The organism is Idiomarina piscisalsi, from assembly GCF_003987095.1.
Lineage (GTDB): Bacteria > Pseudomonadota > Gammaproteobacteria > Enterobacterales > Alteromonadaceae > Idiomarina > Idiomarina piscisalsi.
The window spans coordinates 228,132-285,802 of record NZ_PIQA01000003.1; the positions used below are offsets into that span (position 1 = coordinate 228,132).

General features: G+C 47.9%; 50 protein-coding genes (2 of these 50 cut by a window edge). 14 read left to right on the plus strand and 36 right to left on the minus strand.

Going from position 1 to position 57,671, the window contains the following annotated elements:
- Positions 1-930, plus strand: the 3' portion of a protein-coding gene (locus CWI73_RS05960; RefSeq protein WP_126751959.1) for an NAD(P)/FAD-dependent oxidoreductase. Its footprint begins 390 nt before the window's first position; the window shows 930 of its 1,320 coding nt (coding positions 391-1,320); the start codon falls outside the window, past its left edge; the stop codon is at positions 928-930.
- 336 nt (positions 931-1,266) lie between these two features.
- On the opposite strand, the gene CWI73_RS05965 is transcribed toward CWI73_RS05960, so the two are convergent.
- The 8 genes from CWI73_RS05965 to rplU all read right to left on the minus strand — a co-directional run bounded on the left by CWI73_RS05965 (position 1,267) and on the right by rplU (position 7,616).
- Complete coding sequence (locus CWI73_RS05965; protein ID WP_126751960.1) at positions 1,267-2,412, minus strand: ABC transporter permease; 1,146 nt, start codon at positions 2,410-2,412, stop codon at positions 1,267-1,269.
- Entirely contained in the window at positions 2,412-3,146 is a 735-nt protein-coding gene (locus CWI73_RS05970; RefSeq protein ID WP_126751961.1) for an ABC transporter ATP-binding protein, read from the minus strand. The genes CWI73_RS05965 and CWI73_RS05970 overlap by 1 nt, the downstream gene beginning before the upstream one ends.
- A gap of 1 nt (position 3,147) precedes the next feature.
- Complete coding sequence (locus CWI73_RS05975; RefSeq protein ID WP_126751962.1) at positions 3,148-4,608, minus strand: alpha/beta hydrolase; 1,461 nt, start codon at positions 4,606-4,608, stop codon at positions 3,148-3,150.
- A 150-nt stretch (positions 4,609-4,758) separates the two neighbouring features.
- Positions 4,759-5,133, minus strand: a complete 375-nt coding sequence (locus CWI73_RS05980) for a DUF3718 domain-containing protein (protein WP_126751963.1) — start codon at positions 5,131-5,133, stop codon at positions 4,759-4,761.
- Between the two features lie 110 nt (positions 5,134-5,243).
- Positions 5,244-5,744, minus strand: coding sequence for a type 3 dihydrofolate reductase (folA, locus tag CWI73_RS05985; protein WP_126751964.1), 501 nt, complete (start codon positions 5,742-5,744; stop codon positions 5,244-5,246).
- Between the two features lie 13 nt (positions 5,745-5,757).
- Complete coding sequence (gene cgtA, locus CWI73_RS05990) at positions 5,758-6,915, minus strand: Obg family GTPase CgtA (protein WP_126751965.1); 1,158 nt, start codon at positions 6,913-6,915, stop codon at positions 5,758-5,760.
- A gap of 116 nt (positions 6,916-7,031) precedes the next feature.
- Positions 7,032-7,289, minus strand: a complete 258-nt coding sequence (rpmA, locus tag CWI73_RS05995; RefSeq protein ID WP_053954619.1) for a 50S ribosomal protein L27 — start codon at positions 7,287-7,289, stop codon at positions 7,032-7,034.
- A 15-nt stretch (positions 7,290-7,304) separates the two neighbouring features.
- Complete coding sequence (rplU, locus tag CWI73_RS06000) at positions 7,305-7,616, minus strand: 50S ribosomal protein L21 (protein WP_058575982.1); 312 nt, start codon at positions 7,614-7,616, stop codon at positions 7,305-7,307.
- 169 nt (positions 7,617-7,785) lie between these two features.
- On the opposite strand from rplU, the gene ispB reads away from it, so the two are divergent.
- Positions 7,786-8,757 (plus strand): octaprenyl diphosphate synthase, encoded by a 972-nt coding sequence (gene ispB, locus CWI73_RS06005; RefSeq protein ID WP_126752047.1) that lies wholly within the window; start codon positions 7,786-7,788, stop codon positions 8,755-8,757.
- Positions 8,758-9,228: 471 nt separating this feature from the next.
- Here the strand turns inward: ispB and mdh are convergent, their stop codons facing one another.
- On the minus strand, positions 9,229-10,161 hold the full coding sequence (mdh, locus tag CWI73_RS06010) for a malate dehydrogenase (protein ID WP_126751966.1): 933 nt from the start codon (positions 10,159-10,161) through the stop codon (positions 9,229-9,231).
- A gap of 185 nt (positions 10,162-10,346) precedes the next feature.
- Between mdh and argR the strand changes: the two genes are divergently transcribed.
- Positions 10,347-10,820 carry a transcriptional regulator ArgR gene (gene argR / locus CWI73_RS06015; protein ID WP_058575979.1) on the plus strand — a complete coding sequence of 158 codons (474 nt, stop codon included), beginning with the start codon at positions 10,347-10,349 and terminating at the stop codon, positions 10,818-10,820.
- On the opposite strand, the gene CWI73_RS06020 is transcribed toward argR, so the two are convergent.
- On the minus strand, positions 10,796-11,752 hold the full coding sequence (locus CWI73_RS06020; protein WP_053954588.1) for a Dyp-type peroxidase: 957 nt from the start codon (positions 11,750-11,752) through the stop codon (positions 10,796-10,798). The genes argR and CWI73_RS06020 overlap by 25 nt on opposite strands.
- Positions 11,753-11,832: 80 nt before the next feature.
- Here CWI73_RS06020 and CWI73_RS06025 point away from each other — a divergent pair, with 80 nt between their 5' ends.
- A complete protein-coding gene (locus CWI73_RS06025; RefSeq protein WP_241968846.1) occupies positions 11,833-13,617 on the plus strand; it encodes a DUF885 domain-containing protein in 1,785 nt (594 codons plus the stop codon).
- A gap of 572 nt (positions 13,618-14,189) precedes the next feature.
- Here the strand turns inward: CWI73_RS06025 and CWI73_RS06030 are convergent.
- The 6 genes from CWI73_RS06030 to CWI73_RS06055 form a co-directional block, all read right to left on the minus strand.
- Complete coding sequence (locus CWI73_RS06030; RefSeq protein WP_126751967.1) at positions 14,190-15,221, minus strand: IS110 family RNA-guided transposase; 1,032 nt, start codon at positions 15,219-15,221, stop codon at positions 14,190-14,192.
- 89 nt (positions 15,222-15,310) lie between these two features.
- Positions 15,311-15,640, minus strand: a complete 330-nt coding sequence (locus CWI73_RS06035) for a type II toxin-antitoxin system RelE/ParE family toxin (protein ID WP_126751968.1) — start codon at positions 15,638-15,640, stop codon at positions 15,311-15,313.
- Between the two features lie 9 nt (positions 15,641-15,649).
- Positions 15,650-15,910: a type II toxin-antitoxin system Phd/YefM family antitoxin gene (locus CWI73_RS06040; RefSeq protein ID WP_126751969.1), complete on the minus strand. Its 261-nt coding sequence runs from the start codon at positions 15,908-15,910 to the stop codon at positions 15,650-15,652.
- 264 nt (positions 15,911-16,174) lie between these two features.
- On the minus strand, positions 16,175-18,763 hold the full coding sequence (gene acnB / locus CWI73_RS06045; RefSeq protein WP_126751970.1) for a bifunctional aconitate hydratase 2/2-methylisocitrate dehydratase: 2,589 nt from the start codon (positions 18,761-18,763) through the stop codon (positions 16,175-16,177).
- Between the two features lie 154 nt (positions 18,764-18,917).
- Positions 18,918-21,965, minus strand: coding sequence for an efflux RND transporter permease subunit (locus CWI73_RS06050; RefSeq protein WP_126752049.1), 3,048 nt, complete (start codon positions 21,963-21,965; stop codon positions 18,918-18,920).
- Positions 21,965-23,038, minus strand: coding sequence for an efflux RND transporter periplasmic adaptor subunit (locus CWI73_RS06055; RefSeq protein WP_126751971.1), 1,074 nt, complete (start codon positions 23,036-23,038; stop codon positions 21,965-21,967). Before CWI73_RS06055 ends, CWI73_RS06050 begins: the two co-directional genes overlap by 1 nt.
- 102 nt (positions 23,039-23,140) lie before the next feature.
- Here CWI73_RS06055 and CWI73_RS06060 point away from each other — a divergent pair, with 102 nt between their 5' ends.
- Positions 23,141-24,019: a LysR family transcriptional regulator gene (locus CWI73_RS06060; RefSeq protein ID WP_126751972.1), complete on the plus strand. Its 879-nt coding sequence runs from the start codon at positions 23,141-23,143 to the stop codon at positions 24,017-24,019.
- A 196-nt stretch (positions 24,020-24,215) separates the two neighbouring features.
- Here the strand turns inward: CWI73_RS06060 and CWI73_RS06065 are convergent, their stop codons facing one another.
- From CWI73_RS06065 to ampD, 10 genes are all read right to left on the minus strand, one after another.
- Complete coding sequence (locus CWI73_RS06065) at positions 24,216-27,314, minus strand: efflux RND transporter permease subunit (RefSeq protein ID WP_126751973.1); 3,099 nt, start codon at positions 27,312-27,314, stop codon at positions 24,216-24,218.
- The gene (locus tag CWI73_RS06070; RefSeq protein ID WP_241968847.1) at positions 27,314-28,633 is read right to left on the minus strand and encodes an efflux RND transporter periplasmic adaptor subunit; all 1,320 of its coding nucleotides are present in this window, start codon (positions 28,631-28,633) and stop codon (positions 27,314-27,316) included. The genes CWI73_RS06065 and CWI73_RS06070 overlap by 1 nt, the downstream gene beginning before the upstream one ends.
- Before the next feature lie 59 nt (positions 28,634-28,692).
- Positions 28,693-29,007 carry a hypothetical protein gene (locus CWI73_RS06075; protein ID WP_126751974.1) on the minus strand — a complete coding sequence of 105 codons (315 nt, stop codon included), beginning with the start codon at positions 29,005-29,007 and terminating at the stop codon, positions 28,693-28,695.
- A 76-nt stretch (positions 29,008-29,083) separates the two neighbouring features.
- The gene (locus tag CWI73_RS06080) at positions 29,084-31,153 is read right to left on the minus strand and encodes a M13 family metallopeptidase (RefSeq protein ID WP_126751975.1); all 2,070 of its coding nucleotides are present in this window, start codon (positions 31,151-31,153) and stop codon (positions 29,084-29,086) included.
- A 133-nt stretch (positions 31,154-31,286) separates the two neighbouring features.
- Positions 31,287-32,714, minus strand: a complete 1,428-nt coding sequence (gene lpdA, locus CWI73_RS06085; RefSeq protein ID WP_126751976.1) for a dihydrolipoyl dehydrogenase — start codon at positions 32,712-32,714, stop codon at positions 31,287-31,289.
- A 111-nt stretch (positions 32,715-32,825) separates the two neighbouring features.
- Positions 32,826-34,574: a dihydrolipoyllysine-residue acetyltransferase gene (gene aceF, locus CWI73_RS06090; RefSeq protein WP_126751977.1), complete on the minus strand. Its 1,749-nt coding sequence runs from the start codon at positions 34,572-34,574 to the stop codon at positions 32,826-32,828.
- Between the two features lie 12 nt (positions 34,575-34,586).
- On the minus strand, positions 34,587-37,259 hold the full coding sequence (aceE, locus tag CWI73_RS06095) for a pyruvate dehydrogenase (acetyl-transferring), homodimeric type (protein ID WP_126751978.1): 2,673 nt from the start codon (positions 37,257-37,259) through the stop codon (positions 34,587-34,589).
- A 25-nt stretch (positions 37,260-37,284) separates the two neighbouring features.
- Entirely contained in the window at positions 37,285-38,031 is a 747-nt protein-coding gene (gene pdhR, locus CWI73_RS06100) for a pyruvate dehydrogenase complex transcriptional repressor PdhR (protein WP_053954575.1), read from the minus strand.
- Between the two features lie 85 nt (positions 38,032-38,116).
- On the minus strand, positions 38,117-38,953 hold the full coding sequence (ampE, locus tag CWI73_RS06105) for a beta-lactamase regulator AmpE (protein ID WP_126751979.1): 837 nt from the start codon (positions 38,951-38,953) through the stop codon (positions 38,117-38,119).
- A gap of 10 nt (positions 38,954-38,963) precedes the next feature.
- Positions 38,964-39,512 carry a 1,6-anhydro-N-acetylmuramyl-L-alanine amidase AmpD gene (gene ampD, locus CWI73_RS06110; protein ID WP_126752051.1) on the minus strand — a complete coding sequence of 183 codons (549 nt, stop codon included), beginning with the start codon at positions 39,510-39,512 and terminating at the stop codon, positions 38,964-38,966.
- Positions 39,513-39,578: 66 nt separating this feature from the next.
- Here ampD and nadC point away from each other — a divergent pair, with 66 nt between their 5' ends.
- The 8 genes from nadC to yacG all read left to right on the plus strand — a co-directional run bounded on the left by nadC (position 39,579) and on the right by yacG (position 45,916).
- Positions 39,579-40,436 (plus strand): carboxylating nicotinate-nucleotide diphosphorylase, encoded by an 858-nt coding sequence (nadC, locus tag CWI73_RS06115; RefSeq protein ID WP_126751980.1) that lies wholly within the window; start codon positions 39,579-39,581, stop codon positions 40,434-40,436.
- A gap of 86 nt (positions 40,437-40,522) precedes the next feature.
- Entirely contained in the window at positions 40,523-40,981 is a 459-nt protein-coding gene (locus CWI73_RS06120) for a pilin (protein ID WP_126751981.1), read from the plus strand.
- Positions 40,981-42,264, plus strand: a complete 1,284-nt coding sequence (locus tag CWI73_RS06125; RefSeq protein ID WP_126751982.1) for a GspE/PulE family protein — start codon at positions 40,981-40,983, stop codon at positions 42,262-42,264. The genes CWI73_RS06120 and CWI73_RS06125 overlap by 1 nt, the downstream gene beginning before the upstream one ends.
- Entirely contained in the window at positions 42,257-43,429 is a 1,173-nt protein-coding gene (locus CWI73_RS06130; RefSeq protein ID WP_126751983.1) for a type II secretion system F family protein, read from the plus strand. Before CWI73_RS06125 ends, CWI73_RS06130 begins: the two co-directional genes overlap by 8 nt.
- A gap of 19 nt (positions 43,430-43,448) precedes the next feature.
- On the plus strand, positions 43,449-44,309 hold the full coding sequence (locus CWI73_RS06135) for a prepilin peptidase (protein ID WP_126751984.1): 861 nt from the start codon (positions 43,449-43,451) through the stop codon (positions 44,307-44,309).
- A 2-nt stretch (positions 44,310-44,311) separates the two neighbouring features.
- Complete coding sequence (gene coaE, locus CWI73_RS06140) at positions 44,312-44,920, plus strand: dephospho-CoA kinase (protein ID WP_058576813.1); 609 nt, start codon at positions 44,312-44,314, stop codon at positions 44,918-44,920.
- A gap of 40 nt (positions 44,921-44,960) precedes the next feature.
- Entirely contained in the window at positions 44,961-45,725 is a 765-nt protein-coding gene (gene zapD, locus CWI73_RS06145; RefSeq protein ID WP_126751985.1) for a cell division protein ZapD, read from the plus strand.
- Positions 45,722-45,916, plus strand: coding sequence for a DNA gyrase inhibitor YacG (gene yacG / locus CWI73_RS06150; RefSeq protein WP_053953027.1), 195 nt, complete (start codon positions 45,722-45,724; stop codon positions 45,914-45,916). Before zapD ends, yacG begins: the two co-directional genes overlap by 4 nt.
- Positions 45,917-45,925: 9 nt before the next feature.
- Here the strand turns inward: yacG and mutT are convergent, their stop codons facing one another.
- From mutT to CWI73_RS06165, 3 genes are all read right to left on the minus strand, one after another.
- Positions 45,926-46,342, minus strand: coding sequence for an 8-oxo-dGTP diphosphatase MutT (mutT, locus tag CWI73_RS06155; protein WP_126751986.1), 417 nt, complete (start codon positions 46,340-46,342; stop codon positions 45,926-45,928).
- Positions 46,343-46,348: 6 nt separating this feature from the next.
- Positions 46,349-49,063 (minus strand): preprotein translocase subunit SecA, encoded by a 2,715-nt coding sequence (secA, locus tag CWI73_RS06160; protein ID WP_126751987.1) that lies wholly within the window; start codon positions 49,061-49,063, stop codon positions 46,349-46,351.
- A gap of 85 nt (positions 49,064-49,148) precedes the next feature.
- The gene (locus CWI73_RS06165) at positions 49,149-50,075 is read right to left on the minus strand and encodes a M23 family metallopeptidase (RefSeq protein ID WP_126751988.1); all 927 of its coding nucleotides are present in this window, start codon (positions 50,073-50,075) and stop codon (positions 49,149-49,151) included.
- Between the two features lie 35 nt (positions 50,076-50,110).
- Between CWI73_RS06165 and CWI73_RS06170 the strand changes: the two genes are divergently transcribed.
- Complete coding sequence (locus tag CWI73_RS06170) at positions 50,111-50,551, plus strand: DUF721 domain-containing protein (protein ID WP_053953031.1); 441 nt, start codon at positions 50,111-50,113, stop codon at positions 50,549-50,551.
- On the opposite strand, the gene lpxC is transcribed toward CWI73_RS06170, so the two are convergent.
- From lpxC to murG, 7 genes are all read right to left on the minus strand, one after another.
- On the minus strand, positions 50,552-51,472 hold the full coding sequence (lpxC, locus tag CWI73_RS06175; RefSeq protein WP_053953032.1) for a UDP-3-O-acyl-N-acetylglucosamine deacetylase: 921 nt from the start codon (positions 51,470-51,472) through the stop codon (positions 50,552-50,554). It lies immediately after the preceding gene.
- Positions 51,473-51,622: 150 nt separating this feature from the next.
- Positions 51,623-52,816 (minus strand): cell division protein FtsZ, encoded by a 1,194-nt coding sequence (gene ftsZ, locus CWI73_RS06180; protein WP_126751989.1) that lies wholly within the window; start codon positions 52,814-52,816, stop codon positions 51,623-51,625.
- A 38-nt stretch (positions 52,817-52,854) separates the two neighbouring features.
- A complete protein-coding gene (gene ftsA, locus CWI73_RS06185) occupies positions 52,855-54,087 on the minus strand; it encodes a cell division protein FtsA (RefSeq protein WP_088768889.1) in 1,233 nt (410 codons plus the stop codon).
- 6 nt (positions 54,088-54,093) lie between these two features.
- Positions 54,094-54,840, minus strand: a complete 747-nt coding sequence (locus CWI73_RS06190; protein ID WP_053953035.1) for a cell division protein FtsQ/DivIB — start codon at positions 54,838-54,840, stop codon at positions 54,094-54,096.
- A gap of 2 nt (positions 54,841-54,842) precedes the next feature.
- Entirely contained in the window at positions 54,843-55,772 is a 930-nt protein-coding gene (locus tag CWI73_RS06195) for a D-alanine--D-alanine ligase (RefSeq protein WP_126751990.1), read from the minus strand.
- On the minus strand, positions 55,762-57,228 hold the full coding sequence (gene murC / locus CWI73_RS06200) for a UDP-N-acetylmuramate--L-alanine ligase (RefSeq protein WP_126751991.1): 1,467 nt from the start codon (positions 57,226-57,228) through the stop codon (positions 55,762-55,764). The genes CWI73_RS06195 and murC overlap by 11 nt, the downstream gene beginning before the upstream one ends.
- Positions 57,221-57,671: the 3' portion of an undecaprenyldiphospho-muramoylpentapeptide beta-N-acetylglucosaminyltransferase gene (gene murG, locus CWI73_RS06205; protein ID WP_126751992.1), read on the minus strand. The gene runs 638 nt beyond the window's last position; only the last 451 of its 1,089 coding nucleotides appear in the window; the start codon falls outside the window, past its right edge; it ends in the stop codon at positions 57,221-57,223. The genes murC and murG overlap by 8 nt, the downstream gene beginning before the upstream one ends.

Below are 57,671 nucleotides of genomic sequence, written 5' to 3' on the forward strand. Positions count from 1 at the left end.
CAACGTCAAAGCGGCGGCTATATAAAAGTTGCTCATAAGCTAGCGTCAGTAACCCCCTTACAACAGCAATACGACAGTCTTAGACAATTTGAACAACCTGTTGAGTGGTTAGATAACAGCGCTTTAAGTCAAGTTATCGATAGTCCTCAAGCGCACGCAGCCCTTCGCTTTACTGACTGTTTTGCCGTTAACCCATTATTACTAGCCGCAGCAACAGCCCGCCGAGCCGCTAAAGCCGGAGCGCAACTAGTTGAACACTGCCCGGTCACTTCAGCGGCTTCTTTAGGTAAAAAAGGCGTTTATCTGGAAACAGCCAAAGGCAATGTACGGGCTCGTAAGCTATTAGTTTGTTCGAATGGCTATACATCCCAACAATTACTTCCCAAGCTCGCTAGCTGCTCTTTACCCGTACTTTCAAGCATTATAACCACACCACCGTTGTCACAAGAGCAGGCTGATAGTATTCGCTTGTCGCCAGAGTATGCCATCATGGATACACGGATTCTGAAGTATTACTTCCGCCTACTGCCTGACAACCGTTTATTATTTGGCGGTAGAGGAGCAATTCAGGGAAAAAATGCTGAAGACCCAGTCTTCGCCAAGCGATTGTTAAAAGCAATGCACCAAACATTCCCTCAGCTAAAAGGGATTACCCAATGGGACAACTTTTGGAGCGGCTGGGTCAGCGTATCACTTGACGATTACCCTCGCGTCGGCAAATTCAGCGACAACATATACGCCAGCATGGGGTACTGCGGCGCCGGTGTTAGTTTCAGCGCATTAGCCGGCCAACGGTTAGCCGAATGCGCCATGGGAGCAGCTCTACCCAAACTACCCTATTATCAGTCGCAACTAAAACCATTCCCCCTCCCCAAATTCCGCCGGTTAGCCCAATGGCTCTATTACCATTACGGCCGCCTACTCGACTGAAGGTGAGGGTGGCAGATAGAGAGCGCTGAGGCTATAGGGGCTACTATGGAGGACGCCCGTGAATACATCCTTGTAGGGCTTGGGCAGCGCCATCCATGGCGCTGCACACCTCCATAGCAGCCCACTCTAACCGTCGGGCGCGCGCTCTATCCGCCATCTCCCCCGTATAAAGGGCAGGCTAGTCGCTTGCAAGCGTTACAAGTGTTGAGTCCTTCTGTGGCGGAGTGTCGAAGGCCATGGATGGCCTTCGTCAAGCCCTCATGGATGAGCTCGTCGCGTCTCCGCCACAGAAGGACTCAATGCTCAAGCGAAGCAAGTGAGTAGCCTGCCCTGGAGCTACAGGCCGAAGACTATTTTCTCGCTTTTGAGGAGGCGAGCTATGTATTTTATGAGCAATAAAGCGGCGACTAAGGTAGCTATTGCGCTTATCACTGTTCCCATGACGTTAATAGACTCTCCGCGAATCAGTGACAGAAAAGCCTGATGTTGCCCGGTAAGAGGCAAGTAATAGAGTATTGGGTTTTTAAGCCTTGCAAACTCGACACCGAAAGAAGCGGCCATGGGAATGATCAGCAAAAAGCTGATATAGGTTTGTGCTTCCTTGAAGTTCTTTGCCCTGAACGAGACAAACAATTGCAGTGCGGTTGCGAACACGGCCAGCGGTACGAGCAGCAGGAACATAAGCAGCATCATGCCCACACTAAAATTCACATTCATGCCTATTTCGTGAAGTGGCACATAAGCAAAAATAATAGGAATAATAATCAGCGACAGCGCGGCACCAAATAGCGAGAAGGTAGAGGCTGTCAGAGCCTTTCCTGTCACTATATCCCAGGTGCTTAATGGCTGGCTCAACAAGAACTCAAGTGAGTTTCGCTCTCGCTCACCGGCACTAATATCAATAGCCACGTTCATGCCTGACCAAAACACTGACAGAATAATAAACACCAAAACAGAGCCCATAATCAGCGCCGCTTTCGAGCCCTTTGTGGCAACATCCTGCTTTTGCAACTGAATAGGCTGCACAACGCGTGGGTCAACTCCACGAAGAATGAGCCTATAACTGGCAATTTGACTGCTATAGGCTTGTACCGCCTTTTCGACACGCTTGATATCAGTTTGCTGCTTTTGAGAAGACCAATCTGCATTTAATGCAACTTCAACAGGCTCAGCGTCAGCAATTTTGGTGGACCAGCTTTCTGGCAAACGCAATATAATTGGGGTTTCGTTTTCTGACCAATCACCCTGCTTTTCAACAATCCCGTTTTCATTCAAAAACTCAACAAATTGCGGTGCATGCTCTTTACCTTCTATCTCAATACCAACATCAGCTTGATCAGTCAGCTGTGAAATTAGAAAGAAAAATGCGACCGCCATAAGCATGGGACCAAAAAAAGCGTAAGACATTGCCGCAAACACTGATCGTTTATCGCGTATTGCATCGCGGAACTCTTTTTTCCATACGGTAACTAATGCACTCATTACGCCGCAATTCCTTCATCCGTTCCGATAATTTTAACGAAAGCATCTTCGAGCTGCTCTTCACCTGTCATCTGACACAGCTCTTCCGGTGTGCCTTCTGCCGCCACTTTTCCAGCGGCCATCACAACAACACGATCACACAGTGCAGCGACTTCTTGCATAACGTGACTGGAGAATAATATACAGGTTCCCTGTGCCCGTTGTTCTCTAAGCACATCGCGCAAAATGCGAGTACTCATAACATCCAGACCACGGCTTGGTTCATCCAAAATAAGGTGTTTAGGGCTGTGTACCAAAGCCTGAGCCAATGCCACTTTCATGCGTTGCCCTTGAGAAAAACCACCTGTACGGCGGTCAGCCAACTCTTCAATATCCAGCTTTTTAATTACTTGAGATACGGCTTCTTTTTGAGCGCTGCCGCTTAATCCATGCAACTCAGCAAAGTAAGCTACCTGCTCACGCACAGTCAAACGCTCATAAAGTCCAAACTTGTCTGGAAAAATACCTAAATTCTTACGCGCTCCCATAGGGTTCACGTTAGCATCAACGCCCTCGATTTCCGCCTTACCCTCATCTGCTTGCAGCAACCCATAAATAATTCGAAGGCAAGTGGTTTTTCCTGCGCCGTTGGGGCCCAGAAGTCCGGTGATTTCACCGTCTTTTGCCTGAAAGCTCAGCGAGTTTAAGGCCTGCACACTCTTAAAAGTTTTACTCAGTTTATCGACATTAATCATATTACAACCCCGCTCCATTTTGATTTAGTACGAACGGCTTTAGGCGTTGTTCTTGCAAACAGCTACCGTCAAGGGCGCTGACATCTGCGGTTTCAATAAACTCAGCAATGAGGTTGTTGGCGCAGGTATGGCTGGCAATAGTATGACTCGCGTTTGGCGCAACTAAGTGAACACTATTGGGTAAAGTTTCTGAGGCTAACTCTCCCCATGAAGGCGGAGTCACTGGATCCAACTCTCCCGAGAGTAATAACACGGGTTTATCGCTAACGACCGGTTCCGACCAATAGGATGGCACCGAAACCGACTTCCAGCCCCTGCACATATCGATAAACGCATCACCAGTCCGGGCTCCAATAAATTGATTATCGCCGTCTTCAGCGAGCAGCTGCTCGGTCGCACGAGGTAAGTCCTCGCTGCACACTACCGATAACATTAGACCGAGATAAATACTGCTTTGTGACATTGTGCCGCCCATTAACCCCAATACAGCTTTGTAGTTTTTCTCCGAAGCCGAATGAATCGCATAAGGCAGAAGCTGACGTGTATTTGGGTGATATAACGCCATACGCACAATAGAACTAAAACGCCCGGGTGTTAAGTTTATGGTAATAGGTTCGAAAGACAGAGGATCATGCGTATCCAGCAGTACTTCCTGTTTTTCTAAAGCGGACATAACATCAAAATAGTCTTGCTCTAAATTGGGAAACTGTTCCTGACAAGCAGCTTGCTCTTCGCAGTTCTTCAGCATAGCGTCAAATGCTTGTGCCCCATGTTGACCAAACGGACCAATTACCACTTGAGGCGGAGCTACGGCATCTAAGGTAGCAGTACGCACAGATTCCGGCGCTTCTCGTAAGTAGGTTAACCCAACCCGAGTTCCATAAGACCCACCGTATAAGTTCAGTTGCTGAACACCTAAATGCTCTCGAACTCTTTCAAAGTCCTTAACAGCATTCACCGTGTGGTATTGGGTCGTGTCGGTATCTGAATACTTTTGTAGGCAGTCTTCTGTTAGCTCAGCTAAATCCTGGTCGTCGTCGCTTCGTATCAGTTCATCCGGACGACTGATATCACATTCAAGAGGATGACTTTTCCCTGTGCCACGCTGATCGATCAGCAAGATATCTCGCTTTTGGCGAACCTTATCGAACATTCGGGAAATCATTGGTGCCAACTCGGTGGCTGCCTGACCTGGGCCGCCCGCTAAAATCAGCATTGGGTCAGGCTTTGCGCCTTCCTGAATTGCCGGAAGCACCGCGTAATGCAAGCCTATTTGCTTACCTTGTGGTTTCTCATAGTTTTCAGGAACTTGAACAATCCCGCATTCCAAGCGTTCCTGAATTCCCGGCAGGTAGCACTCATTATCGATTGTGTCCGTAGTTTTTTGTTGTTGTGCTTGGACGTTACTATTAAACGCGCTCAACACCAACAACGGTATGGAAACAAGCATCCACTGTTTCATAATCAGTCCAATTGAATTAAATCACAGTGAGTTATTGTCGTTGAGAAGAGAAAAAATTAAAAGGTAAGTAACTGAAAGAATTGTTAGAAGATGTAAAAAAACCCGCAGGCTAAGCTTGCGGGTTTTTAGTAATTCATTTTAGCTTTGTAATTAAAGGCCTGCGCGCTCTTTAATTGCTGCAGCAATCGGAGAGCTACCGTGACCGTTAGATTGCGCCCATTCGTAGTCACCAGAGCTTTTCAACTCATCTACTGATAAACGTCCAACGATGAACTCGCCAATGTCTTGTGAGCCATTTGCCATTGCGAATTGCAATAAGCTTTGACCATTACACTGAATGCCAGAGTAGATGTCACGGACACGCACACGTGAGTCACGTAACTTTTTACGCATACGCATGGTGTCGTCACCCTGCACGTAGGTGCAAAGGCTTAACGCCAATTCGTTCGCTTCTGCGCTTTTTGAAAAAGTTGCGCCAGTTGCTGCAACCGCAGCCATCAAGGTGCCTAATACAATCGCTTTCATCTAAAACCCCATCACAAGACTGTTCAAAAATTCATCAGAATGATACTACGATATGAGTTGCTCTGCAATGGGGGGTAAGTAGCGTAAGTGACTGAAATTATAACGTCTTATTAACGTTTCCTATCGAAAATAAGGGTAGTAAAGTCGTTGGAGTTTCGCTCGTTTGCGGCAAAGTCTTGCCGCTCTATCTCTTGCCAGTCAGCGACTTCCTCGTAATCAGGAAAGAAGGTATCACCGTCAACATTTAGGTCTATTTTAGTAACATATAAGCGGTCAGCCAGGGGTAAAAATTTTTCATAAATTTTTCCGCCCCCAATGACCATAACCTCTTCAACGGGTCCTGCCGCTGCAATGGCTTGTTGAGGGCCATTAACCCAAAGCACTTGGCCATCATGGGTTTCACGACTTTCCGAAGTTCTGCTTAGGACGATATTTTTACGGCCGGGTAATGGGCGGCCAATTGACTCAAAGGTATTCCTACCCATAACAATTGGCTTACCCAAAGTAATTTTTTTGAAATATTGAAGCTCGTCGGGCAAGTGCCAAGGCATTTTATTGTCTTCTCCAATGACTCTATTGTCCGCCATTGCAACCACAAGCGATATTTTCATTTAGAATTACCTTTTACTTCTGATAAATAACTTCGACGCCGTGATCATCGTCATCATCGTCGTCTTCGTCATCATCAAAATGCTCTTCCATGACATCTTCGTGATAACTGTCCCACTTAAACTCGACCGGATCCGCTTCTTCTGTTTCTTCCATATGAGGTACAGGCAAAGTTTCAATATAGTTCATGACTTCGCGACAAAGTTCTTGGACAGCTCGACCTTCTAGTGCAGCAATTTGGAACACAGGACCGTCCCAATCCAACTCTTTCACTAACGCGTCAACTTGCTCCTGGACTTCTTCATCCAATACCAAGTCAACTTTATTAATAACAAGCCAGCGTGGTTTTTCAGCCAACTTAGGACTGTATTTTTCAAGCTCGTCAATAATGATGCGAGCCTGTTCAGCGGGGTCTGTTTCGTCAAATGGTGCTAAGTCAACTAAGTGCAATAACAGTCGACAGCGCTCAAGGTGTTTTAAAAAACGTATACCTAAACCAGCTCCTTCCGCAGCACCTTCAATTAACCCCGGAATGTCCGCTATAACAAAACTTTGTCCAGGTGCCGGTGTCACTACACCGAGGTTTGGAACCAAGGTAGTGAACGGATAATCTGCTACTTTAGGTTTAGCCGCAGATACCGAGCGTATAAACGTTGATTTACCCGCGTTAGGCATACCCAAAAGCCCAACATCAGCCAGCAACATCAGTTCCAGCTTTAAGTTGCGAACTTCACCAGGAGTACCGTCCGTCTTTTGGCGCGGAGCACGGTTCACACTGCTTTTAAAGCGCGTGTTACCAAGTCCATGAAAGCCGCCTTTTGCAACCAACAGCTTTTGACCGTGCTTGGTCAAGTCGCCCATGACTTCGCCAGTATCAATATCGGTCGCGCGAGTTCCCGGAGGGACAGGTAAAGTAATGTCGCTGCCCCGCTTACCAGTGCAGTTTTTACCCATACCATTTTGGCCACGCTCTGCACGGTGAAAACGCTCAAATCGATAATCGATAAGCGTATTCAAGTTTTCATCGGCTTGCAGGTAGACATCACCACCATCGCCACCGTCACCACCGTCAGGACCGCCTTTGGGTATATATTTTTCGCGGCGAAAACTAATACAGCCATTACCACCGTCGCCAGCGTCGACACGAATTTCTACTTCATCAACGAATTTCATCGCAATCTGCTACTTATCACTTATTAAATATTGTGCAAAATTCTAGCACATAAGAAAAAGCCCCGCCGTAATGGCAGGGCTTTCGAACCGAAACTTTTCAGTTTATGTCGAGGTTATTAGTCAGTAATAACGCTCACATACTTACGGTTGTTCTTACCTTTCGTTTCGAAAGATACCTTGCCTTCTGAAGTCGCGAACAACGTGTGATCTTTACCGATGCCAACGTTGCTACCAGCGTGGAATCGAGTACCGCGCTGACGAACCAGGATATTACCTGCAAGAACCGATTCACCACCGAAGCGCTTAACACCTAAGCGTTTACTCTCTGAATCGCGACCGTTTTTAGTAGAACCACCAGCCTTTTTATGTGCCATGTCGTTACTCCTTAATTAGCTATTGATACCAGTGATTTTCACTTCAGTGAACCACTGACGATGGCCTTGTTGGCGACGAGAGTGCTTACGACGACGGAACTTAACGATGTTAACTTTATCGCCACGACCGTGATCAATCACTTCTGCTTTCACTTTACCACCGGATACGAACGGAGCACCGATGTTTACATCGTTGCCGTCAGAAACCATCAAAACCTGGTCGAATTCAACTACATCACCGGTAGCTGCTTCCAGTTTTTCCAGGCGGACGATTTGGCCTTCAGACACACGGTGCTGCTTACCGCCACTTTGGAATACTGCGTACATATTATTCTCCACAACCCAATTGGGTATCCAAATTCAAATCAGGGCGCGAATTGTACGTAATCCCGCCAACGATCGCAAGCCCTAATTTGCTGCCTTTAGAGTTTCCGAGCCCGTTGAATTAGTGTACCATCTGGTTTCCGTTAAATTTTGTAAATTTCAGATATCTATGATGGATATGCAGTCCATTAACGCATTAGCCAAAAACGACATGTTGGGTGTGAATGCGCTTATTGGTGAACAACTAAAATCCGACGTTGCGTTAATCAACCAGCTGGGTATTTATATCGTCAATAGCGGCGGTAAACGCCTACGCCCCCTGCTGACGGTGATAACCGCCCGAGCCTTGGGCTATGACGGCAAAGACCACCAAAAACTCGCCACCATTATAGAGTTTATTCATACCGCAACACTACTACATGACGATGTGGTCGATGAATCTGATTTACGCCGTGGTCGCAAAACTGCAAACGCCGTATTTGGTAATGAAGCCGCAGTATTAGTGGGTGACTTTCTCTACACCCGCGCATTCCAGCTTATGATCGACTTAGACTCCTTGCGTATCCTGCGCATTTTAGCCGACGCCACCAATATTATTTCTGAAGGCGAAGTTTTACAGTTGATGAACTGTAATGACCCGGATACCTCTGAAGAAAGTTACTTTGACGTCATTTACGGCAAAACCGCCAAGCTGTTTGAAGCCGCAACAGAGTTAGCAGGTGTACTTACAGGGCAGGACGAAAAGCTTACGGCCCAATTAGCGGACTACGGCCGCTATTTAGGTACTGCTTTTCAACTTGTAGATGATTTACTGGATTACACAGCTGACAGCGACTCAATGGGCAAGAATGCCGGCGATGATTTAGCGGAAGGTAAGCCAACGCTGCCGTTGTTGTACGCAATGTGGAATGGCAACGATGTAGAGCAGAAACTGATTCGCAAAACTATAGAGCAAGGCGACGGACGTGAGCACTTACAAACCGTGCTAACCGCTATGGAACGCACCGGAGCACTGCAATACACTCGAGAGAAAGCATTAGAAGCCGCCGAACAAGCTCGCCAGTCCTTAAATGAACTCCCGGACTCCGACTACAAACAAGCCCTACTCTCCCTAACCCATCTGGCTGTCGACCGAGTGGCTTAAGAAATGCCTTGGGGGATCGGGTTCTGTTTCGGAGGACGCCCGTGAATACATCCCTGTAGGGCTTGGGTAGCGCCATCCATGGCGCTACACACCTCCGAAACAGAACCCTTCCCGCTTTAGGCATTTCTAATAAACATCCATGGCCTTCGACACTCCGCCATAGAAACCTTCAACACTCGTAACGCTCGCAATCCAACAGCCTGCCCCATCAACCATTTCCGTAGCCTGACAATTTAAGACTAACATTTTATGTCAGTTAAGATATTCGCGCACAAGCCTAGATAAATATTGGGGATGATCGGTATTGGCGAAAAGTCATTGCAGGATTATCTGGAGAAAGTGTGCAGCGCCAAGGATGGCGCTGCCCAAGCCATACAGGGACGTACTTGCAGGCGTCTTTCGGAAGATAACCTGCAATGGCCAGCCAATGCTGGCCCGCCCCAATATTTTCAAGAGCGGATAGCTGAAAGCTTAGCTGGCGAAATCGATGCCTTTTTGGATATCGCCTTTCAGGCCGTCCAACATTTCGTCCATGCATTTTTGTTCGAAGGCACTGAGCTTGCCGTAAGACAGGATTTCTTCGGCACCATTTTTGCCTAAGCGTACTGGCTGCGCAAAGAACTTAGCGTTGTCGCCTGGTCCTTCTACGTAAGTGCACTCAATAGTGTCCTGACCTTGCAGGCCTTTTAGCAATGACAATGCAAAGCGTGCTGCTGCCTGACCCATAGACAGGGTTGCTGAACCACCGCCAGCTTTTGCTTCAACGACTTCAGTACCTGCGTTCTGGATACGGTGAGTTAAGTCTTTGATTTCTTGCTCGGTAAACTCAACGCCTTCAACTTGTGACAGTAATGGCAGAATCGTTGTACCGCTGTGCCCACCAATAACTGGCACATTTACGTTTTCAGGGTTAAGACCACGCAGTTCGCCAACAAACGCTTCTGAACGGATAACGTCCAAAGTGGTAACACCGAACAGTTTACGCTTGTCGTAACAACCTGCTTTTTTCAAAACTTCAGCAGCAATTGGAACAGTGGTGTTGACCGGGTTGGTGATGATACCGATACAAGCGTCAGGACAGTTGTCTGCAACGCCTTGCACCAAGTTTTTGACAATGCCTGCGTTCATATTGAACAGATCAGAGCGATCCATGCCTGGCTTACGTGGCACGCCCGCTGGAATTAATACGATGTCGCTGCCAACCAACGCTGACGCAAGGTCGTCTTTACCGAAGCCTGTGACTTTTACGTCGGTAGGGATATGGCTTAGATCAACCGCAACACCTGGAACTACTGGCGCAACGTCATACAAAGATAACTCTGAACCTGCTGGAAGTTGTGTTTTCAAAAGTAATGACAATGCCTGGCCGATACCACCGGCCGCACCTAATACGGCTACTTTCATCTCAGACTCCGTTTTGTTTGTCGATTAGAACTGCATAAACATGCAGAATTTGGTGCAAAACTGTACTTGAATACGCTGTTAAATACAACTGACAAGCCTTTTATAACAAAGCTCGAATAGCGTCACAGAATGCAGTAAACTGGTCGCATTATAGCATAAAATGACAGTCAGGAAGCGGCACGATAATGGTGAAAGATCAATTAATTGACGCCTTCAAAACGTTACTTCGTGAAGAACGTTACGGTTCGCAAGGCGAGATAGTTAACGTACTGAAAGAACAAGGCTTTGAGAACATTAGCCAGTCGAAAGTGTCGCGTATGCTTAGTAAGTACGGTGCAGTCAGAACCCGTAACGCAAAGCAGGAAATGGTTTACTGTCTGCCTCCTGATTTAGCCGTTCCTTCAACTAAGGCGCCATTAAGCCAGCTTGTACTGGATATTCAGCATAATGATGTCATGGTCATTATTCGGACCAGCCCTGGTGCCGCTCAGCTTATCGCCCGTTTACTCGACTCAGTTGGTAAGAAAGAAGGCGTGTTGGGGACTATTGCCGGCGACGACACTATTTTTATTGCGCCGGTAAAAGTACAAGACATTGACTTTACGCTGCGGAAAGTCAAAGAATTGTTTGCCAATCAGTCAGTACTGCCGTCTTCCTGATTAACAGGTAGCTCTCTGTTTTCTAAGAGAAAACGCGTTGACGGAACAAAAAAGCTGGAATTCAAAACGGCTTGAGAGTAATCGAGTATTGGATCGTATTGCCCCTGCTCATCGGCGTAATAACGTGCCTTTAACCATTCGACAACACTTTTAGGCGCATGAGAAAAGTACATCCCTAACAATCCTTGCTCGCGCAAGTCGCCCCAAGGCATGTTTTGCCGTAACAAAGGTATTGGCTGTTCATTCTTATCCATTAGTTTCGCTTTAGCAGCATGAGTGACGCCGTCGATCATTGCCTCTGGTAAACGCTCGCCGGAGACTTTCTCCCGTCCCATAATCTGCTCTTGCTTTTCCGGGCCTAAATAGTCCCAACGCCGTAAGTCATAGCGAATTTTCTGAACAAACAAATAACTACCGTCAACAAAGGCAGTGTCATCAGCTGCGTTTATTAGCGAGGCTTCGCGTTTGCGCATACCTCTTGGGTTATCAGGGGCATCAATAAAGCCCAGCAGGTCGCGGCCGTCTAAATAACGAAAGGAACGGATTTGCTCTGCCACTTCAATGTCATAACCAAACCACTCCATAATGGTTCTGCCAGCTAAATAATTGGCATCGAAGCGGTCGCAGCGTATATGCAAGACTAAGTCAAAGGGATGACGAGGCGCTTCCCGGTCTGCGTCGCTTAGCTCAGGGAATGCCTGCAGGTGCAGCGGCCGTTTATGCGGGTAAAGGATATCCCAATATTCAGCACCAATTCCGACAAAGCCGGTCAGCATGGCTTCAGAAAAGCGTGCATCTAAGTCCTGAATGATAGCCGGAAATCGAGACAGTTTACGGCGTAAACTCTCGACATCGTCACTCATGACATGACAAAACAAGGTTAAGCCGTGCAAATTTGGCTCGGCGTATATCCCTGATTGCGCTTTATCCACCCTTTTCTCCCGTTTAACTATTATTATTGTGAGTTCGCTGCATTGCTTTTTACATTAATTCATACAAAAGGCATTATAGAATGCCTGTATTCGTTATGACACCGCAAGGAAAAATCATGCGTAATCTGATTCTTATTGGAAGTTTATTAGGCTTAACAGCCTGTGCTACAAACCCACCACAGCAACAGACCCAGCAAAGTGTTGCACAACAGAGTGTTGCTGAGCAATTTCATCAGTTGGCAGACACCATTTGGGAAGGTATGAATGAGTCCAGCGATACCGAGCTAACGGACATGTCGCCGGAAGCCTTGAAAGCTCGCTATGAAAAACAGTCAAAATGGCTAGAGCAATTGGACGCGATAAAACTTAGCCAGCTGAGCGACGAAGATAAAATTAACCACGCTATGATTCGCTACTCGCTGAAAAACCGTGTCGACGAATACCGTTTTAATGCGCATTACATGCCACTAACGGCCGAGGGTAGCTTCCACAGTTCGTTGGCCTTTATGCCGTCGTATACCTCATTTAACTCGGTTGAAGATTATCAAAACTATATTTCGAAGTTGCGCAGCATTCCTCGGTACATGACACAGCAAACACATTGGCTCAGAAAAGCCATTGAGGAAGGCTACACACAGCCCGCTGCAGCTATGGCTGGCTTCGAAGAAAGTATTCTGGCTTATATTGTTCAGGACGCCAGTAAAAGTGTTTACTTCTCTCCTTTTGCCAAACAGCCTGTTTTTGTCAATGACACTGAGTGGGAAGCGCTAAAAGCAGACGCAATGACAGCGATTGACGAGCACGTCATGCCTGCGTACGACGATTACTTCACCTTTATGGTGACAGAATACTTACCGAACGCACGCGAAAGCGTTGGTGCCAGTGAACTTCCTAACGGCGAGGCGTTTTATCAAAACCGTATTAAACATTACACCACACTGGATATGACCGCTGACGAAATTCACGAGATAGGCTTGCAGGAAGTCGCTCGTATTCGCGGTGAAATGCTCGAAGCCATTGAAGCAACCGGCTTTGATGGTAACTTTGATGAATTCGTTGAGTTCTTGCGCACCGACGACCAGTTTTATCCGGAAACGGCAGAAGAGTTACTGCAATACGCCGCCTGGATAGCTAAGAAAATGGATGGTGAATTGCCGAAGCTGTTCAAAACCTTACCTCGTAAGCCTTATGGCATAGCGCCAGTTCCCGAAGAAATTGCGCCTAAGTACACAACCGGCCGTTATTCAGGAACCAACCGAGATGATCGTGCGGGTTTTTATTGGGTAAATACCTACGCGTTAGACCGTCGTCCTCTCTACCAGATGGAAGCACTGACACTGCACGAAGCGGTACCGGGTCATCACTTACAAAACGCGATTGCGGGTGAGTTAGAAGACTTACCGGAATACCGTCAACAGACCTACATTTCAGCTTTTGGTGAAGGCTGGGGTTTGTACTCTGAGTATTTAGGTCTGGAAGCGGGTTTTTATGAAGACCCTTACAGTAACTTTGGTCGTTTAAGCTATGAAATGTGGCGTGCGGCACGCTTAGTGGTGGACACCGGTATGCATGCCAAAGGCTGGAGCCGTGAACGCGCAATGGACTTTATGGCCAACAACACGGCATTGTCGCTGCATAACGTGAAAACCGAAATTGATCGTTACATTACCTGGCCTGCGCAAGCGCTTTCATACAAGCTGGGCGAACTGACCATTAAGCGTTTGCGCCGCGAAGCAGAACAGCAGTTAGGTGATAAGTTCGACATTCGTGAGTTCCACGATGCGGTACTAGAAAACGGCAGCGTGCCACTGAAAGTACTCGAACAACACATCAACAATTGGATAGCCGAGCAGAAAGAATCATGAGCGCTTAGGTTACAGAGCCTCATGTGGAGGACGCCCGTGAATACATCCCTGTAGGGCTTGAGCAGCGCCATCCATGGCGCTGCACACCTCCACACGAGGCCCTATAACCGTTGGACGCGCTCACGATTATTTCTCCCAGTATGTACGATCCATGGCCTTCGACACTCCGCCACAGAAGTACTCAACACTCATAACGCTCACAAGTGAACAACCTGCCCTATCGACTTACGAACACTCCGCTGACCAACACAGCACAATGATGCATTAGTTATGATAGAGAGATCGCACCTGATGCAATAGCATCGTATATGGTCCCCTCCCGTTTTTGCAACGTGAGCCTGTGGTAAATGTCGGGGCGCTCGCATATATACGGCCTGTTTATGGTGCGCTTTGCGCACCTGGCCTGGATGAACTCCGCACGGCAACTGGCTTATCAGGCTAACGTACTGAGTGTACTGAGGCTATCCAGTCTCAGTTGCCGTCGGTTTACCCTATTTTACCATCCTGCTTACGTTTGCAACTCCCGGAAGGAATGAACCTTCGCTGTGCTCTTTTACTGAATACTGTTGCTGTTAAGCAGCAGTCATTCGGTAATCTTCTTGATTCTTTAACATCGCCCAGATTATCCGGGCGTGTTTGTTGGCCAGTGCCACCGCCGCAACATTGTTACCCCGGCGTTTGGCGACATCCTGTGCCCAGAGGCTCAGCCTGTCCTGACGTTTCTGCGCGACCCGCAGCGCTGAGCGCGCGCCATGCACCAGCAGTGTCCTCAGCTTGGTATTGCCTTTTTTGGTAATACCGCCTAAACGGTCTTTACCGCCACTGCTGTTTTGCCGTGGCACCAGCCCCAGATATTCCGACAGGTTACGGCCGCGCTTAAATTCATTCACATCGCCTATCAGAGCCAACAACGATGTTGCTGTTATCGGGCCGATGCCCGGTATCGTCATCAGCCTGCGGCTGTCTTCGTTGTTGTCTGCCTGAGCGGCTAACCGTTTATCCAACGCTTTAACTTCTTCATCGACCGCTCGCAGCATCTGATACAGCCGGTTAATTAAGTCCCGTGACTGAAGCGTCAGCGCATTGCTGTCGTCTTCCAGTATCTCCGGTACTCTCTGTAATATGGTACTAACCCGCTTGGGTAAAATAATACCGTATTCGGCCAGCTGCCCCCGCAGCCGGTTCGAGAACTGCGTTCTCGTCTGCACGAAGCCTTCCCGCTGATTCACCATCAGCGCTAAATCCTGCTGCTCAATGCTTTTCAACCTGACCGTCTGACGGTTAGGCCGGGATGCCGCCTCGGCTATCGCCCGGGCATCATTCGCATCGTTCTTCTCACCCTGCAAATACGCTTTGACGAAGCGTGGTGGCAGCGCCACCGTTTGATAACCCAGCTTTTCACATTCGCGGCGCCAGTAATGACTCATGCCGCAGGACTCAACCGCCACTTCACAGTCATCCGTACGTTTCAATGTCGCCAGCTTCGCTAGCACCTTGTTGCTGCGCAGCTTTTTATTAAACACTTCCTGCTCATTTTCATCCAGCGCCAAAACCTGAATAAAATCTTTTGCCAAATCCAGTGCAATTCTGTTTACAATAGCCATTGGTCCTCTCCACTCTGTTTCTATAGAAGCTTGAACCTCTATATTGGCACATTGCGATGCCGTAAGAGGGAGGGGACCATCTCATCAGGCTACCCAATCATTATCTGGTAAAGCAGCTCTTGGGTATTCTGTTTCTGTCGAAGAAAAGCCATGACATAACTCGTTTTATCTTCATCCAGACGAAATAAGATCTTATAATTATCTACTAGCACCACTCGATAGTCAGTGATACCTAACGTCTCAAGTTCATGAGAAATGGGGAATTGCAAAGGGTTTTCAGCTAACTTAGTCGAGACGAACTCAACAAGTTGATGGCCCAGTCGAATAGCTTCATCTTCCCCAAGAAAGGTATTCATATAGCGAGTTAAAGTAGCCAATGTTTTATAGCTCAGCTCAGTTAAATAGACATCGTAGTTCATAACTGAGGACTAAAGCTCAAACTTCTTTGTGCTGAGTTCACGCTCTAGCCTTTCTTTTGCTTCGCTAAGAGATAGAAGGTTCTGATTTCGAATATCCCGTTCAGCCAGGTTCATCAATTTAAGTGTCGCAATAGCTTCGTCCCGTTGTCTAGCACTAGCTTCCGACTCAATACGATATACCGGATTTCCACCTTGAGTGACCACAATAGGCTCTTCGACATTCAGTGACGCCGCATTTTGCTTAATGTAACTAATGGTTTTTATCTGCATAGCTTCCTCCCGACTGATCAGTCTAAATATAGACTATAAATAGACCACCTGCAAGCTAGGATATCTCACTGATGTGAACATCAAGCTACTGAATACCGGGCACAAAAAAACCGCCGAAGCGGTTTTATAAGTGGCTAATGAGTGCGCTCAACGGTTGCGAGGACTCTTAACGAGGTGTGCAGCGCCATGGATGGCGCTGCCCAAGCCCTACAGGGAAGTACTTGCGGGCGTCCTCGTAAAGAGTCCTTGCAACCTAAGCACTCATTAAGCCACGTTGATGGTTGGGATGATGTTTTCCTTGGCCGCCTTTTCTGCGTCGCGGAAGGCATCCATTTGGTCGAAGTTCAGGTATTTATAAACTTCGCCAGCCATCGAGTTAATGTCCTGCGCGTACTCCAGGTACTCTTCCGGAGTTGGCAAGCGGCCTACAATAGCACCAACTGCTGCCAGCTCTGCCGACGTCAGGTAAACGTTCGCGCCGTCACCTAAGCGGTTCGGGAAGTTACGAGTCGACGTTGACAGTACGGTTGCGCCAGCTTCTACACGAGCCTGGTTACCCATACACAGTGAACAGCCCGGCATTTCAGTACGTACGCCGTTACGCGAATAGATATCGTAATAACCTTCGGTTTCCAGCTGTGCTTTGTCCATCTTCGTTGGTGGTGCAATCCACAAACGAGTGTTCAGCGGATCAGAGTTTTTCTCTAACAGCTTACCTGCAGCGCGGAAGTGACCAATGTTGGTCATGCACGAGCCAATGAATACTTCATCAACTTTGTCGCCGGCAACTTCGCTTAAGAACTTAGCGTCGTCCGGGTCGTTCGGGCAGCAGACGATTGGCTCTTTAATTTCGTCCAAATCGATTTCGATAACTTCTGCGTATTCCGCATCTTTATCGGCACGCGTCAGTGATGGGTTCTCAAGCCATTCTTCCATCTTACGAGCACGACGCTCAAGCGTACGCGCATCGCCGTAGCCTTCGTTGATCATCCAACGCAGCATGGTGATGTTAGAGCGCAAGTATTCACTGACTGAATCTTCTGACAAGTTGATGGTACAACCCGCTGCAGAGCGCTCTGCTGATGCGTCTGACAGTTCAAACGCTTGCTCTACGGTTAAGTGCTCAAGACCTTCGATTTCCAGGATGCGACCTGAGAACGCATTTTTCTTACCGCGTTTTTCTACGGTCAATAAGCCGTCTTTAATAGCAAACGCAGGAATTGCGTGAACCAGGTCACGCAGCGTAATACCCGGCTGCATTTTACCTTTAAAGCGCACCAGTACTGACTCTGGCATATCCAACGGCATAACACCGGTTGCAGCTGCGAAGGCAACCAAACCAGAGCCTGCCGGGAACGAAATACCCAGCGGGAAGCGTGTATGCGAGTCACCACCAGTACCGACGGTATCCGGCAACAACATACGGTTCAGCCAGCTGTGAATAATACCGTCGTTCGGGCGCAACGAAACGCCGCCACGGTTCATGATGAAGTCTGGCAGTGTATGCTGAGTTTCAACATCGACTGGCTTCGGATAGGCTGACGTGTGGCAGAAAGACTGCATAACCAAGTCAGCGTTAAAGCCAAGACAAGCCAGGTCTTTCAGTTCGTCACGGGTCATTGGACCGGTGGTGTCCTGCGAGCCCACGGTGGTCATTTTCGGCTCAACGTAAGTGCCAGGACGAACGCCTTCCATACCACAGGCTTTACCCACTAACTTCTGTGCCAGGGTGTAACCTTTAGCACTGTCTTCTGGCTGCTCTGGGGTCAGGAATAAGTCAGAGTGACCTAAGCCCAGTGATTCACGCGCCTTGGTGGTTAAGCCACGACCAATGATCAGGTTGATACGACCGCCGGCACGCACTTCGTCAAGAATAACGCGTGACGCATAGTCGTATTCAGCGATAACGTCGCCCGCTTCATTTTCAATTTTGCCTTCGTATGGGTAAATGGTAATGACATCACCCATATTCATTTTTTCGACGTCAGCTTCAAATACCAACGCACCTGCATCTTTCATGGTGTTGAAGAAGATAGGCGCGACTTTGCCGCCAATACAGATACCGCCTGCACGCTTGTTCGGCGTACCCGGCATGTCCTCACCAATGTTCCACAGGACAGAGTTGGTTGCTGATTTACGTGAAGAGCCAGTACCTACGACGTCGCCTACGAAAGCAACCGGGTGGCCTTTTTCTTTCAGCTCTTCAATCTGCTTGCTTGCATCAGTGATGCCTTCGCGTGGCATTTTGTACATAGCTTTGGCATGCAGTGGAATGTCAGGACGTGACCAAGCGTCAGGTGCTGGTGACAAGTCATCGGTATTTGTTTCGCCAGTCACTTTAAAGACGGTCGCTTTAATCTGGTCAGCCATTTTGTCACGGCTGGTGAACCACTCACCTTCGGCCCAAGACTCAACCACTTCTTTAGCCAGCTCGTTGCCCGCTTTCATTTTTTCTTCAACGTCGTGGAAGGCGTCGAACATTAAGATGGTATGCTTTAACTCTTCGGCTGCTAAACGCCCCAGGTCAGCGTCGTCTAACAAAGCAACCAAGGTTTCAATGTTGTAACCACCGTGCATATTGCCAAGCAATTTAACGGCGTCTTCTTTGCTGATAACCGGGCTTTGTATTTCGCCTTTAACCAAAGCACTCAAGAAACCAGCTTTTACGTAAGCGGCTTCATCAACACCTGGTGGTACGCGCTCAGACAATAACTCTACCAAGAATTCTTCTTCACCTGCTGGTGGGTTCTTCAGTAGTTCAACAAGATCGGCTACTTGCTCTGCCGTTAGTGGTTTCGGAGGGATGCCCTCTGCGGCACGCTCTTCCACGTGCTGACGATATTCTTTAAGCACTCGTATTACCTCTCATTTGCTTGCATGAATTCAAGACGGTTCACTAGTGCCGCGCATTATACGGATTTTGCGCTTAAATTCCCATGCGAGAGGGCTATAAATCAGATAATTCAGGGTATAAATAAGATGAATGCGCTGGCTGATTGCGCCCTGATTAAGGGCGCTCCACTTTTTGCACAATGGCATACATAACCGGTACCACAAACAGCGTCAGTACTGTGGCAAAACCAAGGCCGAACATGATAACCGTTGCCATACTGGCAAAGAAGTCATCAAACAAAAGCGGCAACATACCCAGTATGGTTGTCGCTGCCGCCATAGCGACCGGTCTGACACGGCTAACAGCAGCATCTACCAACGCATCAATGCGAGATTTACCAGACTCAAGCTCGACATTGACCTGCTCCAAAAGCACAACCCCGTTCTTAATCAGCATGCCTGACAAGCTTAAAAAGCCTAACAGTGCCATAAATCCAAAAGGTTTATTCAATAACAATAAACCAACCGTCACACCAATTATCGACAGCGGTACCGTTGTCCAAAGCACAGCGGCATGACGGATGCTGTTAAATAGCAACACAGTAATAATAAACATCACCAAAAAGCCCAGCGGCAATGCCCCAAATAACGCCTTCTGAGCCTTGTTTGATGCTTCATGCTCACCGCCCCAACTCAGCTCATAACCGAGAGGCAATTCAATGTTTTCGATTTTCGGACGCACACGCTCAAATACCTGAGCCGCGGTTTCATTCCCCAAAATATCGTGGTCGGCCATTACCGTAAGAGTGCGTTTGCGATCACGTCTCAGTATGAGCGGATCTTCCCATGTGGTATCAATACTTCTAACCACTTGCGCCAGCGGTATAAACCTATCGAGTACCGGACTATAGATTTGCAGTTCCTGCCAATTGTTAAGATCAACACGCTCTGCCGCCGGCGCTCGCTTCACTATTGGTAAAAGGTCGGTTCCGTCGCGATAAACCCCAATTTGCTGGCCGACAAAGTTACCCAGCAAAACGTTATTCACGTCTTCTTTAGTAATGCCCGCACGTCGTCCGGCCGCTTCGTCATATTCCGGCTGCAATAACTTAGTGCGCTGTCGCCAGTCAGAACGAATATTGACGGCACCTGCATCGTCACGCATTATCGCCTGCGCTTTTTCGCTCAACTGACGTAACACCTGAATATCCGGTCCTGAAAAGCGTGCCTCAATTTTCGCCGGCGTTGCAGGTCCTATTTCGACCCTAATCAGCTTGTCTTCAACGTCAGGGTGAGCGTTTTTTATACGTTCCCGAATATCCGCCATAAGTGGCGACATCGCCTCTTTGTCGTTTACACGCACCAGCAACTGAGCGTAGCTTTCATAGCTTTTTTCGACCAAATAAGTCAGTGTGAAGCGCGGTGCTCCCTGGCCGACGGTTGTTGCGACCGAAACCACCTCCTGTTTGTCCAGCAAGTAGTCTTCGAGGCGTTTTGAATCCTGTTCGGTATGACGAATGTCCGTGCCTTGTGGATACCATAAGTCCACATAAAACAGTGGCGTAGTAGATGGCGGGAAAAAGGCCTGTTTTACCTGACCAAAACCGACAACAGCTAAAACCAACATAATGACCATGGCCAGCATGCTAATCACGCGATGTCTCAGGCAAACACGCAACGCACTGCGGTACTTTACATAAAGTGGGTGCTTAAAGGCATCGTCGTTTTCATCGCCAATGTCTTTTTCCGAATATAGCCTATCAGCTAAAAAAGGAATCAAGGTTAGAGCCGTCACCCAACTAAGCAGCAAGGAAATCAGCAAGACCCAGAACAAGCTACCCGCGAACTCGCCAGTGGCGTCAGACGAAAGACCAATTGGTGCAAAAGCGATAATGCCAATGACAGTAGCCCCTAACAGCGGCCATTGATTTTGTTTGACCACCTGAGTTGCGGCTTGCACTTTGCTCTGCCCACGACGCATGCCGACCATAATGCCGTCAGCAATAACAATGGCATTATCGACCAACATACCCAGAGCGATAATCAGTGCGCCTAGCGACACCCGCTGCAGGTTAATATCGCCAAGACGCATAAAAATAAAGGTACCAAGCACCGTTAATAACAGCACAGAGCCAATCAGCAGGCCACTTCTAAAACCCATAGACAGCAGCAGCGCTACAACGACAATAGCGACCGCTTCGACTAAATTCAGCAAAAAGGTATTAACGGAGTTTTCAACTTCGTGGGGCTGATCGTAAATACGCTCAACGTTCATACCAATTGGCTGAGCATAGGAAAGCTCATTCAAGCGTTGCTCAAGACGCTCACCAACTTCCACGACGTTCACATCATCGGCGAACGACAATGCTAACCAAAGCGCAGGTTCACCATTGTAGCGAACCACATGATCAGGAATATCTTTTGTCTCACGATAAATGTTGGCGACATCGCGCAAGTAAATCCGCTCGCTGGCCCCTGGGTTACTAATGACCAACTTTTCCATGTCTTCGACAGACGAAAACTCACCATTGGTAGCAATGCGCATCGATTCTTCATTAATAGTCACACGCCCTGCATTTGCGACGGCATTTTGTGTTAGCAGTAAATTGGCGACTTGCTGTGGCGGTATACCGAAATTACCCAGTTGTGCTCGAGAGACCTCAACAATAACCTGCTCCTGACGCTCTCCTGACAACAAGACCTTGCCAACACCCTCAACGAGAACCAGCTCTCTTCTCAGAAAGTCAGCGTAGTGCTCGATATCTTTGTACGAATAATCGGATCCGGTAATGGCCAGCATCACACCATAAACATCAGAGAAGTCGTCACGAACAATAGGCTCGCCTGTGCCTGGAGGAAGTTGACGCTTAGTGTCATTCACTTTGCGTCTAAGTTCATCCCAAATCTGCTCCAGGTCATCCGCTCTATAAGTGCTCTTCATCTCCACCGTAATTTGCGACAGCCCGGGCTTCGATATCGAGCGGATATTATCCACGTAGCTCAGTTCCTGAATCGCATTCTCCAGACGATACGTGACTTCCTCTTCCACTTGTTGAGCCGACGCGCCCGAGTACGGTGTTATGACCATCGCTTGTTTTATGGTGAACTCAGGGTCTTCCAGGCGACCCAACTGAGTTAGTGCGACAATTCCTCCGACCAACAACAGCAGAAGAAACATCCAGCTGGTTGTTTTGCGGGTCATGCTATAGCGAGCGATATCCATTACAGCCCCCGTTCGCGTTGCCATTCACGAACTTTCTGGCCATCACGAAGCTGATGGACTCCCGCAATAACAATGGTTTCGCCTTCTTTCAATCCACTGACAATTGTCAGGCCATCATTGGTCGCGGTACCGACAACCACTTTGCGCTTTTCAACGGACATGTCTTCCGCCACTACCCACACATAAGACGGCGGCTGCTCTGTATTGCTGCCATTAGTAAACACCGCTTTTGTTGGCACCAACATACCGGTAATTGTTGAGCGCAGAACTTGAGCCATATCCACAATGACCGTTGCAGTCATGCCCGGAAGAACATTCAGGTTGTCGGGTTTAGGCAGAGTAAAAACCACCTCATACGTATTGGTTGCTGGGTCGGCTTGCGAGTCCCATTCCTTCAAGTGAGCCCTGAATTGGAACTCAGGTGCTGCGTCAAAGCGAATCATTGGTTCATAGTCAGTTTGCTTTTTGACTCTGGCAAACAGTTTCTCCGGTACCTGAATACTGACATCAATCGCGTTATTAATTTGTAAGGTGACTATGGGTTGTTTCGGTTGAATATTTTCATAAGCTTCAACCGCTAAACTCGCTATCACGCCATCGAAGGGGGCCCGTAACTCAGTGTATTTCAGGTTTGCTTTAGCCGTTTCATAGTTCGACTTAGCCACCGCCCGTTGTGACTCAATTTGGTCAAATTGCGCTTCTGACATCACACCTTCATTGACCAAGACCTTGTTCCTTTCATACTGAGATGCCGCCAACTCATATTGAGCTTTAGCCTGATCCACAGCAAGTTGGTAATCGGTCGGGTCAAGACGAGCAATAAGGTCGCCCTGCTTTACTTCAGCTCCCGGACGAACAGGTAATTCCGTAATTTCGCCGGCAACCCGAAATGTCAGTTGCGCAACTCTCGCCGCTTCAACCACTCCCGGAAATTCTCGCAATTTTGCGCCATTATTCTCAGTAACGCTCATCAACTTAACCGGACGAGCCTCATCAGTTTTCTCTGCTTCTGCTGGTGCTTCGCTACAAGCAACCATGAATAACACAAGGGATGTGACAACAAACCAACGCATGCGTATTTTCCTAATGACGAACTATGAATTGATAATTAGTTTACTGCACGTACAGTTACAATTATATTGAATTAAAATTAAAAACTTAATCAGTATAATTTAATGAATTTATCGCACCTAAAAATGCTTATTGCCGTTGCTGAATTTGGCAGCCTGCAAAAATCAGCCGATCACTTAAACCGCACACAATCTGCTGTCAGTATGGCACTGAAAAAGCTGGAAGACAGTGCCGGGTTTGCGCTATTTAACCGAAGCGGATACCGCCTGCAGCTTACCGAACAGGGACAACATTTTTTGCGACAGGCAGAAGAAGTCGTGCGCCAGCAGGAGCGTCTGCAGTCACTGACCGAACAACTGAAATACGGTGCCGAGCCTTTATTGACCCTTTGCTATGACCACACCTGCGACAGTAAGTTATGGCTGCCAAGTATTGAGCATATACAACAGCACTACCCCGCCACCGAAGTTCACATTGACGGCGAGTCGCAAATGCGGGCCCTCAAGCGTATTGATAATGGATCGGCAGACTTAGCGCTGTGTCCCTGGCTGCCCTTATTTCGTCAGTACGGCGACTTTGAAACTCTACCTGTCGCACCATTTGAGCTTACTGTCGCCATTGCATCTTCTTTAGTGGATGACTTCGGACGTATGCCATCCAGCCGACAGGACTTGCTTGAGCTGCTAATGCTAGTCCCTCAAAATTTAGAGATTGGCATTAATTTAGATGCGGTACTGCGTTTACCCAGTCAGCAGCGCATAAGAGTGAATGAAGTGAATACTCAATTTGAACTGTTAAAGGCAGGCTTTGGTTGGGGAATTATTCCCCGGCATATTGCCGAAAGTGCACTGGAGTCCGGTGAACTGGTTGAAATAAGCATTCCCGGCTTCATCCAACAAGTCCGTCTGGAAATTCATTTAGTACGTTCCGCGAACAGAACATTAGGGCCAGCTGCAAACACAATTTGGCAGGAGTTTTCCTAAGTCAGGAGAGCGCTAGTAATATAACCGGCCGCTGAGGGGATGTAAGCGTTACGAGTGATGAAGGGCTTTATGACAGAGTGTCGAAGGCCATGGATGGCCTTCGTCAAGCGTTCATGGATGAACTTGCAGCGCCTCTGGCATAAAGCCCTTTCATTGCTCAAGCGAAACATCCTCTCAGCGGCCGGTATTCCCTAAGCTATTTCCTCCCAAGATAAAACACAGCAGGAATAAGCAACATAGACACCAATGGAGCCAAAATCATGCCGCCAACCATTGGCGCGGCAATGCGCTGCATGACCTCATTACCAATACCGCTACCCAGCATAATCGGCAGGAGCCCAATTACAATGGTTGCTACCGTCATCGCTTTGGGACGCACTCGTAACACAGCCCCTTCAACAATTGCGGACTCCAGCTGTTCACGCTTTTCACCAACGCCTTTCCAGGCATTATTTAAGTAAAGCAGCATCACTACGCCAAATTCAGCGGCAACGCCAGCAAGGGCGATCATACCCACAATAACCGCCAGTGACAGGTTGTAGTCCAGCCAGTACAGCAGCCACAAGCTGCCTGTTAACGCCAGAGGCAAGGTGGCAATAACCAACAAGGCCTGACTCATGGAGCGGAACGTCAAATACAGCAGTATCAGAATCAATGCTAACGTTAGCGGAATAATCTCTTTCAGATCAGCTTCGACTTGCTGCATGGCCTGGTACTGCCCAGTCCAACTCCAGTTATAACCGGTTGGCATTTTCAGTTGGCTAAGCTCATCGCTGACTGCAGCGATATACTCACTGACCGTCACTCCGGCCGCAGGCTCAATGAATACCCAACTGCTTAAACGGGCATTTTCACTTTTTAGCACGGCAGGTCCTGAGCTTAGCTCAACCGTTGCCACATCCGACAACGTTAGCCAGCGTCCATCCGCTCTAATAGGCAGCTCACGCAATTTATCAATATGGTCACGAGCATCACGCGGATAACGCAAGTTAATCGGAAAACGCTCATTGCCCTGCACTGAAGTCGCTATATTTGCCCCGCCAATGGCCTGAGTCAGATGCTTTTGTATGTCAGCTTGTGTTAAACCGAAACGAGCTGCCTCACGCAGTCTTGGAGTCACTTCAATATAGCGTCCATCAGCGGCGCGCTCCGCAATAACCGATGCGGTTTCTTCTCGCTCCGCTAGACGCTTTTCAATATCGGTTGCCAACGTTTGTATTTCGCCGAACTCGGCCCCGCTCACCTTTATGGCCAACGGTGTTTTAACTCCCGTTGCCAACATTTCTATGCGTGTTCTTATGGGCATGACCCAGGCATTTGTCAGCCCCGGAATCTGAACGGTGTCATCCAGTTCCTCAATGATGTCATCCACCGTTTTACCTTCAGGCCATTCCGACTCCGGCGTTAGGGTAATACTGGTTTCAATCATAGTTAACGGTGCCGGATCCGTCGCGGTATCAGCGCGTCCGATTTTGCCAAAAACACGTTCAACTTGCGGATGCTGGGCTATCAACTCGTCGGTTTGTTGAAGCAGCTCTCCTGCTTCGTTAACGCTAATACCCGGCAAGGTTGTCGGCATATACATTAAGTCGCCTTCATACAACGGCGGCATGAGTTCATAATCAAGCTTCTGCCACGGGTACCAAGCCGTTGCTGTAACAGCAACACACAAAATGATAAGCACTTTCGGCCAGCGCAGCGTAAAATTTAAAAACGGTCGATAAAGCCAAATAAGCCCTCGCGTTAACGGGTTGGCGTTTTCCGACGGAATTTTGCCTCTGACTAATAGCGCAATAAGTACGGGAATGAGTGTTACCGCCAGAATAGAGGCGGCCCCCATCGCTAGTGTTTTGGTATAAGCCAGGGGCTCAAACAACCTGCCCTGCTGACCTTGCAACGCAAACACCGGAATAAAACTGACCGTTATAACCAACAATGAGAAGAATAATGATGGCCCGACTTCGCTGCAGGCGTCAGTGATAAGACGCCAACGCTGGGCTCCTTTTGCAGGCTGTTTATGCTGCTCCTGATACGAATACAAATGCTTGTGCGCATTTTCTATCATGACAATAGCTGCATCGACCAACGCACCAATGGCAATCGCAATACCGCCCAAACTCATTATATTGGCGCTGATACCCAGCCCATTCATTATCCAAATAGCGAGAAGAACCGATAGTGGCAAGCTAATCACCGCCACTAACGCTGAGCGTGCATGCCATAAAAACAGCACACAAACGATAGCCACCAATGCCATTTCTTCAATCAGCTTTGAGGTTAGATTGTCGACCGATGCCTGAATCAGCTGCGATCGATCGTAGGTCGTGACAAGCTCAACGCCTTCGGGTAGCCCCTGTTTTAACTCATCGAGTTTCGCTTTGACGTTATCAATGGTCTGCAATGCGTTCGCTCCGTAACGCATCACCACAATTCCGCCAACCACTTCACCCTCGCCATCTAAATCAGCAACGCCCCGGCGCACCTGCGGCCCTAAACGAACGTCCGCTATATCTTCCAGTAGCAACACGCCGTCATTCGCCGAACGCTTCATTAGTGGTAGCTTGCGTAAGTCCTCAATAGACTGAATATAACCAAGCCCGCGTACCATATACTCAGCTTCTGCCATTTCCACGACAGAGCCGCCGACTTCAGCATTGGCTTGCTGAATAGCGCGCTCAATGTCAGTCAGTGTTAATTCATACTGATGCAGTTTGCTGGGTTCAACAACGACCTGGTAAGTCTCCACCATGCCGCCGACCCGTGCGACTTCAGCGACGCCTTCCACACTTTGCAGTTCTTGCTGAAGGAACCAGTTTTGCAGTCGCGTGAGCTCACCGAGGTTATGTTCACCGCTTTTATCAACCAATGCGTACTGGTAAATCCAACCAACACCAGTGGCATCAGGGCCCAGGCTTGGCTGAACGTCCGCAGGCAGCTGACTTTTAGCCTGGTCTAAATACTCAATAACCCGGCTTCTTGCCCAGTAAGGGTCAGTTCCTTCTTCAAAAATGACGTATACATAAGAATCGCCAAAAAAAGAAAAGCCACGTACAGACTTTGTGTTGGGCACTGACAACATCACGCTGGAAAGCGGATAAGTGACCTGCTCTTCGACCACCGCAGGCGCTTGTCCCGGGTAATTTGTTTTGACAATAACCTGCACATCAGACAAGTCTGGTATCGCGTCCAGCTTCGTTTCCTTGAGCGACTGCCAGGCCAAATAACTGAGTGATGCAAATAACAACAGCACCAACAAAGGGTTACGCAATGATGCCTGTATGATTCGGGTAAGCATTAGTGACCTCCATGTTCATCAGACATGGCAGGTGCTTTTTCGCCGCTTGGCTGTAGCCCTCGTAGTGAGGCTTCAGAGTCTAAAAGGAACTGGCCGTTAGTAACCACTTGCTCACCGTCAGCAAGGCCCGACTTAACCACAACATCATCCCCCACCCGAAGGCCAGTCTTCACTTCTTTGACAGCAAACTCCTGGTCAGCAACCTGCACTAACACGCGGCTATTTTGAGCGGTGGTAATTAAGCTTTGGACCGGAATCACCAGGGCATTTTTTACTGGTGACAGCTCTACATGACCGGTTGCCCATAGTCCCTCGCGAAGGCTATCTATAGAGCTATCAATCGGCACACGCGCGGTAAGTGTTTGAGTCTGAGGGTCTATTTGCGGGTAAATGTAGTCAATGTTATTCATCCAGTGACCACTCACCTGATCGGAACTTAAATGAACCATTTGACCGACACTAAGCTGGTCGGCGTAGCGCGCAGGTATATCCAGCATAAACCACAATTGCTTGTCGTCAGTAATAGTCATTAATTCCAATCCGGGATTCACATACATGCCCTGCTGAATATTGAGTTCGGTGATATAACCCGATTGCGGCGCATAATAATCCACCTGGTAGGACGCTTGTTTCGTTTGTTCCAGCTCGCTAATTTGCTGCTCATTCATACCAAGTAGCAGTAAACGCTGTTTACCACGACGCTTAAATTGTCGCTGGCTCTCGGCGTTACCTACCTCGTTAATTGAATTTAGAAGCTGGAGATAATCATCTTGAGCGACAACTAAGTCAGGTGCATACACGCGGTAAAGCTTTTCACCCTTTTCCACCCACTGACCTTCAACATCAGCATAAAGCTCTTCCACCCATCCTTCAGCGCGAGAGTGCACATGATACTTGGCAGACTGTTGCCAACGTACTTGGGCCTGAGCCGTGAGCATTGGTTGCAGATCTTTACGGGTTGCTTTAGCAGTGGTGACACGTATCGCCTGTTGCTGTGCTTTAGGCACATGAAAGCTCTTTTCTGAGGACGTTTCGCTCATGTCGTGTTCACTATGAGCGTCCTCTGTCGATTGAGGATCCTGCTTTTTCTCTCGCTCAACCAGATCCATACCGCATATAGGACAAGTGCCAGGTTCATCTTTAACAATTTGGCTGTGCATTGGGCACACGTATTCCGTTTCAGCATCAAATGAACTCGCGTCATTTTCTTGCTGACTCTGGTGCTGATGTTCGCTGTGATCTTGCAACGTAAGCGCCGGTGAGCTAAACGCAGAGGTACTAAAAACCAGCGCAATAAGCGCTAACAATAAAACTCGCATGGGTTACCACCTAATCATTCTGACAACAAATTCTGCTTCTTATGAAGCGGGCATAAAGCTTATACCGTTGTCAGTTTAGGCGGCCTGATTAAGCGTTCGGTGCGTTGCCACAAGGACAACTCGCTCATTGAGTAGTTTTGAGTAGGATGTGTACTGCCAATAAAATTAAAGACATTCGTTAAACCAATTTGGCCAGCACAATGTTGTTCACAATGCTGGCAAAATGAGCTTTCCTCGTCGCAGTTTTTTTGCTGCTCGGCCATATCCATATCAGCGTCATCACAACAGTCATGTTGCTGCATACTATGTTCCGGCAACATAGTGTGCTCTGAAGAAGCGCTAACGGCATCCGACATTGGCATAGCATGTGCCATTGGTGAGGAATAGTTCCCCACCAAAAGCACAGTTATTAATGTCAAAATTACCGTTAGCGTTTTCATAAAGTGAATATTACCAGATAGTCACTCTATTTTCCGGTGCAACATACAGCTCATCACCTTCTTTTACTTCAAAGGCTTCGTAAAACGCAGGTACGTTAACAACAGTTCCGTTTACACGATATTCAGCCGGCGAGTGAGGGTCACTCATAACTTGCTGACGAATAGCGTCTTCACGATACTTCCCGCGCCATACTTGTGCCCAGCCAATGAACACACGCTGATCGCCAGTGAAGCCGTCCAAGACTGGCGCTTTTTCACCGTCCAGTGACATTTTGTAGGCTTCATAAGCAATTGTCAGACCCGCTAAGTCACCAATGTTTTCACCCAGCGTCAGGTCACCATTCACGTTCAAACCTTCAATAGGTTCGTACTGACTGAATTGCTCAGACAATTTATGACCACGCTCATCAAACGCTTTTCGGTCAGCTTCGGTCCACCAGCTTTGCAGGTTGCCGTCACCGTCGTATTTAGAGCCCTGGTCGTCGAAACCATGACCCATTTCGTGACCAATAACCGCACCGATACCACCGTAATTCACGGCCATTTCAGCGTCCATATCAAAGAACGGAGGCTGTAAAATACCCGCCGGGAATACGATTTCGTTACGTACCGGGCTGTAGTAAGCATTGACTGTCTGTGGTGTCATACCCCAGTCTTCTTCGTCAACCGGGCCACCAATTTTGGCAATTTCTTCCTGGTAGTTGAACTCAGCGTAAGCTTTGTAGTTGCTGACTAGGTCAGTCGCTGAGATGTCCAACTCACTGTAATCACGCCACTCGTTCGGATAACCCACTTTTGGGTCAAACTTAGCGAGTTTTTCTAACGCTTTCTCTTTGGTTTCTTCGGTCATCCACTCAAGGTTCTTGATGGACTCGCCGTACGCATCACGCAGGTTTTCAATAAGACCTTCCATTTTTTCTTTCGCTTCTGGCGGGAAGTATTCCTTAACGTAAACCTGACCTAAAACTTCACCAAGCACGCTATTGGTAGCATCAACCGCACGCTTCCAGCGAGGCTCCTGCTCTGGTGTACCACGTAAAACAGTGCCATAGAAATCGAAACGACGCTGGCCAATTTCTTCGCTAAGAGCCGACGCATATTCGTTCACCAAACGTAGGCTTAAATAGTCCTGCCAGGTTTGTAAATCAACATCAGCAAACATGTTGCCGAAATCTTCAAAGAACGACGGCTGACGGATGACCATTTCTTCAACGTGTGCCAACTCAGACGTTTCTATAAAACGTTTGAAGTCAAAGTTGGCGAACATTCCTGCCACTTCGTCTGCTGTTTTCTTGTTATAGGTTTTATCGGCATTGCGGCTTTCAACACGGCTCCACTGAACTTCAGCAAGCTTAGTTTCCAAATCCAGGATACGTTCCGCGGCTTCATCCGTGTTCTCTAAACCCACCATTCCCAGAATATCTGTAATGTAGCTGACGTATTCAGAACGAATGTCTTCAAACTTCTCTTCATCTTTTAGGTAGTAGTCACGGTCCGGCAAGCCAAGTCCTGCTTGGTACATGTACATAGCGTTAGTTTGTGGATCTTTCGCATCTGGATAAACATAGAAACCAAATGGAATAGACACACCGCTACGGAACATGCGCGCCATATGCTCAGTAACAGCTTCATGGCTATCCAGTGCCTGAATTGCATCCAAGTCGCTTGCAATTGGCTTAGCGCCAAGCTCGTTCAGCGTTTCGGTGTCCATATAAGCATTAAAGAAGTCACCGATTTTACGTTCAGGAGTACCTGGCTCTGGGTTAGCTGCTGCAGCACCTTCAATAATGTCACGCAAACGCTTCTGGTTCATTTCACGCAAATCGTAAAACGCACCGATAGAAGAGCGATCTGAAGGGATTTCAGTTTTCTCAATCCAGCTGCCGTTTACATAGCGGAACAAGTCATTTTGTGGTTTCGCGCTATGATCAAAGTTTTCAAGAATAACGCCCGACGTCAGTTGCTGTTGGGTTTCTTCTGCTTGTTGAGACTGCTGGTTATTTTGCTCTTGCTGCGGTGAGCAGGCACCCAGAGTCAGTGCCATAGATACGCCTAGCGCTACAGCGGTCAATTTTTTCATTGGTCGTCACCTTTTTATAGTGTTCGTTATTTTAGCCCCATTAAACTAGCGCATTGTGAAATTCAGCGCAAAAAAAACGGCCACATTCGCGGTGAATGCAGCCGTTTTACCGATGATTTATCGTAACAAAATGTTACTTCTTCTTTTTCGCCTTAGGGTTCGGCATATCGGTAATTGAACCTTCCTGAATTTCTGCGGCTAAGCCAACAGACTCATGCAAGGTTGGGTGAGCGTGAACTGTCAACGCGATGTCTTCTGCATCACAGCCCATTTCAATGGCTAAGCAAACTTCGCCCAACAACTCACCAGCGTTGCTACCACACATAGCACCACCGATAATACGGTTGTTCTTATCGAAGATAAGCTTAGTCATACCCTGTTGTGCATTTGAAGCGATAGCTCGGCCAGATGCAGACCATGGGAAAGTCACAACATCATATTCAATGCCTTGCTCTTTCGCTTCTTTCTCAGTAACACCAGCCCATGCAACTTCTGGGTCTGTGTACATGATAGAAGGGATAACTTTTGGTTCGAAGAAGTGCTTCTTACCAGAGATAACTTCTGCCGCAACGTGAGACTCATGTACCGCCTTATGCGCCAGCATTGGTTGACCCACAATGTCGCCAATAGCAAAGATGTGATCAACGTTAGTACGCATTTGGCTGTCGACTTTAATAAAGCCACGGTCATCAACGTTAACACCCGCTTTGTCCGCATCCAGCTTGTTACCATTTGGCGCACGGCCAACAGCAACCAAGACGGCGTCATATTTAACCGGCTCTTTCGGCGCTTTGTCACCTTCAAAAGTCACGTAAACGCCGTCTTTCTTCGCTTCAACGTTCGTTGCTTTAGTGCTCAGCATGACATTTTCGAACTTGCCTTTCATTTGCTTGTTGAAGTTCTTAATAATGTCTTTGTCTGCTGGTGGCACAAGCTGATCAGTCATTTCTACGACATCAACTTTAGAACCTAAAGCGCTGTATACCGTACCCATTTCCAGAGCAATGATACCGCCGCCTAATAGCAACAGTTTCTCAGGAACTTCTTTCAGTTCAAGAGCGTCAGTCGAGTCCCAGATGCGCTCGTCATCATGAGGAATAAACGGCAGTTTAATGGCTTGTGAACCCGCTGCGATAATCGCGTTATCAAATTCAATTTCAGTAGCACCGTCATCACCTTCAACTTTCAAGGTGTTGCTACCGGTAAACTTACCTAAGCCATTAACCACTTTTACTTTACGCATCTTAGACATTTGTCCAAGACCGCCCGTTAATTGACCCACCACTTTCTCTTTGTGTTTACGGATTTTATCCAGGTCGATTTTAGGCTTACCGAAGTCTATGCCTTCGTCAGCCAAGTGCTTTGCATCTTCAATGTGCTTAGCTAAGTGCAATAGTGCTTTTGATGGAATACAGCCAACGTTCAGGCAAACACCGCCCAAAGTATTGTAACGTTCAACCAGAACTACATCCATACCCAGGTCAGCAGCACGGAAAGCAGCTGAATAACCGCCTGGCCCTGCACCCAACACTACTACTTGCGTTTTAATTTTGTCGCTCATGTTAACCCCTTATTTGTCACGGCCGGTTGAGCCACCAGCCGAGGTCAATCAACGCTAAATGTGGCGCTATTGTAGCGCGAATTAATTCGTATTTCCTGCCCAAATTGGTGCTTAAAGCACCAATTTGCGTATATCTCCCAACACACCGCTTAAGTAGGCGGTGAAGCGCGCTGCTTCGGCGCCGTCAATAACACGGTGGTCGTAAGACAATGACAATGGCAAGGTTAAGCGTGGTTCAAACTCCTGACCATTCCATTTAGGCTTCATCTCGTTTCGAGAAACCCCAAGAATAGCTACATCCGGCGCATTTACAATTGGCGTAAAGGCTGTACCGCCAATGCCGCCCAGACTGGAAATCGAGAAGCAGCCACCCTGCATGTCCGATGCTTTCAGCTTACCGTCGCGAGCTTTCGAACTAATTTCAACCAGCTCTTCAGACAGCTCGTAGATGCCTTTTTTATCAACGTCACGAATAACTGGAACCACTAAGCCGTTAGGTGTATCTACCGCAATACCAATGTGCACATATTTTTTCATGTACAACGACTCACCAGACTCAGAAAGTGATGAGTTAAAGGTTGGGAATTCACGCAGCGCTTTCGCACAAGCTTTCATGATGAACACCAACGGCGTTATCTTGAAGCCTAAATCCTGCTTTTTCGCCACTTCATTTTCGGCTTTACGGAATTTTTCCAATTCGGTGATATCCGCCTCGTCAAATTGTGTCACGTGCGGAATGGTCACCCAGTTGCGGTGCAGGTTAGGTCCAGACTTACGCTGAATGCGCGACAGTTGAACTTCTTCCACTTCACCGAACTTGCTGAAATCGACCTTAGGAGGATCGATGACTTGCAAGCCACCGCCGCCCTGGCCAGTTGCGCCTGCAACCGCTTTCGGACGTGACAGTTCGTATTTAACGAAGTCCTGTACGTCTTCTTTCAGGATACGATTTTTCGGGCCTGAGCCTTTGACTTGTGACAAGTCAACGCCAAATTCGCGAGCCACACGACGTACTGCTGGTGACGCATGCAATACCCCTTCTTTGCGATCGCTGCGCTGACTTGGATGGTCAGGCACGGGCGGCTGGCGTTCACCACTTGGCTTCGCACTACTACCACTGTCGCTTTTTGACTTCTGTTTATCGGCGTCATCGGATTTGCTTTCTTCTTTTGGTGCCGCTTCTTTTTCTGACTCATCACTCGAGTCATCGCCGTCGTCAGCACCCTCGGATACTTTCAACTTAGCAATAACAGAACCTTGTGACACTTTGTCACCGACACTGACCAGCATTTCTTCAATTTCGCCGTCTTGCGGGCAAGGCACATCCATTGTCGCTTTGTCGGTTTCTAAGGTGATAAGGCCGTCTTCTTCAGCAACCGAGTCACCTTTTGACACCAACACTTCAATAATTTCGACATCTTCTTCGTCACCAATGTCCGGTACTTCTACATCAATGACTTTGCTGCCACTTGACGACTTTTTCTTCGGTTCAGAAGACTCTTCTTTTTCTTCTTTACCGTCGTCTTTCGACTCAGACTTTTCTTCGTCTTTATCGTCAGACTTGTCATCATTTTGTTCCGGCTCAGCTTCTTTTTCTTCTTCATCAGAAGCGTCAGAGTCGCCAGCTGCTTCAACAATAGCGAGCACATCGCCTTCGCTGATGGTGTCGCCTTCTTTGACTTTCAGCTCAACAATTTTGCCGCCCGAAGACGCCGGAATATCCATTGACGCTTTGTCACTCTCGACAGTAACAACACCGTCTTCTTGCTCAACGGTATCGCCTTCACTGACGAGAATTTCAATGACTTCTACTTCTTCACCGCCCACGTCGGGGACTTTGAGTTCGATTTGATCGGCCATCTCAGTACCTCCTTACGCCAAACGTGGGTTAAGTTTTTCAGTGTCGATACCGTAATCTTTGATAGCTTTCGCTACCACTTTCTTATCGATATCACCTTGGTCTGCCAGCTCTTTTAACGCCGCAACAACAATGTATTGCGGGTCAATTTCAAAGTGCTTACGCAAGTTCGCACGGCTGTCAGAACGGCCATAGCCATCGGTGCCCAGTACACGGTATGAGGTTGGTACCCATGCACGGACCTGATCAGCATACAACTTCACATAATCGGTTGCTGCAACCGCAGGGCCTTTGGCTTTTTTCATCACTTGCGTGATGTAAGCTTCTTTTTCTTTCTTGTCAGGGTTTAGCATATTCCAGCGGTCAGTATCCAGACCATCACGCGCCAGCTCATTAAACGAGGTCACGCTGTAAACTGTGGAATTAATATCAAAGTCTTCTGACAAGATTTTCGCTGCTTCACGCACTTGCTCTAGAATAGTCCCGCTACCCAGCAACTGAACATCGCCTTTGGCTTTTTTCTTAGCCTTCACTTTATCCAGTTCATAAATCCCTTTAACAATGCCTTCTTCGACCCCTTCCGGCATTTCTGGCTGATGGTAGTTTTCGTTCATTACCGTGAGGTAATAGAAAACATTTTCCTGGTCGCCAAACATACGCTTCAGGCCATCGTGCACGATAACTGCAATTTCATAACCGTAAGTCGGGTCATAGCTAATACAGTTTGGCACCGTGCCGAAGTGCACCATGCTGTGCCCGTCCTGGTGCTGCAGGCCTTCGCCATTCAGCGTGGTGCGTCCGGCCGTACCGCCCACTAAAAATCCACGAGTTTGGCTGTCCCCTGCGGCCCAGACTAAGTCGCCGACACGCTGGAAGCCGAACATCGAGTAATAAATGTAGAACGGAATCATCGGCTCGTTGTTTAACGAGTAGCTGGTACCCGCTGCCACCCATGATGCCATTGCACCCAGCTCGTTAATGCCTTCCTGAATAACTTGACCTTTTTTATCTTCGCGATAATAGGCCACCTGGTCTTTATCCTGCGGCGTGTACTTTTGACCATGATGAGAGTAAATTCCCACCTGACGGAACAAGCCTTCCATTCCGAAAGTACGGGCTTCATCCGGAATAATCGGCACAATGCGCTTACCAATTTTCTTGTCTTTCAACAGCGCTGTTAAAACTCGAACAAAGGCCATAGTAGAAGAAATTTCACGATCTCCTGACCCTTTCAGTACCGCATCAAACGCTTTCAAGGCAGGCAACTCCAGTTCCACGTCCGTTTCCGGGCGACGCACCGGCATATAGCCACCGAGCTTCTCGCGACGCTCGTTCAGGTACTTCATTTCATCGCTGTCGTCATCAAATTTGTAGTACGGCAGGTCTTCCAGCTCTTTGTCTTCAAACGGAATATTGAAACGGTCGCGCATGTGCTTAACCGCGTCTAAATCCATTTTCTTAACCTGGTGGGCAATGTTTTTCCCTTCAGCTGCTGCGCCCATACCGTAACCTTTGACAGTTTTCGCCAAAATAACCTGTGGACGCCCTTTGGTGTTCACCGCTTTGTGGTACGCCGAGTAGACTTTTACCGGATCGTGACCACCACGGTTCAGGCGCCAGATATCTTCATCAGACAAGTTGGCGACCATTTCTTCGGTTTCAGGGTACTTGCCAAAGAAGTTTTCACGCGTGAATTTACCGCCTTTGGCTTTAAAGTTCTGGTAGTCACCGTCAACGGTTTCTTCCATTAGCTGTTGCAGCTTACCTTCGGTATCGCGATACAGCAGAGGATCCCAGTAGCGACCCCAAATCACTTTAATCACTTCCCAGCCTGCACCGTGGAAGTTACCTTCCAGTTCCTGAATGATTTTACCGTTACCGCGAACCGGACCGTCTAAACGCTGCAAGTTACAGTTGATAACAAAGGTTAGGTTGTCTAACTCTTCACGCGCGGCCAGGCCAATAGCACCCAGGCTCTCTGGCTCATCGGTTTCACCGTCACCTAAGAAGCAGTAAACGCGCTGTTTTGAGCAGTCTTTAATACCCCGATCCGTCAAATATTTGAGGAAGCGGGCTAAGTAAATTGCCTGAATAGGACCTAAGCCCATAGACACCGTTGGGAACTGCCAGAAGTCCGGCATTAAGTTCGGGTGCGGGTAGGAAGGTAAGCCTTTACCGTCGACTTCCTGACGGAAGTTATTGAGTTGCTCTTCGGTCAGACGCCCTTCAATGAAAGCACGACCGTAAATGCCCGGTGACACATGGCCCTGAATAAACAGGAAGTCACCACCGTCACCTTCGCTTGGTGCGCGGAAGAAGTGGTTAAAACCCACATCGTACAACATGGCTGAAGAAGCGAAACTGGCAAGGTGCCCGCCCAGCTCTTCGCCTTTTTTTGATGCCCGCAATACCATCATGGCCGCATTCCAGCGAATAGCTGAGCGAATACGCGATTCCAGCGTCTGGTTACCCGGCATGGTGGGTTCCTGACTTGCAGGAATCGTATTTAAGTAAGCCGTCGTCGGCTTATAAGGCAGGTAGGCCCCGTTTCGGCGGGCCTTATCGACTAACTGCTCTAACAGGAAGTGGGCGCGCTCCGGACCTTCGGCATCCAGCACACCTTCAAGAGCGTCTAACCACTCCTGAGTTTCCTGTGTGTCGACATCTTGTGTTAATTGATCACTCATAGCAATTCCTTACCTTCTTATCAATTCAGGAACGTCGCAGCGAACGCTGAATACGAGACTGTTCTTTGCCCAACTCTAACAATATCTGTTCAATATAGGTCAAATGTTGGTGACACGCATCCCGCGCTTGCTCCGGTTGACCATCAACAATGGCGCTAACCAGTTGCTGACGGTGTTGATTCAGTTTTTCCAGCAGCTCTTTGCGGCTACCGATTATTTCCAGGTTTTGTCGAATATTCTCAGCCAATAGCTCTTGCATGCCCTGCACAACGTGCACAAGAATGACGTTATGAGAGGCTTCTGCTATGCGGTGGTAAAATTCGACCAAAGCGTCTACTTGCTCATTTATTTCAGCGCTTTGGCTTTGCACTATTCCTTTTATACTCTCTTCTATGCGTTCTAGATCGGCTTTGGTACCTCTCAATGCCGCATAAAACGACGAAATGCCTTCCAGTGCATGTCGAAATTCCAGCAAATCAAACTGCGACTCAGGGTGTTTTGCCAATAACTCAAATAATGGCTGGGTCAATTGTTCGTTAACCGTATTCACCACATAAGTGCCACCGCCTTGCCGGCGCTCAACAACGCCTTTCGCTTCCAGTTTTTGAATGGCTTCGCGCAACGACGGGCGAGACACATTAAACTGCTGCGCCAGCTGCCGTTCCGACGGTAGTTTTTGCCCGGCACGCAAGCGCCCGTCCACAATCATTTGCTCAAAATGAGCAACGATAGTATCCGATAGCTTCGTTTGTTTTATGGGCAACTCAGACATAGCGGTAAATTGGTCAGACCAAAAGATACGATCATTCTAAATCATTTATAGCGCCAGCCCAAATTTTTCTGGGCTGGTACAACCACTACAGAACGGCACCAGATAATGTCAAAACTGCGATAACGGCCACCCAGAATATTTGCTGTCGACGCATTAGTTTTAGCTGGCAAGTAGCGTGCTCGGTCTTATCATCCGGGTGCTGTGGCGTATCCTCTGCATTTTCTGCAACTTCAAATAACAGGCTTTTAGGCTCGCTGTAAGGCGTGGATGTTAATTGAATCCAAACCGGCAGAGCCCGTGAGAAGTGTCCGACAATTAATAATCCAAAACCAGCCAAACGTGCCGGTACCCAATCAGCAAACCATAGCAACCTTGACCAGTAAGACGTTGAATTATCTTGTGATTCTGGATTATTTTCAGCATCAGCGGCTATTCGGAACGTTGCATAAAGCAGAGCGCCAACACTACCAAACAACACAAAATAAAACATTACCGCTAAATAATGCCGGTAATTGATCCAAATCAGAGACTGATTAACGGATGTCTTTTCACCCAGTCCTGCATATTGCGATAACGCACGCTGGTGTTGCTGACACGTTTCATCGTCACCTCGATTTGCGGCTTTTAAATAGGTTTTATAGGAAACTCGGGCAGGCTCACAGTTTATTGCTAACAATAAAGCGGCAATGCTCACTAAAAAGGTGACCAACAAATTATCGAGCAACTGTATTAACAGCCCTACAAAAAGTGCCGGTGCTATGGTTCTCAAAAAGGTTGCCGGAGCACTTTGCCATTTTTCATCGCTCAGCTTTGAAGCACTCCAATGCTGCCAACGACTCAGGTAAAACTGCCAATGCAAAGCGTCAGGGCTGTGGTAAAGCCGTTCAATACTCAATGCAATTAGCAACGCGATGAGAACCATCAAATGCTCCTTATAATTGATTCAAATATCTCGGCCAGTCAAAGCCGCTGCCCGGGTCTGTCTTTCTGCCAGGCGCTATGTGTTCATGTCCAATAATGCGTCGCCGGTTCAGTTTTGGATAGTGCATCAATAAAAGCTCCGTCACCTCCACCAAACACTGATATTGCTTATCAGTATAGGCACTCTGGTCGGTGCCTTCTAGTTCAATGCCAATACTAAAGTCATTGCAGCGTTTGCGACCACAGTAACGTGATTGTCCGGCATGCCAGGCGCGCTTATCGAAAGGTACGTATTGCTCTAACGTGCCGTCCCGGCGAATGACGCAATGCGCTGACACTCGCAGCCCTTCTAAAGGCGCAAAGTCTGGGTGTGCATTGATCTGCAGCTCCCCCATAAACAGGTCTTTGACATAAGGCGTGCCATACTCACCCTCGGGCAAGCTGATACAATGAATCACCAGCAGACTGATGTCAGATTCGTCAGGCCGCTCGTCAAAGTGCGGCGACGCATGCTGTATAGCGTGAGTTATTTTATGGTTTTTCAGTTGTTCGCTTTTCACAGGCTCAACAAAACGGTAAAGTTTGCCCCCTAGTATCCGTATTGTCTGTAAAAAGGTAAAGCCAATATGAGTCAGCATGAATTGCAACTCGCCATTCAGGAAGGTGTTCGTAACGCACTGGTTGAAGATTTGTCGGAAAAAGATGCCAGCCTGGACATTACCGCCCAGTTAATTAGTCCTACCAGCCATTCTAAAGCGACCATTATCACTCGCGACAAAGCGGTTATATGCGGTGTGGAATGGGTCAACGAGGTGTTTAGACAACTTGGGCAAGAAGTGTCTCTGAGCTGGCATGTTAAAGATGGTGACTTGGTCGAGCCGAACACGACGCTGTGTGACTTAGAAGGCCCAAGCCGTGTGTTACTCACCGGCGAGCGTACTGCCCTGAACTTTTTGCAGACTTTGTCAGCAACCGCAACGTTAACGCACCAATACAGCCGACTTCTGGAAGGCACCAATACGACACTACTGGATACCCGTAAAACGCTTCCTGGTATGCGTCTGGCACAGAAGTTTGCGGTTCGCTGTGGCGGCGGGGCAAACCATCGTATTGGCTTGTACGACGCTTATTTAATTAAAGAAAACCATATTTTTGCCTGCGGCGGTATCGAGCAGGCAGTCAAAAAAGCCAAGCAGCTTAACCCCGGAAAAACCGTTGAGGTGGAAGTTGAAAACTTAGACGAGTTTGAACAGGCACTGACAGCCGAAGCTGACATTATTATGCTGGATAACTTCAGTTTGGCTGATATTGAGTCTGCAGTTGCGGCCAATAATAAGGCTGAACATAAAGCCAAGCTGGAAGTATCCGGTAACATTACTGACGAACGTTTGGCTGAGTTAGCTACCACCGGCGTCGATTTTATTTCCTCTGGCGCACTGACCAAAAACATTCAAGCCATTGATCTTTCAATGCGAATTTCCTAAATTCGTCAATAACTTACAAATAAATACATTCGACAAATTCTGCTTAATAGACGACAGTTTCCTGACTTTTTATCAGGAGCTGTCTTATGCAGGATGCAAATACTCAGTACAACGGTTTTAGTCTTATAGAAATGATGGTGGTGGTTGCTATCATAGCGATATTGTCGGCCATTGCTGTTCCCTCCTACACCCATTACACACAGCAAGCGAAAGTCACTAAAGCGTTAGCACATGCTCAACCATTCCAGCTATCCATTGCGCTATGCTGGCAAACCGAAGGGCAACTTTCAGACTGTGCTCAACCAGGCCAAAACGGCCTGCCCAATGTGCCGTCGCCGCTACCGGATGACGTAGCCAGTCTCAGCATTGGTGAGGACGCTCGTATTAGCCTTCAATTAGCCTCTGTAACCATAGATGAACAACCATTGTCCGTCGAATTGAACCCTGTTCCGTCGAACACCCACTTGGAATGGAGCATTGGCTGCTCTGACTATCAGCAAAGCCGAAGCGTTGTTAGCGGCTGCCAGCAAGGTATTGGTGAATAATGAGTTACGTTGCAACCTGCCTTACCGCTGAAATTGATATAGCTTTGTTAGCAAACAGCGAGCTAACAGAGACGAACCAGAATGAGGGCTTTTTAAAACAACACGGGCTAACACGGCTTGCTGAAGAGGAGCAGTGGATATTAGTGTCGCAGGATCCTCAGTGCAAACCGGTTGAACCCGTTCTGTTAAGCCTGTTCAGTGACAAAAAGGTGCTTGTTGTTAGAAACTCTCACCCGCTTTCAGGCTATAAGCCTTTACAAAACTCCGCTGTCGATTACGTCGAGCAGCTCTTGTGTGAATGCGCACTTAACGGAGGCTCAGATATTCATATAGAGCCTTACCAGAGCAGTTATCGAGTGAGGACGCGTTCAGGAGGCGATTTAGACACCAAAGACGCTCTTCAGGTGTCTTTTGCCAAGCAAGTTATTGCTCGAATAAAAGTACTGGCTGATCTCGATCTGACCGAACAACCAATACCGCAAGATGGCCGCTTAACGGTCGCACACAAAGCGACCCATCAGAACTTTGAGTTTCGGTTGAATTGCTGTTCAGCCCTCGGCGGTGAAAAATTGGTACTGCGCTGCCTAAAATCTTCAGAACACATTTTACCGTTGGCAGATACAGGACTGTTAGAGTGCCAGTATCAATGCTTCGAGCAGGCATTATCAAAGACTCAGGGACTTATTATTGTCACAGGGCCAACCGGGAGCGGAAAGACATCGACCTTATACAGCGCACTTCAGTCCATTAATGTTCAAAAACTCAACGTCTGCACGGTGGAAGACCCAATTGAAGCTCCTTTAGCCGGGTGCACACAACTCATGGTAAATGAGCGCAAAGGACTGTCGTTTGCCTCGCTGTTGCGAGCCCTGCTAAGACAAGACCCCGATGTCATTATGATTGGCGAAATTCGCGATGCAGAGACCGCTAAAATAGCCCTGCAAGCGGCTCAAACGGGTCACCTTGTTTTAACTACTATGCATACCAATGGGTCGTTGGAAACGCTCGCTCGTTTAAAGTCGCTCGGCGTTAATCCGCTAGATATTGCTAGCGCGCTCACTCTAATTGTTAGTCAGCGCTTACTTCCGGCGTTTGACAATAACTTCCAGCCTCATAGACAGGCGATTTTTGAGGTGCTGCCCTGGGGACAGGAGGCCAGCCCGCTGCTTAACTCCAGAGCATCCGGTACCGATAAAGCCAACTATTTAGAGCACCTAAAACTGCCAACTTTTGAGCAGGCAAGAGCCTATTACGAAAGACACAAGGTCAGCATTAATGACTGAGCAAAAAGTAACTCGCTGGCGCTGGAAAAGTGCCGGACAGACTGGGTTAATACATACCACCAGTCAATTGCACGCCATTCGACTTTTGTCGGAAAGAGGGTTGAGTTGTATTTCAGTACAGCGCGAACACCTTATAAAAACACCTAAGCCCGCTGATAAAGAATGGCTGCAAACTATAGAGCAGTGGCTTGAACTGCTCGAGTGCGGTCTGCCTTTACCCGACGCATTAAAGCATAGTGTTAATCAGCACTCTTCAAAGGCAATGACTTGGCTAGTGAATGACTGCCTTGCGACAATAAAGTTGGGACGCCCACTTTCGAGTGCGCTTAAGCAATACTCAGATTGGCTGCCCGCTGCTGACATACAAACCATTGAATGGGCGGAGTCGAGCGGTCATTTGGTCAGTGGCTTGCACAATATTTTGACGTTAAAGCAGCAGCAAATGGCACTAAAGGAACAACTCACCAAAGCACTTCGCTACCCGCTAATTATTGCGGCATTTGCCTGTGCCGTTGCCTTACTCATGATGACTTGGGTACTTCCCCAGTTTCAGAAGCTTTTTGGGAATGCCAACTTACCGCTGTTGACTCAAAAGGTTATCGCAATTTCAGAATTCGTAAGCCAACACGCTGTTTTTATCGGCAGCGCTTTTTGTCTACTCTACCTTTCCTGCCGGCTGATTAGACACCGGTTTCCTGCGTTTTGGCGACACTGCACGCTAAAGCTGCCGGTTTATAGGCAATTAGTCATTGGTTCGCGCGAACAACAAATTTATTATCAGCTTGGGCTCTCGCTAGAAGCAGGCATTGATGCTATTCATGCCCTACAGCTTACGACAAATAACCTGAGCTGCCCGGTCTATAAAAGCCGGCTTCACCTTATTAGTTACCATTTAGAAAAAGGCTTAGGCTGGTCTAAGGCGTTCAGATCGTCGGCATTGAATACGCCGAAAACCATGAGCTTTATTCAGTCAGCAGAGAAGTCCGGCCGTATGGCGCAAGCATTTAAGCAGTTGGCGTTGTACCAGCAAAAGCAGCTCACTCTTTATTCTGAGCGTATTTCAAGTTACTCACAGCCCTTGCTGATGCTTATTTTAGGCGGCATTATAGGCACTCTTTTAGTGGCTATGTACTTGCCTTTATTCTCATTGGGCGAGCAATTTTAATTAAGCAGGACGCTATCGAATGACCGAATTATTCGCAGCTCACACAATCGCAATGCTGATCTTATCAGTCATACTGGGGGCTGTTATTGGCAGTTTTTTGAATGTTGTTATTCATCGCCTGCCTATTCAATTGCAGCGACAGTGGCAACTGGAATGTGCCGAGGCAAACGGCACACCTGCAAATCAAGTCGAACCCTTTAATCTCGCTTTCCCAGCGTCTCATTGCCCGAAATGTCAGTCCGCTATTGCCTGGTATGACAATATCCCACTGTTGAGCTTCCTGTTTTTAAGAGCTCGCTGCCGCCATTGCAAAACACCGATTTCAATCAGCTACTGGGCGGTAGAAATTATCGCAGCCATCAGTTTCGGGCTAATTGGCTGGCAATATGGCATCACTGTGCCAGCACTGTTTTACGCCGTAGTCACAAGCTTATTAATTTGCCTTTTTGTCATCGATTTACATCACAAACTATTGCCCGACGTGCTCAATTACTCCCTACTCTGGCTCGGTTTACTCTGGTCGTTGTCCGAGTACAGTTCCATAACCACAGAGCAGGCGCTCATCGGTGCGGTCGTGGGCTACCTCAGCTTGTGGTCAGTTTATTGGGTGTTTAAACTTCTGACCAAAAAAGAAGGGATGGGCTATGGCGACTTTAAATTGCTGGCGGCACTAACTGCGTTTACCGGTGCAACAGTATTGCCAGTGACCGTATTGGCCGCGTCACTGTGTGGCGCTGTTGTTGGTATTGTTTACATTAAACTCAGCGGCCGGGCTCAGCCGATTCCATTTGGCCCCTTTCTAATTGGGGGAGGGATCATAAGCTACTTTTGGGGACACGAGCTGCTATACGCTTATTGGTCCTGGCTAGGAGGGGCGTAAGCATGACTTATGTTGTTGGTGTAACCGGTGGTATCGGCAGCGGTAAAACCGCCGCCACAGACGAGTTTCAACGTCTAGGCATTGACGTGATAGATGCAGATGTTGTTGCTCGCGAAGTTGTGGAGCCAGGCTCTGTGTGCCTAAAAGAAATTCAACACCACTTTGGCCCAGAAGTGATTCAAAGTGACGGCCACTTAGACCGTAAAGCGCTGCGTGAAAAAGTCTTTAGTAATAACGATGAAAAGGAATGGCTGAACCAGTTATTGCATCCTGAAATTCGTCGACAAATACTCGCTCAGTTAAATAATGCGTCTTCCAGGTATGTGATTTTATCCGCTCCATTACTGCTGGAAAATGGATTGGATAAATACTGTGACCAAGTATTGGTTATAGACGTACCAGAATCATTACAAGTTGAACGCACGGTTACTCGTGACAACACGTCTGAAGAACAGGTTGCAGCCATTTTAAACGCTCAAATGACTCGTGAAGAGCGACGCCGAAAAGCGGATGATATTATTGTTAATGACACCACTTTAGACGCACTTCACACTCAGGTTCAGGAATTACACAAAAGGTATCTGGAAGCAGCCATTGCACACCCATCTTAATGCGCTATTATAGGCGCATTACCCTTTAACTACTGACATTATGGCGTTCACGGATAACCAGCACATTATTTATGAATACCCGCTTCAGGAGCGTGTCCGCACATATTTACGACTTGAACACGGCTTCGAGCAGCTCAACGTCAGTAGAGAGTTGTTTCAACAACAGCCTGATGCTTTTTTCCAGTCCCTGTTTTTACTCAGCGATCTCCTTGAAAGGGTCGACATTCGCACTGAGCTTTCAAAAGATCTCGATGCACAGCAACAGCGCCTGAAACAATGGGAGCAACACCCACAAGTCGATAGACAGGCGTTGCGGACCACTATTGAAGAAATTGGCGACTGCCAACAATTTTTACCGGACATTCCTAAGGTATTGCGAGAAATTAAAGACGATGCACTACTGGCGAGTATAAGACAACGTTTTAGCCAACCGGGTATTAGTGGCCTTTTCGAACTGCCGCAACTGCAACTCTGGTTAAGTCAGGAGAATGAACTCCAACAGCAACAATGCGATGCATGGTGTCAGTTATTTCAACCTATCGAAAAAGCGGTACAACTAAAGCTCACCTTAATGCGAGAGCAGTCTACCTTTTCTGATATAACATTAACCAGTGGCTTTATGCAGGAAAGCTCTGAGCAGCCGTTAGCTATGCTACGAATTAAAGTCCCTAAAGAGTCTTCCGTTTACCCGGTTATTAGTGGGCATAGACAACGCTTTACGGTAAGATTCATGCCGTTACCGGGTGTCAATAACACTCAATCAATCCAGTCAGTTCAATTAGAAATAGCCAGGTGTGCACAATGAGTTTAACGGTCAACTGTCCAACATGTGAAACAGAAGTCGAATGGAAAGAGACCTCGAAATTTCGTCCGTTTTGCAGCGAGCGCTGCAAGCTCATTGACTTAGGCGAGTGGGCAAATGAAGAAAAAAGTATTCCTGGAGAGCCCGCTCCTGTCGCCAACGATGACTACATTAACGAGGGCGACGGTTTTTAGGCCCTACATTTAGTAAGTATTCATTGACTGCATAATACAGTCGACAATGGGTTGGTTTGCATCAGGAAATTGAAATGCATCTAACTGATTTTTATCAACCCAACACCATTTCTGCCCTTCCAGCTGGGTAGCTTCGCCTTGATAGGACAAAATCCACCAAACATCCAATAATACGCGTTTATCGGAATATTGGTGTTCGATAACTGTCAGTGGCGCCATGTCAGTAACATCTATGCCACACTCTTCTTTGAGCTCTCTGACTAAGGCTTCCTGAACGTTTTCATCTGACTCAACTTTACCACCGGGAAACTCCCATTTGCCGCCTTGATGCTGTTCTGGCAGCCGTTGTGCGATAAAGATTTCGCCATTCGAGTTTTCAATAACTCCCACTGCAACATGTACAGCGGGAGGTTTTTGGGTGGTCATATTAACCTACAGTTTACCGTGACAATGTTTGTATTTTTTACCTGAGCCGCATGGACAAGGTTCATTACGACCGACTTTCTTTTCAGTTCTGGCCGGTTGTGGCTGCCCCTGCTCCCGCGGTTGCTCTTCTTGAGTCGCTGGCTTTGTCTGCTCGTGTTTAAACTCACGAGGTGCACTGTCGGCAGCTTTACGCTGTTGGTCAACGGCATCGACATCTTCCTGAGCGCGCACTTTAACGCGACTTAAAATAGTCACAACATCCAACTTCAGGTTCTCAAGCATTTCGCTGAACAACTCAAACGCTTCGCGCTTATATTCCTGCTTAGGGTTTTTCTGTGCGTAACCGCGTAAGTGAATGCCCTGACGTAAATGATCCATTGCTGCCAAGTGCTCTTTCCAGTGCTGATCAAGGCTTTGCAACATAATCGACTTTTCAAAACGGCGCAGAACTTCCGGACCTACCATTTCTTCTTTTTCCTGGTAAGTCTTAACCAGCTCTTCCAAAACACGTTCGCGAAGAACTTCTTCGTGGAAGTGTTCTTCTTCCTCAAGCCACTGTTGTAAAGGTAGCTCAATATGGAAATCAGCGCGTAAACGTTCTTCCAGTGACTTTAAGTCCCACAGTTCAGCGAGCGACTGTGGTGGCACATATTCGTCAATCACCGCATTAACAACGTCTTCGCGAATTGCAGTAATGGTTTCAGAAATATCACCTTCATCAAGCAGCTCGTTGCGCTGTTCATAAACCACCGAGCGCTGGTCATTCGCCACATCATCGTATTCAAGCAGTTGCTTACGGATATCGAAATTACGCCCTTCAACCTTACGTTGTGCGTTTTCGATGGCGCGTGTCACCCAAGGGTGCTCAATAGCTTCGCCTTCTTTCATACCAAGGCGTTTCATCATGGTACCAATACGATCCGATGCGAAAATACGCATTAGTGGATCTTCCAGTGACAGATAGAAACGAGACGAACCCGGGTCACCCTGACGACCAGCACGACCACGAAGCTGATTATCAATACGGCGAGATTCATGACGCTCCGTACCAATAATGTGCAAGCCACCCGCTTCGATGACTTTGTCATGCACTTTCTGCCATTCTTCTTTAATAGCATCTATTTTTTCGTTAGATGGTTCTTCCAGTTTCTCTACTTCGACCATCCAATTGCCGCCTAACACGATGTCAGTACCGCGCCCGGCCATGTTGGTCGCAATAGTTACGGCGCCCGGACGGCCCGCCTGAGCGATAATATCGGCTTCTTGTTCGTGGAACTTAGCGTTCAACACCGCATGCGGTATTTTCTTCTTCTTCAAAAGGCTCGACAACAACTCCGAGTTTTCGATAGATACGGTACCAACCAGCGCTGGGCGTCCTTGTTTACGGCACTCTTCGATATCTTCAGCAATAGCTTCGTATTTTTCTTTTGCCGTTAGGTAAATCAAGTCAGCGCGATCATCACGAACCATTGGCTTATTGGTTGGAATAACAACGGTTTCAAGCCCATAAATTGACTGGAACTCAAAGGCTTCGGTGTCGGCTGTACCTGTCATACCCGCCAATTTGTCATACAAACGGAAGTAGTTCTGGAAGGTAATAGAAGCTAGTGTTTGGTTTTCGTTTTGAATAGGCACACCTTCTTTGGCTTCGACCGCCTGGTGCAAACCTTCAGACCAGCGGCGCCCTTCCATCGTACGACCTGTGTGCTCATCAACAATAATGATCTGCTCATCTTTAACAATGTAATCGACATCTTTCTGGAATAGGTGATGTGCTCTTAGCGCCGCATTAATGTGGTGCAGTAAGCTAATATTGGCAGCGGAATACAGTGAGTCATCGTCAGCCAGCATGCCTTTTTCTTTGAGTAGCGACTCTATATGCTCTTGACCATTTTCGGTTAGGTGAAGTTGCTTAGCCTTTTCATCAATGGTGAAATGGCCGTCGCCTTTCTCTTCCTCGGTATCTTCTTTTTCCTGACGCACTAAATGTGGAACCAGCTCGTTCATCTTTCGGTACATTTCCGAACTGTCTTCAGCCGGCCCCGAAATAATCAACGGTGTTCTGGCTTCGTCAATAAGAATAGAATCCACCTCATCGACCAGCGCATAGTAAAGGTCGCGCTGCACGCGATCCTGTGGCGAAAAGGCCATATTATCGCGCAAGTAGTCGAAACCAAACTCGTTATTGGTGCCGTAGGTAATGTCAGCTTGATAAGCAGCTTTTTTATCTTCCGGATTCATGCCCGGAATATTGAAAGCAACACTCAAGCCCAGGAATTCAAACAGAGGGCGGTTAAATTCAGCGTCACGTTTTGCCAAGTAGTCGTTCACGGTAATAATATGCACGCCTTTCCCGGGCAAAGCATTTAAATAAGCAGTTAGAGTTGCAGTTAAAGTTTTACCTTCACCGGTTTTCATTTCCGCAATACGGTTTTCATTCAAAACCATACCGCCGATAAGCTGGACGTCAAAATGACGCATTTTAAATACGCGTTTACTGGCTTCACGGACCGTAGCAAAGGCTTCAACAAGTAACTTATCGAGCTTTTCACCTTCGTTCAGACGCTTACGAAACTCGGCGGTCTTTTCCTTTAATTCGGCATCACTCAATGCTTCAAATTCGGGTTCTAACGCGTTAATCCGATCAACATCTTTTTGCATGTTTTTGAGTATGCGATCGTTGCGACTTCCAAAAACTTTTCGAAACAGACTGCCTAGCATGAGTTTGATATATCCTGTGTTACTTTTTAACAACAAAAGCGGTACTCAGTACCGCTTGCGTTTATTCTCTTAATGTTCAGGTGTATTAGTCGGCTTTTCGGTACACAAATTGGTTCGGGTCAATCTGCTTACCATTGCGTAAAACTTCGTAATGCACATGCGGTCCGGTTGAACGACCACTGCTACCCATCTCTGCAATTTGCTGACCTCGTGTTACCACGTCGCCGACGTTTACTAATAATTTGTGATTGTGCCCATAGCGAGTTTTTAAGCCACCACCGTGGTCAATCTCAACCAACTGACCATAGCCGTACCGGTCACCTGCCCAAGTGACAACACCAGCACCGGTCGCAACCACTTGCACATCTTCGTTATAACTCGCAAAGTCTAAACCTTTATGCATGGCCGGAGTGCCATTGAAAGGGTCTTTACGAATACCATATTGCGAAGAGAGCCAACCATCGGAGATAGGGCGCCCAGCAATATATGCATCACTATTAAGTTGGTGATTCATCATCACAGATTCAAGGAGAGATAGCTGTTTTTGTTTGTCCGATATCTTCGACAACATGTCTTCAATATCGGTAAGTACGTCAGCTCCTGAGGCGTGCGGCAGTTCAGCGACTTCTATTTCAGGTCCGCCGATGGGCATTTCCTGCTGGAAATTAAACTCGCCATTGTCCAAATTTGCTACACCGGCCAAGCGCTCGCCTAAAGCGTCCAGGCGGCGCATTTGTGCCCGTAACTCACCTAAGTAGACTTTCATTGCCCCCAATTGCTTTTGGGTATCTTCTTTCAACGCTTTGACGGCTTTTTGCTGAAGAATAAGGTTTTTTTGCTCTTCGGTGATTTGTGCCTGCGCGAACTCTGGATCAACTCCCCGGTATTCCCAAGGTTGCCAGGTAACAAGCCCAATAAAGGTCGCTATACCGGCGAAAGACAACATCCGTCTACGACTTAAATTAATGCGAAAACGAATTTTGGAGCCTCGATAAAAGACTGATAAACTCATCTGAACTCTCTTATTATTTGTTGACTACACCACTTATGTCACGACAACCCAAAACGCCATCAGAATTGCTACGTACGGGTCAGCAACCTATGGCTGAAACGTTGCGACACTATGCACAGTTTGCCGCTCAACTCTCTCAATGGCAACAGTTGTTTAAAAACTGCGTGGACAAAGCAACCGCTCAACATTGTCAGCTTGTGAATATTCGCGACGGCGAGCTTATTGTAAAGGCTGGCAGCGGCAGCTGGTCAACAAAACTTAAATTCCAACAAGCGGCCATTATAACGTATTTTCAAAACAATGCGACGGTGCCGGTCAACAAGCTGAGCGTGAAAGTGTCACCGAATGTAAACACCACAAATGACAACGCACAAAGGCTAAGGAATATGGCGGAGGGTTGCAGCGAGCCGCTGCGACTTCAGTTAGAAGCATTAGCGGCGAAGTTTGATAACAACGCCGCCAACAATAAAGGCTAATTAAGCCGTAGTATTAGCTGGTGACCAAAATGCGATAGGCTCTTTTGCCTGCTCATCTTCAAAGGTCACGAACTCCCAGGCAGACTCAGTTTCCAGTACCGCCTGAAGTAATTGGTTATTTAACGCATGGCCTGACTTGTATGCACGCAGATGGCCCAAAATACTATGACCGCCCATGTAGAGATCGCCCACAGCGTCCAACATTTTGTGTTTCACAAACTCGTCGTCATAACGCAGGCCGTCATTATTTAACACGCGGAAGTCATCCAGAACCACGGCGTTATCAAAACTGCCACCAAGCGCCAAGTTATTTTTGCGCAAGTACTCAATGTCTTTCATAAAGCCAAAGGTACGCGCACGGCTAATGTCTTTAATGAAGGCATTAGCACTGAAGTCCATGCTGACAGTTTGCCCTGTGTCTGCGATAGCCGGATGGTCAAAGTCGATAGCAAAGTCGATACGGAAACCATCGTGGGGTAGCAGTTCCGCCCACTTGTCACCGTCTTCAACACGCACCGGCTCTTTGATTCGGATAAACTTCTTCGCTGCTGACTGCTCTTCAATGCCCGCACTTTGTAGCAGGTAAACAAACGGGTGAGAGCTACCATCCATAATCGGTATTTCGTGAGAGTCGACTTCGATAATAGCGTTATCAATGCCAACTCCTGCAAGCGCAGCGAGTAAGTGTTCGACTGTAGATATGCGAATATTTTCTTCATTAATTAAGCACGTACACAACTGCGTATCACGAACCCAGTCAGCACGCGCAGGGATATCCACTGCCGGCTCTAAGTCAGTACGGCGAAAGATCAACCCAGTATTAGCCGGCGCCGGACGCAAAGTTAAGTTCACTTTGTTGCCCTTGTGCAAGCCAATTCCTGTTGCTGATATCGCTTGTTGCAATGTACGTTGCTTAATCATGAGTTTTATTCACCTACCTTATAAAATCGGTTCGCTTTATACGGCTTCTGGTCAAAAAACGACCATTCAAACCGAAGCGGCCGCATATTATACGACATTTGTCATGGTCCGATCAAATTTTACGCATAATTACACTGGCTTAGCGGTAATTTAGTCCGCTTGTTTGCGCAAAAATGCCGGAATATCCAAATAATCCAGTTCTTTGTCCTGCTTTGGCTTCGCCGCCGCCTGACGCTTCGCTTCTGGTTTAGGCTCTGCCTGAGCCTCTTCCTGCTCTTCGTAACGAGGAGCTGTAGCGCCGCGGTCAATGTCCGCACGATACGTAGGTTGCGGTTCACGCTTAGGTGCATTTTGCGCATTGTTGACCAGAGAAATATCTGGTTTACGCTCTGCGCCGATACCTGTCGCAACAACGGTTACTCTTAATTCATCAGACATTTCAGTATCGATAACGGTTCCCACAATTACGGTCGCATTATCTGACGCAAACGCCTTCACGGTGTTACCTACCGTTTCGAACTCGTCAATGCTCATGTCCATGCCTGCGGTTACATTAACCAACACACCGCGCGCGCCAGACAGATCGATGTCTTCAAGAAGCGGGCTGTTAATAGCCATTTCCGCCGCTTCCTGCGCACGATCTTCACCGCTTGCGGCGCCGGTACCCATCATCGCAGTACCCATTTCTTTCATCACTGCACGAACGTCGGCAAAGTCAACGTTGATAAGGCCTGGACGAGTAATAAGCTCGGCAATTCCCTGTACCGCGCCCAGTAGCACGTTGTTGGCTGCGCTGAAGGCATCTAACAACGAAGTGCCTTTGCCCATAACCTTCAACAGTTTTTCGTTAGGAATAGTAATAAGCGAGTCCACACTTTGCTCTAGCGCGTGAATACCTTCATCGGCAACGGCCATGCGCTTCTTACCTTCAAACGGGAAGGGTTTAGTAACAACCGCAACTGTCAGAATACCCAGCTCTTTGGCGACTTCAGCAACCACAGGTGCGGCACCGGTACCAGTGCCGCCACCCATGCCGGCTGCAATAAAGACCATATCCGCACCTTCTAATTGAATACGGATATTTTCGCGGTCTTCTTCCGCTGATTGGCGACCCACTTCCGGGTTAGCACCAGCGCCAAGCCCCTTAGTGATGTCCTGACCTAATTGAATGGTCACGTCTGCAGTGTGATTACGCAATGCCTGCGCATCGGTGTTCGCCGCAATAAACTGCACGCCTTCAATTGACTCTTTTACCATGTGCTGAACAGCGTTACCGCCGCCACCACCGACGCCTATCACCTTAATGACGGCTTCGCTTTCGTAATTATCCATCAGTTCGAACATAATAATTCTCCCTACCTGCTTTTTTTTGCTACCCCAAGTTAAAACTCACCTTTAAACCAGCTCTGCACTTTTTGCCAGAGCCCGATAACGTCAGTTTTAGAACTTTCTTTTTGTGATACAGCGGCGTCTTCCTGTCCATACCGTAACAGTCCGACCGCTGTCGCATAAACCGGGTCTTCTACGTAGTCCCGTAAACCTTTCATACCAAGCGGTACGCCTACGCGCACCGGCATTTGGAATATCTCTTCTGCAAAATCAACGCAGCCTTCCATTTTCGCGCTACCACCTGTGATAACCACACCAGCAGCTATTTGTTCGTCCAGGCCGCTTTGCTGAATTTCATCTCTGACTAACTCAAACAATTCCTGGTAACGTGGTTCCACCACTTCTGCGAGCGTATGCCGCGACATAACACGCGAAGGACGACCACCCACCGACGGCACCTCAATGGTGTCTTCCATACTAACCATTTGACGCAACGCACAAGCGTGCTTGGTCTTAATTTCTTCCGCGTGATTCGTTGGTGTGCGGAATATTTTTGCAATATCACTGGTCACCTGATTACCCGCCGCCGGGATCACAGCGGTGTGACGCAACACCCCGCCTGCATAGATGCAGATATCAATCGTACCGCCGCCTAAGTCGACCAACGCCACGCCTAGGTCCTTTTCGTCATCGGTTAATACCGAGATGCTGGATGCCAGCGCTGAAAAAATCAGTTTGTCGACAGACAAACCACAGCGTTCCACGGCTTTGGTTATGTTCTTGGCCATGTCATTAGCGCAAGTAATAATGTGGACTTTTGACTCCATACGCACGCCCGACATACCAATAGGACTGCGAATGCTTTCCTGAGAGTCAATCACATACTCTTGCGGTAGCACATGCAAAATGCGGCGCTCTTTCGCAATAGGCACCGACTGCGCTGCATGAATCACACTGTCGACATCGTCCTGTGTCACTTCCGCTTCATTAATCGGCACCATGCCGCTTTCGTTCTGGCACGAGATGTGGCGACCGGAGATATTTAAGTAAACAGATGCAACTCGGCAGTCAGCCATCAATTCGGCCTCGTCGACAGCTCGTTGAACCGACTGAACGACCAAATTCAGGTCATTAACGCCGCCTTTGTCCATACCACGAGCAACCGCAGTACCAACGCCTACAACGCTGATTTCATTGTCCGGCAACAACTCACCGATAAGAGCGGTTACTTTGCTCGTACCTATGTCCAGACCTACTACCATATTGCGTTCCGATGTTTTCGACATATCTGTCTAACTCTCACTTTTTGCTTCACGCCAGGCTACTGCAGCCCCGGTATCGTATCGTAAATCCACTGTGTCGACTTTGTTCTCTTTACTGTTTTCGTGGTTCATCATGCTTGGAAACAAGTCGATAAACCGTTTAATGCGTTCCAGGGTGGCTTCCCGCCCTAACTTGATTTCTATACCTTGTTCCAGCACCAAACTGACAGCAAAGCGGTCGGTTAAACGTAAGGCTCTTATCGAAAAACCATTCACCGACAACATCTTTTGTAATCGATAGAACTCGCTTAGCGTGTCCTCGACCGCGTGCTCAGGCCCAAAAAGTTGGGGTAGCTGCGCACTCACTTTTGTCACGTCAGCCCGAAACACTTCATCCTGTTCGTTGATCAGCCGGTCCGCATTCCAAAGCGCTTGCGGCTGATGCTCCGAAACAAATACCGATAAACGGTCGGGCCATACTTTCCGTATGGATACTTTTTGTACCCACGGCAGCGCTTCCACTCGCTGCCTTAAACTGTCAACGTCAGCCGTAAAAAAACTGCCTAACGGCTTTGACAAAAGTGCCTGTCTTATCTCACTTTTGTCGGTATAAATAAGCTCGCCCTGCACACTCAAGCTGGCTATAGGCACTTGCTGTTCATCTGTCAGTACTTCATTTAACTGATAAATACCGACGCCTAAACCTATCAAAGTCAGGCAAAACACGATGACGCCAGACCAAAAGTTAACCAACTTAAGGCGCTGCTCAGCGGCCATATCTACTGCTCCAGCGTCTGCGCCAATATGCGCTGCACCAGCTCACCAAAATCAATACCTGATGCTTTCGCTGCCATTGGCACCAGGCTTTTTTCTGTCATGCCCGGTACTGTATTCGCTTCTAACAAATACCAATGCCCATCGTTCGATCGCATGACATCAATGCGCCCCCACCCTTTACCATCAACCGCTTTAAAAGCGTCTTCAGCCAAGTTTTTTAGGTAGACTTCATCGTCATTGTCTAAACCGGACGGACAGTGATACAAAGTGTCGTTTGCCTGGTACTTTGCTTCAAAATCATAAAACTCATGCGGTGTTTCCAGACGAATAACAGGCAACGCTTTATTATCCAACAAAGCAATGGTGTATTCTTTACCTTCTATCCACTTTTCGACTAAAACTTGTTCATCAAATTGAACTGCATGTTTTAACGCCGAGGTTAAACGCTCAGCAGTATCAGCAATACTCATACCTATTGATGAGCCTTCCCTTGCTGGTTTAACAATAACGCGTCCACCGAGTTCTTCTAATAAGGTTTCGCTGTCTACTTTGTCGAGTTCCGACGCCCGAACCACCCGCCATGGCGCTGTTGGGAGCTGTAGTGCGTGCCAAATCTGTTTGCAACGCACTTTATCCATTGCTAAGGCACAGCCTAAAACACCACTGCCGGTGTAGGGCATTTCCAGCACTTCCAGTGCGCCCTGCATACTGCCGTCTTCACCTCCGCGACCATGCAAAGCAATAAACACTCGCTCGTAACGCTCTTCAATTAACTCATGTAAGTCATGGGCTGCCGGATCAAATGCATGCGCATCAATACCTTTAGCCACTAACGCCTTTAACACCGCCATTCCGGACTTAAGCGACACTTCCCGCTCGGCGGAATAACCGCCAAGCATAACCGCGACTTTTCCGAAGGCCTCAGGCGTCATTATTCAATACCTCTGAAGCTATTTGTTTCGCCAGAGCGCCGACATTACCGGCTCCCTGGGTCAGTAATAAGTCGTTCCCCGCCAGTACCGATTTCAACACTTGTGGTACTTCTTCCGGCGAACCCACAAAAACCGGATCAATTTGCCCGCGCTGACGGATTGATCGGCACAATGAACGACCGTCTGCACCAGGCACGATTGCCTCACCTGCGCTATATACTTCCAGCATTATCAATACATCGACCTGCGACAGCACATTGACGAAGTCTTCATACAAGTCCCGGGTGCGCGAATAACGGTGAGGCTGAAACACCATGACTAAACGCTTTTCAGGCCAGCCTTCGCGTGCAGCTCTTATCGTCGCGGCGACCTCCGACGGGTGGTGTCCATAGTCGTCCACCAACATGACTTCACCCTCTTGCGCCGAGTCAGAAGGTACGGAAAAGTTTCCATAGTGCTGGAAGCGACGGCCAATACCTTCAAATTTTGTCAGGGCTCGTTTAATAGAGTCGTCGTCTATACCTTCATCCGTTGCAACGGCTACAGCCGCCAGTGCATTCAGTGCGTTATGTTTCCCTGGCATATTCAGGCAGACACGGAACGGCTCCCGGTCTTTGCGTAAGATGGTAAAGCAGCTTTGGCTTGCAGTTTGTTCATAGTCAACGGCACGCACATCAGCCGATTCACTAAAACCGTAGGTTATTGCCTGACGCCCAACCCTTGGAATAAGCTCTGACACAACGTCATCATCAGCACACATAACTGCTAATCCGTAAAACGGTAGGTTGTGCAGAAACTCCACATAAGTATCCAGCAACTTATTAAAGTCACCTTCATAGGTATCCATGTGATCCGCTTCAATATTTGTCACTATTGCGACCATAGGCTGCAAATGAAGGAAGGAGGCATCGCTCTCATCCGCTTCTGCAATTAAATACTTGCTGCTGCCCAGACGAGCATTGGAGCCTGCACTATTCAGCAAGCCACCAATAACGAAAGTTGGATCTCTCTCGGCTTCGGCAAAAATACTCGCTACCAATGAGGTAGTGGTGGTTTTACCATGGGTTCCTGCCACCGCAATTCCATGTCGAAAGCGCATTAATTCAGCCAGCATTTCCGCTCGACGCACAACCGGAACCCGCAACTCATGTGCCGCTAATAATTCAGCATTGTCCTGCTTTATAGCGCTTGAAACCACAACCACGCTGGCACCTTCGATATTGTTCGCCATGTGACCTAACACAATAGTCGCGCCTAGCTCTCTTAGGCGTTCCGTATTGGCATTTTCAGCAATATCAGAGCCCGATATTTGATAGCCTTGATTCAGCAACACTTCTGCTATTCCGGCCATGCCGGCGCCCCCAATACCGACAAAGTGAATGCGCTGCACCCGACGCATCTCAGGTACATTCACTATGGTAAAGGGCTGTGCTTTTGTTGCGGTCATGCTAGTCATCGCTCTTCTCAAATCTTTTACATTCATTCGCTAAGCGTTGGGTCGCCTCTGGCATCCCACGCTCGCGGGCGAAACGCGCCATTGTCCACAGTTGTTGCCTGTCATGCAATAAACGTTTTAAGTGGATGGCTAAAGCCCCATTTTCTAACTCTTTTTGCGGCATTAATAGTGCCGCACCACAACTTTCCAAAACCTTTGCATTCGCTGTTTGATGATCATCCACTGCATGCGGCAGTGGCACCAAAATAGAAGCGACACCAACGGCAGCTAACTCCGACACAGTTAACGCTCCAGCGCGGCAAATCACCAGGTTTGCCTTGGCAAATTCCGATGCCATATCGTCAATAAACTCATGTACGGCCAACGAACTTATGGCTTCAGCCCCGGCATACGCTGCTTTAGTGCTGGCTTCGTTACCCTGACCACATTGGTGAACCACATTG

What these genes read in the sequence shown, in the direction of transcription:
- CWI73_RS05965 (WP_126751960.1), bottom strand. Translation starts at nt 2,412, where the DNA reads ATGAGTGCATTAGTTACCGTATGGAAAAAAGAGTTCCGCGATGCAATA.
- CWI73_RS05970 (WP_126751961.1), bottom strand. Translation starts at nt 3,146, where the DNA reads ATGATTAATGTCGATAAACTGAGTAAAACTTTTAAGAGTGTGCAGGCC.
- CWI73_RS05975 (WP_126751962.1), bottom strand. Translation starts at nt 4,608, where the DNA reads ATGAAACAGTGGATGCTTGTTTCCATACCGTTGTTGGTGTTGAGCGCG.
- CWI73_RS05980 (WP_126751963.1), bottom strand. Translation starts at nt 5,133, where the DNA reads ATGAAAGCGATTGTATTAGGCACCTTGATGGCTGCGGTTGCAGCAACT.
- folA (WP_126751964.1), bottom strand. Translation starts at nt 5,744, where the DNA reads ATGAAAATATCGCTTGTGGTTGCAATGGCGGACAATAGAGTCATTGGA.
- cgtA (WP_126751965.1), bottom strand. Translation starts at nt 6,915, where the DNA reads ATGAAATTCGTTGATGAAGTAGAAATTCGTGTCGACGCTGGCGACGGT.
- rpmA (WP_053954619.1), bottom strand. Translation starts at nt 7,289, where the DNA reads ATGGCACATAAAAAGGCTGGTGGTTCTACTAAAAACGGTCGCGATTCA.
- rplU (WP_058575982.1), bottom strand. Translation starts at nt 7,616, where the DNA reads ATGTACGCAGTATTCCAAAGTGGCGGTAAGCAGCACCGTGTGTCTGAA.
- ispB (WP_126752047.1), top strand. Translation starts at nt 7,786, where the DNA reads ATGGATATGCAGTCCATTAACGCATTAGCCAAAAACGACATGTTGGGT.
- mdh (WP_126751966.1), bottom strand. Translation starts at nt 10,161, where the DNA reads ATGAAAGTAGCCGTATTAGGTGCGGCCGGTGGTATCGGCCAGGCATTG.
- argR (WP_058575979.1), top strand. Translation starts at nt 10,347, where the DNA reads ATGGTGAAAGATCAATTAATTGACGCCTTCAAAACGTTACTTCGTGAA.
- CWI73_RS06025 (WP_241968846.1), top strand. Translation starts at nt 11,833, where the DNA reads ATGCCTGTATTCGTTATGACACCGCAAGGAAAAATCATGCGTAATCTG.
- CWI73_RS06030 (WP_126751967.1), bottom strand. Translation starts at nt 15,221, where the DNA reads ATGGCTATTGTAAACAGAATTGCACTGGATTTGGCAAAAGATTTTATT.
- CWI73_RS06035 (WP_126751968.1), bottom strand. Translation starts at nt 15,640, where the DNA reads ATGAACTACGATGTCTATTTAACTGAGCTGAGCTATAAAACATTGGCT.
- CWI73_RS06040 (WP_126751969.1), bottom strand. Translation starts at nt 15,910, where the DNA reads ATGCAGATAAAAACCATTAGTTACATTAAGCAAAATGCGGCGTCACTG.
- CWI73_RS06050 (WP_126752049.1), bottom strand. Translation starts at nt 21,965, where the DNA reads ATGGATATCGCTCGCTATAGCATGACCCGCAAAACAACCAGCTGGATG.
- CWI73_RS06055 (WP_126751971.1), bottom strand. Translation starts at nt 23,038, where the DNA reads ATGCGTTGGTTTGTTGTCACATCCCTTGTGTTATTCATGGTTGCTTGT.
- CWI73_RS06060 (WP_126751972.1), top strand. Translation starts at nt 23,141, where the DNA reads ATGAATTTATCGCACCTAAAAATGCTTATTGCCGTTGCTGAATTTGGC.
- CWI73_RS06065 (WP_126751973.1), bottom strand. Translation starts at nt 27,314, where the DNA reads ATGCTTACCCGAATCATACAGGCATCATTGCGTAACCCTTTGTTGGTG.
- CWI73_RS06070 (WP_241968847.1), bottom strand. Translation starts at nt 28,633, where the DNA reads ATGCGAGTTTTATTGTTAGCGCTTATTGCGCTGGTTTTTAGTACCTCT.
- CWI73_RS06075 (WP_126751974.1), bottom strand. Translation starts at nt 29,007, where the DNA reads ATGGCACATGCTATGCCAATGTCGGATGCCGTTAGCGCTTCTTCAGAG.
- CWI73_RS06080 (WP_126751975.1), bottom strand. Translation starts at nt 31,153, where the DNA reads ATGAAAAAATTGACCGCTGTAGCGCTAGGCGTATCTATGGCACTGACT.
- lpdA (WP_126751976.1), bottom strand. Translation starts at nt 32,714, where the DNA reads ATGAGCGACAAAATTAAAACGCAAGTAGTAGTGTTGGGTGCAGGGCCA.
- aceF (WP_126751977.1), bottom strand. Translation starts at nt 34,574, where the DNA reads ATGGCCGATCAAATCGAACTCAAAGTCCCCGACGTGGGCGGTGAAGAA.
- aceE (WP_126751978.1), bottom strand. Translation starts at nt 37,259, where the DNA reads ATGAGTGATCAATTAACACAAGATGTCGACACACAGGAAACTCAGGAG.
- pdhR (WP_053954575.1), bottom strand. Translation starts at nt 38,031, where the DNA reads ATGTCTGAGTTGCCCATAAAACAAACGAAGCTATCGGATACTATCGTT.
- ampE (WP_126751979.1), bottom strand. Translation starts at nt 38,953, where the DNA reads ATGGTTCTCATCGCGTTGCTAATTGCATTGAGTATTGAACGGCTTTAC.
- nadC (WP_126751980.1), top strand. Translation starts at nt 39,579, where the DNA reads ATGAGTCAGCATGAATTGCAACTCGCCATTCAGGAAGGTGTTCGTAAC.
- CWI73_RS06120 (WP_126751981.1), top strand. Translation starts at nt 40,523, where the DNA reads ATGCAGGATGCAAATACTCAGTACAACGGTTTTAGTCTTATAGAAATG.
- CWI73_RS06125 (WP_126751982.1), top strand. Translation starts at nt 40,981, where the DNA reads ATGAGTTACGTTGCAACCTGCCTTACCGCTGAAATTGATATAGCTTTG.
- CWI73_RS06130 (WP_126751983.1), top strand. Translation starts at nt 42,257, where the DNA reads ATGACTGAGCAAAAAGTAACTCGCTGGCGCTGGAAAAGTGCCGGACAG.
- CWI73_RS06135 (WP_126751984.1), top strand. Translation starts at nt 43,449, where the DNA reads ATGACCGAATTATTCGCAGCTCACACAATCGCAATGCTGATCTTATCA.
- coaE (WP_058576813.1), top strand. Translation starts at nt 44,312, where the DNA reads ATGACTTATGTTGTTGGTGTAACCGGTGGTATCGGCAGCGGTAAAACC.
- zapD (WP_126751985.1), top strand. Translation starts at nt 44,961, where the DNA reads ATGGCGTTCACGGATAACCAGCACATTATTTATGAATACCCGCTTCAG.
- yacG (WP_053953027.1), top strand. Translation starts at nt 45,722, where the DNA reads ATGAGTTTAACGGTCAACTGTCCAACATGTGAAACAGAAGTCGAATGG.
- mutT (WP_126751986.1), bottom strand. Translation starts at nt 46,342, where the DNA reads ATGACCACCCAAAAACCTCCCGCTGTACATGTTGCAGTGGGAGTTATT.
- secA (WP_126751987.1), bottom strand. Translation starts at nt 49,063, where the DNA reads ATGCTAGGCAGTCTGTTTCGAAAAGTTTTTGGAAGTCGCAACGATCGC.
- CWI73_RS06165 (WP_126751988.1), bottom strand. Translation starts at nt 50,075, where the DNA reads ATGAGTTTATCAGTCTTTTATCGAGGCTCCAAAATTCGTTTTCGCATT.
- CWI73_RS06170 (WP_053953031.1), top strand. Translation starts at nt 50,111, where the DNA reads ATGTCACGACAACCCAAAACGCCATCAGAATTGCTACGTACGGGTCAG.
- lpxC (WP_053953032.1), bottom strand. Translation starts at nt 51,472, where the DNA reads ATGATTAAGCAACGTACATTGCAACAAGCGATATCAGCAACAGGAATT.
- ftsZ (WP_126751989.1), bottom strand. Translation starts at nt 52,816, where the DNA reads ATGTTCGAACTGATGGATAATTACGAAAGCGAAGCCGTCATTAAGGTG.
- ftsA (WP_088768889.1), bottom strand. Translation starts at nt 54,087, where the DNA reads ATGTCGAAAACATCGGAACGCAATATGGTAGTAGGTCTGGACATAGGT.
- CWI73_RS06190 (WP_053953035.1), bottom strand. Translation starts at nt 54,840, where the DNA reads ATGGCCGCTGAGCAGCGCCTTAAGTTGGTTAACTTTTGGTCTGGCGTC.
- CWI73_RS06195 (WP_126751990.1), bottom strand. Translation starts at nt 55,772, where the DNA reads ATGACGCCTGAGGCCTTCGGAAAAGTCGCGGTTATGCTTGGCGGTTAT.
- murC (WP_126751991.1), bottom strand. Translation starts at nt 57,228, where the DNA reads ATGACTAGCATGACCGCAACAAAAGCACAGCCCTTTACCATAGTGAAT.